This window comes from Telluria sp. ZB2R32, from assembly GCF_059685715.1.
The window spans coordinates 57,672-114,612 of sequence record NZ_JCASIG010000011.1 but is presented as its reverse complement, the minus strand read 5'-3'; the positions used below and the strand labels follow the sequence as shown (position 1 = coordinate 114,612).

49 protein-coding genes (2 of these 49 only partly in view) are annotated in these 56,941 nt (G+C 65.1%); 15 read left to right on the top strand and 34 right to left on the bottom strand.

The features are described from left to right. Window positions 1–1,412: the 5' portion of a TldD/PmbA family protein gene (locus AC56LG_RS24020; protein WP_497168555.1), read on the bottom strand. The gene continues 226 nt to the left of window position 1, outside the view; the window shows 1,412 of its 1,638 coding nt (coding positions 1–1,412); it begins with the start codon at window positions 1,410–1,412; its stop codon lies off the left edge, out of view. Between the two features lie 374 nt (window positions 1,413–1,786). On the opposite strand from AC56LG_RS24020, the gene AC56LG_RS24015 reads away from it, so the two are divergent. Next, entirely contained in the window at window positions 1,787–2,569 is a 783-nt protein-coding gene (locus AC56LG_RS24015) for a class I SAM-dependent methyltransferase (protein WP_497168554.1), read from the top strand. Between the two features lie 47 nt (window positions 2,570–2,616). Here the strand turns inward: AC56LG_RS24015 and AC56LG_RS24010 are convergent, their stop codons facing one another. Further along, window positions 2,617–3,906, bottom strand: a complete 1,290-nt coding sequence (locus AC56LG_RS24010; RefSeq protein WP_497168553.1) for an SGNH/GDSL hydrolase family protein — start codon at window positions 3,904–3,906, stop codon at window positions 2,617–2,619. Window positions 3,907–4,012: 106 nt separating this feature from the next. On the opposite strand from AC56LG_RS24010, the gene AC56LG_RS24005 reads away from it, so the two are divergent. Beyond that, window positions 4,013–4,912, top strand: coding sequence for a LysR family transcriptional regulator (locus AC56LG_RS24005; RefSeq protein WP_497168552.1), 900 nt, complete (start codon window positions 4,013–4,015; stop codon window positions 4,910–4,912). 67 nt (window positions 4,913–4,979) lie between these two features. On the opposite strand, the gene AC56LG_RS24000 is transcribed toward AC56LG_RS24005, so the two are convergent. Continuing rightward, window positions 4,980–6,602 carry a serine hydrolase gene (locus AC56LG_RS24000; RefSeq protein ID WP_497168582.1) on the bottom strand — a complete coding sequence of 541 codons (1,623 nt, stop codon included), beginning with the start codon at window positions 6,600–6,602 and terminating at the stop codon, window positions 4,980–4,982. 79 nt (window positions 6,603–6,681) lie between these two features. Continuing rightward, window positions 6,682–8,529, bottom strand: coding sequence for a M1 family metallopeptidase (locus tag AC56LG_RS23995; protein WP_497168551.1), 1,848 nt, complete (start codon window positions 8,527–8,529; stop codon window positions 6,682–6,684). 168 nt (window positions 8,530–8,697) lie between these two features. On the opposite strand from AC56LG_RS23995, the gene AC56LG_RS23990 reads away from it, so the two are divergent. Next, window positions 8,698–9,273 carry a TMEM165/GDT1 family protein gene (locus tag AC56LG_RS23990; protein WP_497168550.1) on the top strand — a complete coding sequence of 192 codons (576 nt, stop codon included), beginning with the start codon at window positions 8,698–8,700 and terminating at the stop codon, window positions 9,271–9,273. 324 nt (window positions 9,274–9,597) lie between these two features. Here the strand turns inward: AC56LG_RS23990 and AC56LG_RS23985 are convergent, their stop codons facing one another. Together AC56LG_RS23985 and AC56LG_RS23980 are read right to left on the bottom strand one after the other, a co-directional pair. Next, the gene (locus tag AC56LG_RS23985) at window positions 9,598–10,533 is read right to left on the bottom strand and encodes a PfkB family carbohydrate kinase (protein WP_497168549.1); all 936 of its coding nucleotides are present in this window, start codon (window positions 10,531–10,533) and stop codon (window positions 9,598–9,600) included. 5 nt (window positions 10,534–10,538) lie between these two features. Further along, entirely contained in the window at window positions 10,539–11,159 is a 621-nt protein-coding gene (locus tag AC56LG_RS23980) for a glutathione S-transferase C-terminal domain-containing protein (protein WP_497168548.1), read from the bottom strand. 146 nt (window positions 11,160–11,305) lie between these two features. On the opposite strand from AC56LG_RS23980, the gene purB reads away from it, so the two are divergent. Further along, window positions 11,306–12,685, top strand: a complete 1,380-nt coding sequence (gene purB / locus AC56LG_RS23975; protein WP_497168547.1) for an adenylosuccinate lyase — start codon at window positions 11,306–11,308, stop codon at window positions 12,683–12,685. A 152-nt stretch (window positions 12,686–12,837) separates the two neighbouring features. Here the strand turns inward: purB and AC56LG_RS23970 are convergent, their stop codons facing one another. After that, window positions 12,838–14,808, bottom strand: coding sequence for a TOL_0244 family TonB-dependent receptor (locus AC56LG_RS23970; protein ID WP_497168546.1), 1,971 nt, complete (start codon window positions 14,806–14,808; stop codon window positions 12,838–12,840). Window positions 14,809–15,012: 204 nt separating this feature from the next. On the opposite strand from AC56LG_RS23970, the gene AC56LG_RS23965 reads away from it, so the two are divergent. From AC56LG_RS23965 to AC56LG_RS23955, 3 genes are read left to right on the top strand one after another with little or no spacing between them, the layout of a single operon-like run. Continuing rightward, window positions 15,013–15,549: a cytochrome b gene (locus tag AC56LG_RS23965; RefSeq protein WP_497168545.1), complete on the top strand. Its 537-nt coding sequence runs from the start codon at window positions 15,013–15,015 to the stop codon at window positions 15,547–15,549. A gap of 9 nt (window positions 15,550–15,558) precedes the next feature. Next, window positions 15,559–16,122 carry a YceI family protein gene (locus AC56LG_RS23960; protein ID WP_497168544.1) on the top strand — a complete coding sequence of 188 codons (564 nt, stop codon included), beginning with the start codon at window positions 15,559–15,561 and terminating at the stop codon, window positions 16,120–16,122. Window positions 16,123–16,142: 20 nt separating this feature from the next. After that, window positions 16,143–16,712 carry a YceI family protein gene (locus AC56LG_RS23955; protein ID WP_497168543.1) on the top strand — a complete coding sequence of 190 codons (570 nt, stop codon included), beginning with the start codon at window positions 16,143–16,145 and terminating at the stop codon, window positions 16,710–16,712. Window positions 16,713–16,801: 89 nt separating this feature from the next. Here the strand turns inward: AC56LG_RS23955 and AC56LG_RS23950 are convergent, their stop codons facing one another. Further along, a complete protein-coding gene (locus AC56LG_RS23950) occupies window positions 16,802–18,295 on the bottom strand; it encodes a hypothetical protein (protein WP_497168542.1) in 1,494 nt (497 codons plus the stop codon). Between the two features lie 298 nt (window positions 18,296–18,593). Here AC56LG_RS23950 and AC56LG_RS23945 point away from each other — a divergent pair, with 298 nt between their 5' ends. The 3 genes from AC56LG_RS23945 to AC56LG_RS23935 all read left to right on the top strand — a co-directional run bounded on the left by AC56LG_RS23945 (window position 18,594) and on the right by AC56LG_RS23935 (window position 22,485). After that, window positions 18,594–18,863, top strand: coding sequence for a GlsB/YeaQ/YmgE family stress response membrane protein (locus AC56LG_RS23945; RefSeq protein ID WP_056336677.1), 270 nt, complete (start codon window positions 18,594–18,596; stop codon window positions 18,861–18,863). Window positions 18,864–18,929: 66 nt separating this feature from the next. Next, window positions 18,930–20,207 carry a phospholipase D-like domain-containing protein gene (locus tag AC56LG_RS23940; protein WP_497168541.1) on the top strand — a complete coding sequence of 426 codons (1,278 nt, stop codon included), beginning with the start codon at window positions 18,930–18,932 and terminating at the stop codon, window positions 20,205–20,207. Between the two features lie 118 nt (window positions 20,208–20,325). After that, window positions 20,326–22,485, top strand: coding sequence for a S46 family peptidase (locus AC56LG_RS23935; RefSeq protein WP_497168540.1), 2,160 nt, complete (start codon window positions 20,326–20,328; stop codon window positions 22,483–22,485). Between the two features lie 92 nt (window positions 22,486–22,577). On the opposite strand, the gene AC56LG_RS23930 is transcribed toward AC56LG_RS23935, so the two are convergent. Beyond that, the gene (locus tag AC56LG_RS23930; RefSeq protein WP_497168539.1) at window positions 22,578–23,009 is read right to left on the bottom strand and encodes a thiol-disulfide oxidoreductase DCC family protein; all 432 of its coding nucleotides are present in this window, start codon (window positions 23,007–23,009) and stop codon (window positions 22,578–22,580) included. A gap of 90 nt (window positions 23,010–23,099) precedes the next feature. After that, window positions 23,100–24,566: an APC family permease gene (locus AC56LG_RS23925; protein WP_497168538.1), complete on the bottom strand. Its 1,467-nt coding sequence runs from the start codon at window positions 24,564–24,566 to the stop codon at window positions 23,100–23,102. A gap of 167 nt (window positions 24,567–24,733) precedes the next feature. On the opposite strand from AC56LG_RS23925, the gene AC56LG_RS23920 reads away from it, so the two are divergent. Together AC56LG_RS23920 and AC56LG_RS23915 are read left to right on the top strand one after the other, a co-directional pair. Continuing rightward, window positions 24,734–25,201, top strand: coding sequence for an RrF2 family transcriptional regulator (locus tag AC56LG_RS23920; protein ID WP_497168537.1), 468 nt, complete (start codon window positions 24,734–24,736; stop codon window positions 25,199–25,201). Between the two features lie 110 nt (window positions 25,202–25,311). Then, complete coding sequence (locus AC56LG_RS23915; RefSeq protein ID WP_497168536.1) at window positions 25,312–26,505, top strand: globin domain-containing protein; 1,194 nt, start codon at window positions 25,312–25,314, stop codon at window positions 26,503–26,505. 28 nt (window positions 26,506–26,533) lie between these two features. On the opposite strand, the gene AC56LG_RS23910 is transcribed toward AC56LG_RS23915, so the two are convergent. From AC56LG_RS23910 to AC56LG_RS23805, 22 genes are all read right to left on the bottom strand, one after another. After that, window positions 26,534–27,409 (bottom strand): head GIN domain-containing protein, encoded by an 876-nt coding sequence (locus tag AC56LG_RS23910; protein ID WP_497168535.1) that lies wholly within the window; start codon window positions 27,407–27,409, stop codon window positions 26,534–26,536. A gap of 129 nt (window positions 27,410–27,538) precedes the next feature. Beyond that, window positions 27,539–28,651 carry an NADH:flavin oxidoreductase/NADH oxidase gene (locus tag AC56LG_RS23905; RefSeq protein WP_497168534.1) on the bottom strand — a complete coding sequence of 371 codons (1,113 nt, stop codon included), beginning with the start codon at window positions 28,649–28,651 and terminating at the stop codon, window positions 27,539–27,541. Window positions 28,652–28,837: 186 nt separating this feature from the next. Beyond that, window positions 28,838–29,833, bottom strand: coding sequence for a succinylglutamate desuccinylase (locus AC56LG_RS23900; protein ID WP_497168533.1), 996 nt, complete (start codon window positions 29,831–29,833; stop codon window positions 28,838–28,840). 4 nt (window positions 29,834–29,837) lie between these two features. Next, window positions 29,838–34,547 (bottom strand): NAD-glutamate dehydrogenase domain-containing protein, encoded by a 4,710-nt coding sequence (locus AC56LG_RS23895; RefSeq protein WP_497168532.1) that lies wholly within the window; start codon window positions 34,545–34,547, stop codon window positions 29,838–29,840. Between the two features lie 288 nt (window positions 34,548–34,835). After that, entirely contained in the window at window positions 34,836–36,179 is a 1,344-nt protein-coding gene (gene astB / locus AC56LG_RS23890; protein ID WP_497168531.1) for an N-succinylarginine dihydrolase, read from the bottom strand. Window positions 36,180–36,181: 2 nt separating this feature from the next. Beyond that, entirely contained in the window at window positions 36,182–37,651 is a 1,470-nt protein-coding gene (gene astD, locus AC56LG_RS23885) for a succinylglutamate-semialdehyde dehydrogenase (protein ID WP_497168530.1), read from the bottom strand. After that, a complete protein-coding gene (astA, locus tag AC56LG_RS23880; protein WP_497168529.1) occupies window positions 37,644–38,699 on the bottom strand; it encodes an arginine N-succinyltransferase in 1,056 nt (351 codons plus the stop codon). The genes astD and astA overlap by 8 nt, the downstream gene beginning before the upstream one ends. A gap of 10 nt (window positions 38,700–38,709) precedes the next feature. Then, the gene (locus AC56LG_RS23875) at window positions 38,710–39,735 is read right to left on the bottom strand and encodes an arginine N-succinyltransferase (RefSeq protein WP_497168528.1); all 1,026 of its coding nucleotides are present in this window, start codon (window positions 39,733–39,735) and stop codon (window positions 38,710–38,712) included. Between the two features lie 84 nt (window positions 39,736–39,819). Then, the gene (astC, locus tag AC56LG_RS23870; protein ID WP_497168527.1) at window positions 39,820–41,064 is read right to left on the bottom strand and encodes an acetylornithine/succinylornithine family transaminase; all 1,245 of its coding nucleotides are present in this window, start codon (window positions 41,062–41,064) and stop codon (window positions 39,820–39,822) included. Between the two features lie 252 nt (window positions 41,065–41,316). Next, entirely contained in the window at window positions 41,317–42,255 is a 939-nt protein-coding gene (locus AC56LG_RS23865; RefSeq protein WP_497168526.1) for a type II secretion system F family protein, read from the bottom strand. Between the two features lie 19 nt (window positions 42,256–42,274). After that, window positions 42,275–43,249 carry a type II secretion system F family protein gene (locus tag AC56LG_RS23860; protein ID WP_497168525.1) on the bottom strand — a complete coding sequence of 325 codons (975 nt, stop codon included), beginning with the start codon at window positions 43,247–43,249 and terminating at the stop codon, window positions 42,275–42,277. Between the two features lie 9 nt (window positions 43,250–43,258). Continuing rightward, window positions 43,259–44,605 carry a TadA family conjugal transfer-associated ATPase gene (locus tag AC56LG_RS23855; protein WP_497168524.1) on the bottom strand — a complete coding sequence of 449 codons (1,347 nt, stop codon included), beginning with the start codon at window positions 44,603–44,605 and terminating at the stop codon, window positions 43,259–43,261. Window positions 44,606–44,622: 17 nt separating this feature from the next. Continuing rightward, entirely contained in the window at window positions 44,623–45,801 is a 1,179-nt protein-coding gene (locus tag AC56LG_RS23850; RefSeq protein ID WP_497168523.1) for a CpaE/TadZ family protein, read from the bottom strand. Between the two features lie 10 nt (window positions 45,802–45,811). Further along, window positions 45,812–46,063, bottom strand: a complete 252-nt coding sequence (locus AC56LG_RS23845; protein WP_497168522.1) for a hypothetical protein — start codon at window positions 46,061–46,063, stop codon at window positions 45,812–45,814. Beyond that, window positions 46,060–47,502 (bottom strand): type II and III secretion system protein family protein, encoded by a 1,443-nt coding sequence (locus tag AC56LG_RS23840; protein WP_497168521.1) that lies wholly within the window; start codon window positions 47,500–47,502, stop codon window positions 46,060–46,062. The genes AC56LG_RS23845 and AC56LG_RS23840 overlap by 4 nt, the downstream gene beginning before the upstream one ends. A gap of 8 nt (window positions 47,503–47,510) precedes the next feature. Then, window positions 47,511–48,362, bottom strand: coding sequence for a Flp pilus assembly protein CpaB (gene cpaB / locus AC56LG_RS23835; RefSeq protein WP_497168520.1), 852 nt, complete (start codon window positions 48,360–48,362; stop codon window positions 47,511–47,513). Beyond that, window positions 48,355–49,734 (bottom strand): DUF8689 domain-containing protein, encoded by a 1,380-nt coding sequence (locus tag AC56LG_RS23830; protein ID WP_497168519.1) that lies wholly within the window; start codon window positions 49,732–49,734, stop codon window positions 48,355–48,357. Before AC56LG_RS23830 ends, cpaB begins: the two co-directional genes overlap by 8 nt. 8 nt (window positions 49,735–49,742) lie before the next feature. After that, complete coding sequence (locus AC56LG_RS23825) at window positions 49,743–50,306, bottom strand: A24 family peptidase (RefSeq protein WP_497168518.1); 564 nt, start codon at window positions 50,304–50,306, stop codon at window positions 49,743–49,745. Window positions 50,307–50,388: 82 nt separating this feature from the next. Further along, on the bottom strand, window positions 50,389–50,565 hold the full coding sequence (locus tag AC56LG_RS23820) for a Flp family type IVb pilin (RefSeq protein ID WP_497168517.1): 177 nt from the start codon (window positions 50,563–50,565) through the stop codon (window positions 50,389–50,391). A gap of 36 nt (window positions 50,566–50,601) precedes the next feature. Then, a complete protein-coding gene (locus AC56LG_RS23815; RefSeq protein ID WP_497168516.1) occupies window positions 50,602–50,736 on the bottom strand; it encodes a hypothetical protein in 135 nt (44 codons plus the stop codon). A 156-nt stretch (window positions 50,737–50,892) separates the two neighbouring features. After that, entirely contained in the window at window positions 50,893–51,546 is a 654-nt protein-coding gene (locus AC56LG_RS23810) for a response regulator (protein WP_497168515.1), read from the bottom strand. A 22-nt stretch (window positions 51,547–51,568) separates the two neighbouring features. Further along, on the bottom strand, window positions 51,569–53,275 hold the full coding sequence (locus AC56LG_RS23805) for a sensor histidine kinase (RefSeq protein ID WP_497168514.1): 1,707 nt from the start codon (window positions 53,273–53,275) through the stop codon (window positions 51,569–51,571). A gap of 114 nt (window positions 53,276–53,389) precedes the next feature. On the opposite strand from AC56LG_RS23805, the gene AC56LG_RS23800 reads away from it, so the two are divergent. Genes AC56LG_RS23800 through AC56LG_RS23790 form a run of 3 tightly spaced genes read left to right on the top strand, consistent with a single transcriptional unit; the run spans window position 53,390 to window position 55,861 of the window. Next, the gene (locus AC56LG_RS23800) at window positions 53,390–53,860 is read left to right on the top strand and encodes a TadE/TadG family type IV pilus assembly protein (protein ID WP_497168513.1); all 471 of its coding nucleotides are present in this window, start codon (window positions 53,390–53,392) and stop codon (window positions 53,858–53,860) included. Then, the gene (locus AC56LG_RS23795) at window positions 53,857–54,477 is read left to right on the top strand and encodes a TadE/TadG family type IV pilus assembly protein (protein ID WP_497168512.1); all 621 of its coding nucleotides are present in this window, start codon (window positions 53,857–53,859) and stop codon (window positions 54,475–54,477) included. The genes AC56LG_RS23800 and AC56LG_RS23795 overlap by 4 nt, the downstream gene beginning before the upstream one ends. 1 nt (window position 54,478) lies before the next feature. Continuing rightward, a complete protein-coding gene (locus AC56LG_RS23790; protein WP_497168511.1) occupies window positions 54,479–55,861 on the top strand; it encodes a VWA domain-containing protein in 1,383 nt (460 codons plus the stop codon). A gap of 5 nt (window positions 55,862–55,866) precedes the next feature. Here the strand turns inward: AC56LG_RS23790 and AC56LG_RS23785 are convergent, their stop codons facing one another. Together AC56LG_RS23785 and AC56LG_RS23780 are read right to left on the bottom strand one after the other, a co-directional pair. After that, window positions 55,867–56,808, bottom strand: coding sequence for a GlxA family transcriptional regulator (locus AC56LG_RS23785; RefSeq protein ID WP_497168510.1), 942 nt, complete (start codon window positions 56,806–56,808; stop codon window positions 55,867–55,869). 21 nt (window positions 56,809–56,829) lie between these two features. Then, a protein-coding gene (locus AC56LG_RS23780) for a DMT family transporter (protein WP_497168509.1) crosses the window boundary here: on the bottom strand, window positions 56,830–56,941 show its 3' end. It continues 791 nt past the right edge of the window; 112 of the gene's 903 nt are visible here — the last part of the coding sequence; the start codon falls outside the window, past its right edge; the stop codon is at window positions 56,830–56,832.

Below are 56,941 nucleotides of genomic sequence, written 5' to 3'. Positions count from 1 at the left end.
TTGATTTCGTAGAACAGCTGGCCGCCGAACTGGAAGTTGTAGCGCTGCTGGTCGATCGAGAACGAACCGTCGCCGACGATATAAATGCCCTTCTTGATCCCCTTGACCATTTCGTCGGGCGTCAGCTTCTTCTTGCCCGCCGCGAGCGAGACGTTCGGCATGCGCTGGAACTGCACGTTGCTCCACGAATCGGCGTACGAGCAGCCGTGCGATTCCTTCTCGCCGATGATGTGGGCCTGGTCGCGCGTGGCCTGGTAGTTGACCAGGATGCCGTCCTTGATGATGTTCCACTCCTTGCAGCGCACACCTTCGTCGTCGAAGCCGACCGCGCCGAGCGAGCCCGGGGTCGTCTTGTCGGCGACGATGTTGACGATCGGCGAACCATATTTAAAATTCTTCGACTGCCATTTGTCGAGCGTGGCGAAACTGGTGCCGGCGTAGTTGGCTTCGTAGCCGAGCACGCGGTCGAGTTCCGTCGGGTGGCCGACCGATTCGTGGATGGTGAGGAACAGGTGTTCCGGCGAGAGCATCAGGTCGTATTTGCCCGGGGTGACCGACTTTGCCGTCAGCTTGCGCTTGGCGTCGCGGCCGGCGGCGCGCGCATCCTCGACGATGTCGTACGAATTCGTGTACAGCGTGGCGACGCCGCCGGCGGCCTTGATCTTGTGCTCGGGGCGCGCGTCCAGGTATTCGTAACCCATGCCGACCGGCGCACCGAGCCCCTGGCGCGAACGGAACTTGCCGCTCGCCTTGTCGACGGCGGTGGCGCTGAACGGCGCCCACAGGCGGTGCAGGTCCTGGTCGATGTAGGAGCCGTCGGTCGACGCGAAATACTTTTGCTGGTTCACCTGGAACAGCATCGACTGCATGAAGTTGGCGCCGTTGTCGATGCCGGCCTTGTTCGCGGCGATCAGCAGTTCGGCCTTTTCCTTGATCGGCACCGTGCGCCAATCCTTTTTATATGGCGTCGCCCAGCTCACCTCGCCCACGCCCTTCACTGGTGCAAGCTGCACCGGTTCGGACTGCAGCTTGGCATTCGCCTTGGCGATCGCGACGGCCTGGCGCGCCGCATTGGCGATGCCGTCCGGGGTCATGTCCGAGGTGGCCGCGAAGCCGTAGGCGCCATTGCAGATGACGCGCACGCCGACGCCGGCCGATTCGGTATTCACGACGTTCTCGACGTTCAGGTCGCGCGTGGTGACGAACTGGTTCAGGTAGCGCCCGATGCGCACGTCGCAATACGAAGCGCCGGCCTTGGTGGCGGCATTCAACGCGGTGTCGGCCAGCGCTTTTTTAGCCGCCACGGCCATGGGGCTCAGCAGTTCTTCGGCTGCGATCGCGCGGCCGGCGACGGGGATGAGCATCGCGCCGAACGCCACGGTGCCGATGTTGAGAAAGGTACGACGTTCCATTCTGTCTCCTGAATTCAACCTGCTTCGGGGGCGGCGCGCACACGGGCACTGCCGCATATGTATGTGTAGAACTCGTGGTGCCGCGACGGCGAACCGCATGGCAAACCGTTAAACATTATCAGCAACCAATGATTTTGAATAGGCAATCTTTATACCAGTCGCAAAGTCTTCGTGGCTCGGCTGTGGTATGCGGTTTTCAGGCGTACATACTGGGTCGATCGGCCGTCCGCGCGCTGTCCGCCTGTCCGGCCGGACACCCAGCGGACAGTGCAGATGGCATGGATTCGCTTGACTGGCCGGGTTGCTTGTTCGATCATCGGCGCGGCGGCAACGGCACTGGCCCGCGGCCGACAACCTTACTGGAGACACCGACCATGAAACGACTGATCCTCGCCGCGCTGCTGGCCGCGGGCGCCGCCGGCGCCGTACAGGCCGACGACGCCCTGAAAGCCGTCATCGCCGGCGAACACCGCGCCACCAACGCCGCTCGCGACGGCGCGCGCCATCCGTACGAAACGCTGACTTTCTTCGGCATCAAGCCGACCATGACGGTGGTGGAACTGGTGCCTGGCGGCGGCTGGTACACCGAGATCCTGGCGCCCTACCTGCGCGACAAGGGCAAGTACATCGCTGCCGGCGCGGCGCCCGAGAAGAAGGGCGCCATGGCCTTGCGCGCCAAACTCGACGCCAATCCGGCCCTGTACGGCAAGGCCGTCACCGCCGTGTTCGAGCCACCGAGCCGTTACGAGATCGCGCCGGCGAACAGCGTCGACATGGTGCTCACCTTCCGCAACCTGCACAACTGGGTCGGCAATGGCGAAGCAGCCCTGCAAACGACGTTCAAGGAAATCCACAAGGTCCTGAAACCGGGCGGCGTGCTGGGCGTGGTCGACCACCGCTTGCCAAGCTCGATGAAGCAGGACGAGAAAGCGTCCACCGGCTATGTGCACGAAGCCTATGTCATCAAGCTGGCCGAGAACGCCGGTTTCAAATTGGCCGGCAAATCGGAAGTGAACGCCAATCCGAAGGACAAGGCGGACCACGAAAAGGGTGTGTGGACGCTGCCACCGGTGCTGGCCAACAAGGAGAAGGAGCGCGAGAAGTACATGGCGATCGGCGAGAGCGACCGGATGACCTTGAAGTTCGTGAAGCAGTAACTGCAAGCCGGCAGGATGGCGGCGGGCCGCGATGGCCTGCCACGTGGTTACGGCGCTGTGCCCGCGTCGCCGAACAGCATCTTCAGGTTCAGCGATTCAGCCATCGCCCCGTAACCCGCATCGCCCGGATGCAGGTGGTCGCCTGAATCGTAAGCCGGCCGCATCCTGCCGGGAGCAGCGGGATCGCGCAACAGGCGATCGAAATCGGCCACGGCATCGAATTCCCCCGCATCCCTGATCCACGCGTTCACCTCCTGGCGCAGCCGCTCCTTGGCAGGACTGAAGTGGCCTTCGAAGGGCGTGCCCCGTAATGCGCCTTCGAAAGGCGGCAGCGTGGCGCCGACGATCCTGAGCTTGCGCGCATGGGCCGCGGCGATCAGCTGGCGATAGCCCGCGACCAGCCGCGCCGCCGTCATCATGCGCTCGTGCGGCGCAAAGGGACTGCCGGGCCAGCCGATGTCATTGATCCCGATGAGGACGACCACGGCAGCCACGCCCGGTTGGCCCAGTACATCCTGCTCGAAGCGCGCCAGCGCATTGGCGCCCATCCGGTCTCCCAGCAGGCGCGCCCCCGAGATGCCGGCGTTCGCGACCGCCACCTGGCTGCCGGCCAGATGCCGTGCCAGGAAATCCGGCCAGCGGTGGTCCGCGCCCGGCGTGGAGCCATTGCCATCGGTGATCGAGTCGCCAAGGACGACGACTGTACGCGTCGCCTGCGGTACTTCGGCCAGCACGGCGCTCAGGAACAGGCGGCCGGGGATACCCTGCGCAAGCGCCATCGCCGGCGCCGCCGTCAGGTTTCCTTTCCCGACCAGTGCCGTCTGCTGCGCGCCCCAATGGAATGTGCGCAGCAGCGTCGGCCCGGGCAGGAAGACCGAGATGGCCAGCCGGGTGAAGGCGCCTGGCGCCAGGTCGACCGGATCGCTGACGAGCGGCGCGCCGGCGGGAACGACTGCGCCTGATTCGCCCCCGAAGCGCACGGCCACGCTGGTTCCCGGCAGGGCCGTGCCGTCCGGCCCTGCCATGGCGACCCTTGTTTCGCCCAGCACCAGCGGCGTAGCGCCGTAGCGGTTCGAGAACACGAGGCGAATGCGCCGTCCGCCCACGCTCAGGCGCACCGTCTCGCGCACGGTTTGCCCCTGCAGGCTTGCCGGCACGCCGGTCGGGAGGATGAAGTCGTCGTCCCAGGCCGGCTGCGGGCTGGCGTACCAGGTGCTGGCCCAGCGCATGGACGGCGCGGTCGACGCGGTGTCCGCGCTGGCATCCGCGCCGGGCACGGCAAGGGCAAGGAGCAGTGCGCAGGCATGCGCACGGAGCGAGGATGCAGGACAGGTCATGGCTTTCCGATAGTTTGTGAGTGAACCATCAGGATAGGCCATGCTGTTTTGTAAGGTTAGAGGCAAAATTGCGTTAACATCCATTCCAACTTGGAATGGAGGGTCGATGGATACCTTGCGCGCAATGCGCTATTTTGTACGCGTGGTTGAACTGGGCAGTATTTCGGCGGTCAGCCGCGAAGAGGCAACCAGCCAGCCGAATGTCAGCAAGGTGCTGCGCGCGCTCGAAGCGGAGCTGGGAACACGGCTTGTCGAACGCAGCACGTCCGGCCTGCGTCCCACCGACCAGGGCCTGCGCTTCTACCGCCGCGCCAAGGGCGTGCTCGACGAATACCGGGAAGCGCTGGACGAAGCGCGCGGCTTGACCGAACGCCCTGCCGGGCTCTTGCGCATCAATGCCCCGGTCGCCTTTGGCCAGCTGCGCCTGAATGCGATCGTGGGGCGCTTCCTGGCAGCCTGGCCGGAGATCGAGGTCGAGCTGATCCTCGAAGACCGCTATGTCGACCTGGTCGAGGATGGCGTCGACGTCGCCCTGCGCCTGGGCCGGCGCCTGCCGCCGGATGCAATCGCGCGGCGCATCGGGGCCTCGCAGCGGCGCCTGTACGCCGCACCCGCCTATCTCGCGCGCCGCGGGACGCCTGCCACGCCGCAGGAACTGGCGCTGCACGAATTCATCCGCTTCGCCTGGACGCCCGACGGCGGCATGCTGCATCTTGAGCGTCGCGACGATACGGTGGAGGTACAGGCGCGCGGCCGCTACCGCATCAACAATGCGATGGCGATCCGCGACGCGATGCTCGATGGGGCCGGCATTGGCCTTTGCCCCGAATGGCTGGTCGACGACTTGCTTGCCGCAGGCCGGCTGGCACCCGTGCTCGGCGCGTGGAGCGCAGGCGCACAGGAGCTGTTCCTGCTCTACCCTTCGCGTCGCTACCAGCCCTTGCGCGCCCGCCTGTTTGCCGAGGAGCTGGAAAAGGAGGTACGAGCCCTGCCCGGTTTCAGGTGACCAGGGGGTATTCGGTCGATCGCGCCAAAAAACGGGGCCGCTTCATTTCAAGCGGCCCCGTTTCTTTTTACAGCTTCGCCTTTGCCGCCTTCACCGGCGTGAACAGCAGATCGTGGAAGTCGTAGCTGAAATCGGTCTCGGTCGACACCGCCTTCATCTTGACGTGTTCGATGCTGCCGTCGTGGTCGAGCGCGAAGGTGACGTAGGAGTCGGCGTTGAAGTTACGCTCCTTCCAGCGCACGATGAAGGTGTCGTGCTGGAAGTGCTCCATCTCGCCGGTCAGGTCCGGCGTGCGCGAGAACGACAGGATCATCTTCTTGCCGTCGCGTCGGATGTTCATGATGCCATACCACGGGTCGGTGTACTGGCCTTCGTACTCGCCGAGGGCCAGCGAGGGCTTCGAGGCGGCGACGCGCGCGCCCGACGTCTTCTTCAGGCGCGCCAGTTCTTCGGCGTGGCGCTGGTCTTCGTTGTCGGCGATCAGCTTGATCCAGTCGGTCGGCGCGCTGCCGGTCATGTACTGGTCGAGCAGGCGGTATTGCAGCGCATTCAGGGCGCCGCCGCTTTCCGCATTGGTGAGAATCGCCACGCCCAGCTTCGATTCCGGCACCAGCAGCACGCGCGAATAAAAGCCCTGCAGCGCGCCGCCGTGCATGGCCACCAGCTGGCCCTTGTAGTCGCGCAGCTGGAAGCCCAGGCCGTAGGCGGCGAAGTTGGCGCGGGTGGCGGCCAGCGGACCCTTCGGCATGCCGACCTTCATCGGCGTCTGCGCGGTCCACATCTCGCGCGACTGCGCCTCGCTCCACAGGCGCAGCTCCTTGCCGTCCGCGCCTTTCATTCCCTCGATGCGGCCGCCGTCGAGCAGCACCTTCATCCACTTGGCGATGTCGTCGGCGTTGGTGTTGATGCCGACCGCGCCGACCGCGTTATCGACCGGCATCGACTTCACCGCCGCGATCCGGTCGTTGATCTTGCTGTGCGCGTTGGAGGCGTTCGGATTGCCGGCGTTTTCCGCCAGGCTGGTGGTGGTCGTGTTCATGCCGACCGGGGTCAGGATGCGCTCGCGCACCGTGGCGCCCCAGGTTTTACCGGACTTCTGGGCGATGATCTTGCCGGCCACGATGTACAACAGGTTGTCGTAGGCGTAGGCGCTGCGGAAGCTCGTCGCCGGTTTCACGTAGCGCAGGCGCTCGATGATTTCGTCGGTGCTGAAATTCGTCGTCGGCCACCACAGCAGGTCGCCCGCGCCCAGGCCCAGGCCGCTGCGGTGGGTCAGCAGGTCGCGCACGGTCATTTCGCGCGTGACGTAGGCGTCGTACATCTGGAAGTCCGGCAGGTGTTTCACGACCGGGTCGTCCCATTTCAGCTTGCCCTCGTCGACCAGCATCGCCAATGCGGCGGCCGTGAATGCTTTCGAATTCGAGGCGATCTCGAACAGGGTCTGGCCGTCGACCTTGGCCGATTCGCCCAGTCTGCGCACGCCGAAGCCGCGCGCGGCAACGACTTTGCCGTCCTTGACGACGGCGATCGCGATGCCCGGCACGTCGAAGGCTTTCATGACGCGGTTGACGTCCTGTTCGAGGTCGAACGCGTTGGCCATGGCCGGCGCGGTGGCGGGCGCCGTGGTGGTCTGCGCCTGCGCGCCGGCGGCGGAAAACGCGATCAGGATGGCTGCTGCGATGTGTTTCATGTGTTGCACGCTTCGGTTCCTTTGCTTGAGCGGCCGTCTCCCGGCCCTTGGTTTTGATCGGTTATTTCGCGTTCATCGCTTACTTCATCACTTTGTCGACGCCGACTTGCGTCTCCGGGTGGTAGCGCTCGCGCGCCGCCTTGTACACGCCCTCGGCCCAGGCGCGGTCTTGCGGGTTGGCGCGCAGCGCCGCATACAGCGGCACCACGAATTTCTTGCGCCCGACGCTCATCAGGAAGGCTTGCACCTGCGGGCGCACGTCGCGGTAGCCGGCGTGTACCGCGGCGCGGTAGAAGCGGAAGGCGACTTCGTTATTGCCCGTTTTCGCGAGACCAAAGGCGGCATCGAGTTCCTTCAGACGCGCGGCATCGGCCTTGTTGTCGATGTCGTTCAAGAACTTCATCCACTCGGTCGCGGTCCAGTTCCTGGTGTCGAGCCTGGCGGTCGGCGTCTCTCCCTCCAGCCAGGCCGCGGTGGTCGCGTCCAGCGCCACCAGGCGCTGCGACTTCGCATAGGTCGCGCTGGCCGGAATGCCCGGACCGTACAGCCACTCGTCGAGTTCGGCGTCGCTCATCACCTGCGGGTGCTTCGATAACAGGTTGCTGCGCAGGTAGGCCACGAACTGCTCGGTGGTCACGCTCTGGAAGGCGTGGCCGTCGAACCAGCCGCGCAGGAACGGGTCGAACACGGCGCGGCCGGCGCGCTGCTCCAGGGTGCGCAGCAGCCAGGCGCCCTTCGGATAGGCCAGGCCTTCGTCGGTATAGGTGTTCGAGCCGGTATCGGCGTCGCGCGTGAGCAGCGCCTGCTTTTCCTTGGGGATGTCTTTCAGCGACTCGATCGCTTCTTCCTGCTCGAGCTGCAGGTTCATGGTCGCCACTTCGTCGCCGTAGAGTTTTTCCAGGATGCGCGTGGTGACGTAGGTAGTAAACCCTTCGTTGAGCCACCAGTGCTTCCACGAGGCGTTGGTGACCAGGTTGCCCGACCAGCTGTGCGCCAGTTCATGCGCGATCAGGTCGACCAGGCTGCGGTCACCGGCGATCATGGTCGGCGTGAGGAAGGTCAGGCGCGGATTTTCCATGCCGCCGATCGGGAACGACGGCGGCAGCACCAGCATGTCGTAGCGCCCCCAGCGATAGGGGCCGTAGAGCGCTTCGGCCGCTTCGACCATCTTTTCGGTGTCGGCCAGTTCGTATTCGGCGGCCTTGATGCGCAGCGGTTCGGCGTAGACGCCGGTGCGTCCGCCCAGCGTGCGCGCTTCGAGTTCGCCGATGCCGATCGCCAGCAGGTACGAGGGAATCGGCTGCGGCATGTTGAATTTCCAGCCGCCCTCCCCCGTCGCTCTCGGGTCGTTATCGGCGCTCATGACGACGCGCAGGCCCGCCGGCGCTTCGATGCGCGCGGTGTAGGTAAAACGTACCGAGGGCGTGTCCTGCACCGGCGCCCACGAGCGCGCGTTGATCGACTGCGACTGGCTGAACATGAACGGGCGCTTGCCCGACATGGTCTGCGCCGGGGTCAGCCACTGCAGCGCGCTGGCGGTGGGCGCGGTGCGATAGTAAATGCGCACCTTCGGCGCCTGCTGCGCCAGATCGATGTGCAGGGCCTGGCCCTTCTCGTCGTCGAATTTGTCGAGCGTGTATTTTACTGGCGCCCAGCGTCCGCGCGCGTCGAGCGCTTCGATCTTCGAGATCGTCAGCTCGCGCGTGTCGAGGTCGAGGCGGCGCGCATCCTTGTTCAACCAGTCGAGCGTCAGTTCGGCGTGGCCGGCCAGCGTCTTCTTCGTGAAATCGGCCTTCAGGTCGAGGTGCAGGGCGCGCGTTTTGACCTGGTCGTAATTGGCGTAGCTGAGCGGGTCGAGTGCATGGGCACTGGCGCCGTGCAGGCCGAGGATGGCGCAGGCGGTGGCGCGCAGGAGGGAAGTGTTCATGGCGTGATCGTGAAAGGCTGAGCGGAAGGCGCGAGAAGAATAGCATTTATGGGAAGGGTGCGAAAGCAGACCTTTGCGGCCGTATGGACAGAGCAGGCGCTGCGTCCAGGCCGACTCTGCTATGATCCGCGCTCCGCTTTGCTCTGCGTTTTTATCCGCTGCCCCTCCATGGATGCCTTCCTTGTCGCCACCGGCATCGTCGCCCTCGCCGAAATCGGCGACAAGACGCAGCTCCTCGCCTTTTTGCTGGCCGCCCGTTTTCGCCGCCCGCTGCCGATCATCCTCGGCATTTTGATCGCCACCCTCCTGAACCACGCCTTTGCCGCCGCCGTCGGCGTACTGGTGAGCGAACTGCTGGGGCCTGTGGTGATGCGCTGGGTGCTCGGCCTGTCGTTCCTCGGCATGGCGATCTGGGCGATGATCCCCGACCGCATCGACGAGACCGAAGCCTCATTGGCCAAGTTTGGCGTCTTCCTGACCACGCTGCTCGCCTTTTTTGTGGCCGAGATGGGCGACAAGACCCAGGTGGCGACCGTGGCCCTGGCCGCGCGCTATACCGAGATGGTGGCGGTGGTGGCCGGCACCACGCTGGGCATGATGATCGCGAACGTGCCGGCAGTGCTGTTTGGCGAACGCATTGCGAACAAGGTGCCGCTCGGGCTGGTGCACGGGATCGCGGCGGTGATCTTCATGGGGCTGGGGATGGCGACGCTGATGGGGGCCGGAGCGACCTATGGCTTTTAAAAAAATACGTTGACTGTTGTGTAACCTAGGGGTCATCGAGGCCAGTGGTCTCGATGACGGGTTCAACGGGCATGCCCACGCGTTACGGACGGCGATGTGTCACCGCCGCCGATTACCGGATACGCACGTAGAGGTTGTGAAAAAATCGTCAGGGCAAGGGATCCGGCCGCCCGGCGCCGAGTCGAAGACAGTACGAGTGTACGGCGAGACGAGGCAACGCAGCCATGGCGATTTTTTCACAACCTCGTACGGTGGGCATGCCCGTTGAACCCGTCATCGAGACCACTGGCCTCGATGACCCCTACGGTACGCCGCAGCCAGTCGTTAGCGCCAGCGCGTCATCCACTGATCGTAGAAGCCCAGGTCGCGCGGCACGGCGCCGGGGATGGCGCAGATCGCGCCGGCGAATTCGTTGGCGCGCGCCAGCGTCAGTTCGAGCGGCCAGCCGCGCGCGCGGCCCAGCAGGAAGATCGCCGAGAACGCATCCCCCGCCCCCACGGTGTCGATGACGAAGGGCGGCGACGGCGTGTCGCGGGTGTCGATCGTGACGCCGCCGGCGCCGAAATACACCGAACCGCGGTTGCCCAGCGTGACGATCAGCGCCTGCAGCCCGAACATCTGCAGCAGCGCGGCGCAGGCCGAGCGGGTTTCGTCGGCGGCCAGCGGCGGGTCGTTCGGGCCGAGCTGGAAGTACCAACCAAACAGCGCCTGCAACTCGTCTTCATTGACCTTGGCGATGTCGGCCGCGTGCAGCGAATTGGAGATGGTGCGCTCGTCGACCTGGCCGTCGCGCATGTTCACATCAAGGAAGCGCGTACCAGCCGTGTTCGACAGCAGCGCTTTCAGGGTCCCGCGCGAACGCTCGCCGCGCTGGGCCAGGGTGCCGAAATACAAGGCGCCGGCATCGACCGTGGCCGCCGCCGCCAGCGCTTCCTCGCGTGCGATGTAGTCGTAGGCCTGGTTCGGCACGATGACGAAACGGTGCCCTGTCGCGCCGCGCTCGACGATGACGCGTCCCGTCTCCTCGATCGCATCCACCTGCAGGCCGGCCTGCCCCATGGCGAAGCGCTCGAACTCGGCCGCGATGGCGGCGCCGTTGCGGTCCTTGCCGACGCGTGTGATCATCAGTTGCGGCACCATGAAGGCGGCCAGGTGGCGCGCCACATTGAAAGGCGCGCCGCCGACGACCTGCTCGGTGGAGAAATCGTCGACCAGGGCTTCGCCGAAGACGACGGTGCTCTTGCCGCTGTTGGTCTGCATACCGCTCATGCTTCGAACGGCGCCGTGTCGCGGAAGGATGGCCGTTCGCTCAGCTTGTCGAACAGTTTGGCCAGGTTCGGATAGTCCGTGCGCCAGGCGATGTCGGGGAAGCGAAAGCTCAGCCAGCCGAGCGCGCAGCCGACGGCGACGTCGGCCAGCGTATAGGCTTTACCCATGCAGAACGGCTGCTCGCCGAGTTTTTCGGACATCACGGCCAGACCGGCATGCACCTTGCCCAGCTGGCGTTCGATCCACTGCGGACTTTGCTGCTCCTGCGGGCGCAGCGTCTTTTCCAGGCGCACCAGCACGGCCGCATCGAGCACGCCGTCGGCCAGCGCTTCCCACACTTTCACGTCCGCGCGGTCGCGTCCGTTGCCGTTCGAGGGCAGCAGCTTGCAGACGGGCGTCAGGGTATCGAGGTATTCGGCGATCACGCGCGAGTCGTACAGGGCGTTGCCGTCTTCCATGACCAGGCAAGGCACTTTACCGAGCGGGTTGGACTGGTGGACTTGCGTCTCGGCGCTCCACACGTTGTCGAGCTCGAACGAGTAGTCGAGCTTCTTTTCCGCCATCACGACGCGGACCTTGCGCACATAGGGACTGGTGTTCGAACCGATGAGTTTCATAGATGCTCGGAGAGAGGGATTTCATATGAGTATAACATCGGCCCGGCTGCCGAAAACGGCCTGCGGGGCCCGTTTCGCTGTGGCGGCAACAAGGTCCGCAATGCAGTCCAATGGTAAAATCCGCGTTTTTGCACGGACCGCCCGCCATGACCGCTACCGCCCCACTTTCTTCCCTGTCGGCACTGTCGCCGCTCGATGGCCGCTACGCCGCCAAGACCGACAAGCTGCGCCCGATCCTGTCCGAAGCCGGCTTCATGCACCACCGCGTCAAAGTCGAGATCGCGTGGCTGCAGGCGCTGGCGCAGGCCGGCTTCGACGAGATCAAGCCATTTTCAAACGAAGCGAGCGCTCACCTCGACGCCATGGCGGCGAATTTCTCCGAAAGCGACGCGGCCCGCATCAAGGAAATCGAAGCGGTCACCAACCACGACGTGAAAGCGGTCGAGTACTGGCTCAAGGAGCAAGTCAAGGATGTGCCGGAACTGGTCGCGGCCAGCGAGTTCATCCACTTCGGCTGCACCTCGGAAGACATCAACAACACCAGCCACGGCATGATGCTGAAAGCCGCGCGCGACACCGTGATGCTGCCGGCGCTGCAAGGCATCATCGCGAAACTCACCGAGATCGCCCACACCAATGCCGCGCTGCCGATGCTCTCGCGCACCCACGGCCAGACTGCCAGCCCGACCACCTTGGGTAAAGAATTCGCCAACGTCGTCGCGCGCCTGCAGCGTGCCGTGAAACGCATCGGCGACGTCGAAATCCTCGGCAAGATGAACGGCGCGGTCGGCAACTACAACGCCCACCTGTCGGCCTATCCGGGCTTCGACTGGCCGGCATTCTCGAAGGACGTGATCGAGTCGCGCCTTGGCCTCACCTTCAATCCGTACACCATCCAGATCGAGCCGCACGACTACATGGCCGAGATGTTCGATGCGATCGCGCGCGCCAACACGATCCTGCTCGACCTGAACCGCGACATCTGGACCTATGTCTCGCTGGGTTACTTCAAGCAGAAACTGAAAGCCGGCGAGATCGGTTCGTCGACCATGCCGCATAAGGTCAATCCGATCGACTTCGAGAATTCGGAAGGCAACCTCGGCCTGGCGAATGCCGTGCTGCGCCACATGGCGGAAAAGCTGCCGGTCTCGCGCATGCAGCGCGACCTGACCGACTCGACGGTCCTGCGCAACATCGGCGTCGGCTTCGGCTACGCCCTGCTCGCCTACGACAGCTGCCTGCGCGGCCTGAACAAGCTGGAAGTGAACGCGGCCAAGCTGGAAGCCGACCTGGACGCCAACTGGGAAGTGCTGGCCGAGCCAGTGCAGACGGTGATGCGCCGCTACGGCATCGAGAATCCCTACGAACAGCTGAAAGAACTGACGCGCGGCAAGGGCATTACCAAGGAGGCGCTGCGCGAGTTCATCGGCACGCTGGCGGTGCCGCAGGAAGCCAAGGAGTTGATGCTGGCGATGACGCCGGCGAATTACACGGGGTTGGCGGCGCAGCTGGCCAAAGCGATTTAAAGCAGTTGGTGTTTAAAAAAGCCCGCGTCAGAGATGACGCGGGCTTTTTTTGGTTCTGTAGGGTGGGCATGCCCATGCGTTGCAAAGCGCGCGGATTATGTGCCACGTTTCGACCCGGAAGCGTGCGTAAGGTGGGCATGCCCACCCTACGGTCAGTTCTGCCAGACCAGCTTCACTCCTACCTCGCGGCCCAATTCAGTCCGCGTCGCGATCGGCCCATACTCTCCATGGCTGCCGTTCAGGTTACGCCCGACCACCGACAGTTCCAGTCCCGGCCGCACACGCCAGCCGAAGCGCGCATCGACCGCCCAATACCCCGGCACCAAGGGATTTTCCAGCGTCGCCACCTTGCGCACGGCCAGCTCCAGATCGCGCCGCTCGTCGAAGCTGTAGTTGGAACGCAGTTGCAGGGTGTGGTCCGGGTCCCTGGCGGCAGTGCCTGGTCCGGCCGCGTCGTTGCTGCCAGGCTTCAGGCGCAGGCGTTCATGCAGGGCGGTATAGCCGGCCGACATGCGCCAGGCATTGCTCAACTGGTAGCTGCCCCACATCTCGATGCCGGTCGCCTGCCCTTCCATCAGGCTGCCGAAGGTGAGGAAAGTGACCGTCGGATCGATTTCCTGGGTACGCAAATGGTCGTACTCGTTGTGGAAGGCCGTGACCGAGTAGGACAGTCCGGGCAGCGGCTGGCCGCGATAGCCGAGTTCGAACACCTTGGCCACCTCGGAGCGCACCGCCGAACCGCCGCGCAGAATGTAGGGCGGGCGTCCCGGAATAAAAGCGTCGACGTCGAGCCGGGTCGGTGCGCGGACGGTGCGCGAGAGCGCCGTCCACAGGGCGTGGTGCGGATCGACGCGCCAGGACAGGCGCGCGGTCGGCAACAGTTCATTGCCGGTGTAGTCATTGCGTTCGACGCGCGCGCCCAGCGTCAGGCTGAGGTCGGGACGCAGCGCGATCTCGTCCTGGGCGAACAGGCTCGCCCAGGTCTGCTCGTCGCGCGCCGGCAGGAAGGCGATCACCTCGCTGTTGGTCACGCGGTCCCAGCTGTGCCGGTAATTCGCGCCCCACATCAGGCTATGTGCGCCCCGGGCCGGCAGCGTGTGCTGGAACTGCAGGTCGACCAGGTCCAGCGATTCGGTAAAGGTCGGCGGCACCTCGCGCCGCGTATGGTCGACGTAGGCTTGCATGCTCAGCCGCCCGCCGCCCGCCAGCGCCCGTTCCCAGCGCCCGGTCAGGTTCACACCCTTGGTATCGATCTGGTCCAGGCGCAGCGCCATGCCGGTCACCGAAATCGAGCCCGGCTCAGGCTGCTCCAGTTCGCCCCGGAATACATTGCCGTTGAGACTAAAGACATCGCTGCCGTGATCCCAGTCGGCACGGAAGCCCGCCTGCGCCTGGTTCCAGTCGTCATCGACGCGTCCGTCCGCAGCTGTTTCAGTATGGGAACGCTTGAGCACTTTGCCATACACACGCCAGCTGGCCTCGCCCTGGCGGCCACCCTGGCGGAAGGCGGCATCGGCGCCATCGCTGGCGCCCTGCAGCACCGCCAGGCTGCCCTGGGTGGCGTGGGCCGAGCGCGTCGTGATGTTGATGACGCCGTTGACTGCATTCACGCCCCACATGGTGCCGCCCGGCCCACTGATGACTTCGATACGCTCGACGTCTTCCAGCATGACGTCCTGCATGTCCCAGAACACGCCCGAAAACAGCGGCGCATACACGGAGCGGCCGTCGATCATCACCAGCAGCTTGTTCGGACCGCTGTTGCCGGAGCCATTCAGGCCGCGTGCGCTGATGGAATATGTGTGGGCGCTGACTTGCCCGATATGCAGGTTCGGCGCCAGGCGCAAGGCTTCGGGCAGGCTGCGGCTGCCGGCGCGGCGGATGTCGTCGGCGGTGATGACGAAGACCGAGGCGGGCGCATCGAGCAGGCGCTCCGGCTTTTTCGAGACCGACGTCACCTGGATATTTGCCAGTTCCTCGATCGACAGGTCGGCCAAGTCGGCGCCTTGCGGATCGGCCGCCTGCGCATGCGCTTGCTGCGCCAGTGCAGAGAGGGGCAGCACGACGGCAAGCAGCACGGCCAGCAAGCGCAGGCGTGGCCGGCGTGGTGAACAATTCAACATACACTCCTCGACAGGGCGACTGGCCCGCTTTTATTCTGTGCTTCGATTGCAAATCCGCGCTATTGGCGATTTTACAGTCACCGGCAACTCTACTGTGCACGTTTAACAATCCATGCTAGTGTACGAAAAGAAACATGCAGCTGGCGAGCGGTACACATTCTTTTTTGCTATAGTTTGGTTCTAACCAGTACTAAGACAGCAACCATGCAGCGTTACTCCCTTCCCGCGATCGCCCTGCACTGGCTACTTGCCCTCCTGATCGTCGGCACGTTTACGCTGGGCCTGGTCATGACCGATATCCCGGGACTGACGCCGACCAAGCTGCGCTATTTTTCCTGGCACAAATGGGCCGGCGTGACCGTGCTGGCGCTGGCGGCATTGCGCCTGCTGTGGCGCCTGCGCCGCACGCCGCCCGCCTATCACGCCGCCATGCCCGCCTGGCAAAGCCGCGCCGCGCACGCGCTGCACGGCTTGCTGTACGTGCTGATGTTCGGCGTGCCGCTGTCGGGTTATTTCTACAGCCTGGCCGCCGGCGTGCCGGTCGTGTATTTCGGCTTGTGGCCGCTGCCGGCGCTGATCGAAGCCGACCAGGCGCTGAAACCCGTCCTGGGCGCCCTGCACTACTGGCTGAATATGCTGCTCGCGGCGCTGGTCGCGCTGCACGTGCTGGCCGCCTTCAAACATTTGCTGATCGACCGTGACGGCATCATGCAACGCATGCTGCCGTTTTCGACCAAATAAGGAACCCCTATGAAACCCTTGCGCGCCCTCTTTGCTGCCTCGCTGCTTACCGGCACCTTTGTCAGCGCCTTTGCCGGCGCCGCCGTCCTGAAAACCGACCCGGCCAAAAGCAGCGTCGCCGCCGTCTTCAAACAGATGAACGTGCCGGTCGAAGCGAAATTCAAAACGTTTACGGCGCAGATCGACTACGACGCCGCGCGCCCGGAGGCATCGAAAGCCTCGGTCGACATCGTCACCGCCAGCATGGACCTGGGCGACGCCGAATATAACCGCGAGGTTGCCAAGAAAGAGTGGTTTAACACGGCACAGTTCCCGAAAGCGAGTTTTGTGTCGACGTCGATCAAAGCGGCCGGTCCAGGCAAATTGAATGTCGCCGGCAAGCTGACCCTCAAGGGCAAGACTGCCGATGTGAATTTTCCGCTGACGGTCAAGACCGAAGCCAACAAACAAGTTTTCGAAGGACAGTTGCCGATCAAACGGCTGGCTTTTAATATCGGCGAAGGCGAGTGGAAAGACACGAGCATGGTCGCCGATGAAGTTGTCATCAAGTTCCGCGTCGCCGCGGGCCAATAATTTACTTACCAAGGAACCCCATGAAACTCCAGCTCCTCCTCGCCGCCGCCCTCGCCACCAGCGCCGGTGTCGCCTGCGCCGCAGCCGACACCTATAAAATCGAACCGAACCACACCTACCCGAGCTTCGAAGCCGACCACATGGGCATTTCGGTCTGGCGCGGCAAGTTCACCAAGACCGACGGCACCATCGTGCTCGACCGCGCCGCCAAGACGGGCAGCTTCGACATCACGGTCGACATGAACAGCATCGATTTCGGCCACGCCAAGATGAACGAGCACGCCAAGAAGCCGGACATCTTCGACGTCGCTCAATACCCGACCGCCACTTTTAAAGGCAACAAATTCCGCTTCGAAGGCGAGAACCTGGTCGCCGTCGAAGGCAACTTCACCCTGCATGGCGTAACCAAACCATTGACCTTGAACATCGCCAAGTTCAAGTGCATCCAGCACCCGATGCTGAAACGCGAAGTCTGCGGCGCCGACGCGCACGGCTTCTTCCTGCGCAGCGACTACGGCGTCAACTTCGGCCTGCCGAACTTCTCGCCGGAAGTCAAACTGGCGATCCAGGTCGAAGCCGTCAAGCAATAATTAGTAAGCAATAAGCTGTTCGGCCATTAAAAAAGCCCCGCTACCTTCCGGCAGCGGGGCTTTTATTTTATGAACCCGGATGGATCGGATTAACGGCCGTCACGGTCGAAGTCGCCCGGAATGGCGCGCTCGACCTTGTGCCAGGCGGCGCGGCTGGCCGACTTGGCCTGGTCCCACGACAGGCGCGAATTGCCCTTGGTCGTGTTCCACTCGTCCGACAGGTACTGCTCGTTCTGCTCGTAGCTGCCTGGGTAACGGCTCTTGCCGTTGTAGCCCAGCGCGTAGGCCGGCTGGTAGTCGTCGTAGGTATAGCCCGGGGTGTATTCCGGCTGGGTCTGGTAGGTGTTGCGCCAGTGCGCGTCTTCCTGCGCTGGATTGACCAGGCCGCCAACGCCCTTGCCGGCCATGCCGCCGACCGCGGCGCCGATGCCCGCGCCCACGACTGCGCCGAGCGGGCCGCCGACGGCGCCGATCGAAGCACCCGCTGCCGCACCGCCGCCGGCGCCGACGCCCTTGGCCAGGTTATGGTCGCCGCGGTCGTCCTGCGGCGTCGAGTTGACGACTTCGCCGGCGCCCTTGCCGGTAGCACCGCCAGCCAGGCCGCCGATGATCGCGCCGGCCGCCATGCCGACCGGACCGGCGGCTGCGCCGACCGTTGCACCCGCCACTGCGCCGCCGGCGCCGCCGACGCCTTGCGCCAGGTTATGGTCGCCCAGTTCGTCGTTGGCTTTTGGATTGACGACTTCGCCCGCGCCGCGACCGGCAGCGCCGCCCGCCAGGCCGCCGACGACGGCGCCCGCCGCCATGCCGATCGGGCCGCCCACGGCGCCAATCGCCGCACCGGTGGCCGCACCGGCGCTGGCGCCGACGCCCTTGGCCAGGTGGTGTTCGTTCAGGTCGTCACCGGTTTTCGGATTGACGACTTCGCCCACGCCCTTGCCGGCCATGCCGCCGGTGATGCCGCCGATGGCCGCGCCAGCAACCATGCCGACCGGACCGGCCGCAGCGCCGATACCGGCACCGGCCAGGGCGCCGCCGACCGCACCGACACCGGTGCCGATCACGTGCGAGCCGCCGCTTTCGGTCCACGAACGTTCGATATGGGCAGCGTCTTCATCGTTACGGGCATGCACGCCCATCAGGATGCCGCCGCCTTTGATGCCTTCTTCATAGTGCGCTGCGCGCTCTTCAGGAATACCGGCACCGATCAGGGCGCCGATCAGGCCGCCGGTGATGCCGCCGGCGCCGGCGCCGGCCAGGGCCGCGGCCAACGGACCGGCCACCACCAGGCCGAAGCCTGGCAGCACGAGGGTGGTGCCGACGGCGGCAATGCCTGCCAGGACGGCGCCGATGGTGCCGCCGATGCCGGCGCCGATGCCGGCGCCTTCAGCGGCCTTGCTGCCCAGTTCGGTATCGGTGTCGGCGAAATGGGTCTTGCGGGTCGAGTCCGACATCATCAGGTTGACGTCGTCACGGGAATATCCACGGTCCGAGACCGAGCTGTAAGCGCGTTCTGCGCTGGCGCGGTCCGGGAACAGGCCGGTGACCATGCGCGAGTTCTGCTTATTCGTTTCGTAGCTCATGATGTATCCCTTTCAAAGGTTCGTGGTGCGTTCAGGTCCTGCAACATTGGGTTGCCAGTGATCGAACAATATGCGCCGTACTGACGCTCTTCTGTACGCTGACGCACCCACCTCAGGACATTCCAAACGGCAATGCCATCGATAAAAAGAATCGGTGCGCGGAACACGATTTACAGATTCATCGTCTAACGTTCGTTGCCGCACCGACCCGCTATCTGATCGATCTGTAGACTTTTTTACATGGTCAACGCAATCAATTGGCCTCGGGTAGGTTTTTTTACTATGAGGAGGAACTAAAATGCTATTCATCATCTGGATCGTTGTCGGTGGTATCCTGGGCTGGCTCGCAAGCATGGTCATGAAGACCGATGCGGAGCAAGGCATGATTCTGAACGTCGTGGTCGGTATCATCGGCGCCTTCCTGGGCGGCTGGTTGCTCTCCCCTCTGTTCGGTACGGGCACAATCAATTCGGATGACTTCAGCGTGTCGTCGCTGCTGGTCTCGTTCCTGGGTGCTGTCATCCTGCTGGCGATCGTCAACCTGCTGCGTCGCGGCCGCGTTCGTTAATCAGTGGTCATGCTCCACCTAACCAACGCTCTCACGCGTTGGTTTTTTTTCGCCTAAAGTTTATTTATGAGCGCCAGTAAATTTACTGTTTCCATCGTCACCTCGATCCTCACGCTGATCGCGGGCTTTTTAGCGCTCAATTTCATGCCGAGCGAAAAGCAGATCGAGACCCAGCTGGTGCGCCAGTACGACGCCCACGATGCCCAGTTCCGGCGTTCGATGGGCGTGCTGCTCGGTCCGCCCATCATCGAAGGCAACAAGGTCGAGACCCTGCTCAACGGCGACCAGATCTTCCCGGCCATGCTGGCGGCGATCCGCGGCGCCCAGAAGACGATTACCTTCGAAACCTATATCTATTGGTCGGAAACGATCGGCGAAGAATTTTCGGCGGCGCTGACCGAGCGCGCCCGTGCCGGCGTGAAAGTGCACGTGATGCTCGACTTCATCGGCAGCATGAAGATGAACGACGAGGCCATGCAGAAGATGCGCGATGCGGGCGTGCAATTGCAGCGCTATCACAAGCCAGCCTGGTGGAAGCTGGCGCGCCTGAACAACCGCACCCACCGCAAGCTGCTGATCGTCGACGGCACGGTCGGCTTTACGGGCGGCGTCGGCATTGCCGACCAGTGGCGCGGCAATGCGCAAGACGAAAACCATTGGCGCGACACCCATTTCCGTGTCGAGGGTCCGGTCGTCGGCCAGATGCAGGCCGTGTTTACCGATAACTGGACCAAGGCGACCGGCGTCGTGCTCGACGGCGCCGATTATTTCCCGCCCCTGAAAGCGGCGGGATCGATGCCGGCCCAGATGTTCTCGAGTTCGCCGACTGGCGGCAGCGCCAGCATGCACCTGATGTACCTGATGGCGATCACCGCCGCGCGCAGCTCGATCGACCTGTCGGCCTCGTATTTCGTGCCCGACGATTTGACCATCCGCGCCCTGGCTTCGGCCGCCAAACGCGGCGTAAAAGTGCGCATCATCATGCCGGGCAAGGAAATCGATGCCGGCATCGTGCGCCTGGCCTCGCGCGAGCGCTGGGGCGAGTTGCTCGAAGCCGGCGTCGAGATGGCCGAATATCAGCCGACCATGTACCACGTGAAAGCGCTGATCGTCGACGCGCTGATGGTCTCGGTTGGCTCGACCAACTTCGACAACCGCTCGTTCAGCATCAACGACGAAGCCAACCTGAACGTGCTGGACCCCGATTTCGCGCGCGCCCAGGTTGCTGTGTTCGAAGACGACTGGAAACGCTCGCGGCGCATGACGCTGGCAAGCTGGAACAACCGTTCGTGGACCGAAAAAATCGGCGGCGAGATCGCCTCGCTGTTCGGCTCGCAACTGTAAATACCGTTTTCGCGCGCGGGAAATAACGGTTGACGAGCCGGTCAGGGATTACGGATACTCTCGGGATGCTCTTTCTGGAGAGCGGGACGTTATCCTTAAACCACCTGATCGATCGCGAATGAAAAAGACTCTCCTCTCGCTGGCCATCCTGACCAGCTTCGCCGCACAAGCGGACGAAGGCATGTGGATGCCGCAGCAGCTGCCACAAGTAGCCCAGCAACTGAAGGCCGCCGGCCTCGAGCTCGACCCGGCAACGCTGACCAAACTGACCGAATTCCCGATGGGCGCGGTCGTGAGCCTGGGCGGCTGCTCGGCCTCGTTCGTCTCGCCGCAGGGCCTGGTCGTCACCAACCACCACTGCGTCTACAACAGCGTCGCCGTCAATTCGACGCCGCAAAAAGACTTGCTGGCCAACGGCTTCCTCGCTAAAACCCTGGCTGAAGAAGTGCCGGCATCGCCTGGCAGCCGCGTGTTCGTGACCGAGGAAGTGGCGAACGTCACCGACCAGATCATCGACGCCAAAGTCGCCAAGCTGACCGGAAAGGCGCGCATCGACGCGATCGAAAAGAACCAGAAGGAAATGGTTGCTGCCTGCGAAAAAACGCCGGGCTACCGCTGCACCGTGGCCAGCTACTACGGCGGCCTCGAGTTCTACCGCCTGAAACAGCTGGAAATCCGCGACGTGCGCCTGGTGCACGCGCCACCGGCCGGCGTCGGCAAATTCGGCGGCGACACCGACAACTGGATGTGGCCGCGCCACACCGGCGATTACGGTTTCTACCGCGCCTACGTCTCGAAAGACGGCAAGGCTGCCGACTACTCGACGGATAACGTGCCGTACGTGCCGAAGCACCACCTGAAGATCGCCACCGAAGGTTCGAAAGAAGGCGATTTCATCATGGTGCTGGGCTACCCAGGCCGCACCAACCGCCACCGCCTGCCGTCGGAAGTGCAGTACACCTTCGACTGGAACTACCCTGCCTTCGTGCAAGCCTCGGGTGAAGTGCTCGCCATCATCGACCGCGAGACCAAGAACGACCCGGCTGCCAAGCTGAAGTACGCGGGCCAGATCGCCGGCGTCAACAACTACTACAAGAACCGCAAGGGCATGCTGACCTCGTACGAGAACAGCGATTTCCTGCAGCGCAAGACCGCCGAACACAATGCGATGAAGGCCTGGGTCAATGCCGACGCCGCCCGCAAGAAGCAATTTGCCGGCGACATCGAGACCGTGGAAAAGCTGATCGCCGAGCGCGACAGCCACACCAAGGAAGGTTTCTACCTGGGTTACGCCCAGCCACGCTTCCTGAGCTCGGCACGCACCCTGTACCGCCTGGCCAACGAGCGCACCAAGCCGGACGCCGCGCGTAAATCGGGCTACCAGGACCGCGACATGGCACGCATGACCTCGGTCATCACCGGCCAGGACCGCACCTACGACGAAAAAGTCGACAAGGCGCTGGTCATGCACTTCCTGACCAAGTACCTGGCCCAGCCGGCCAAGGAGCAGGACGCCGCTTTCAACAAGGCCCTCGGCATTCGCGCCGGCATGAGCCAGGACGAACTGAAAGCCGCGATCGACACCATGTACGCCGGTTCCAAGCTGGCCAACAAGGACGAGCGCACCGCGTGGCTGAAGAAGACCCCGGCCGATTTCAAGGCCAGCGACGACAGCTTCATCAAGGCAGCCGTTGCCATGTATGACGCCGACCTGAAGGACGAAGCCAAAGAGGAAGAACTCGCCGGCAAGATCCAGAAGTCGTACGCCGCCTACATGAAGGCGAAAATCGCCTACATGAACAGCAAGGGCCAGGCCGTCTATCCGGACGCCAACGGCACCCTGCGCGTGACCTTCGGCAAGATCATGGGCCGTGACCACGGCGCCGACGGCACCGGTTCGTGGACCGCGTTCACCACCGTCAAGGGCGTGGTCGCCAAGCACACCGGCGAAGGCGAGTTCAACGCCCCGGCCGCCCAGCTGGCAGCCATCAAGGCCAAGGACTTCGGCAAGTATGTCGACCCTGCGCTGAAGACCGTTCCAGTGAACTACCTGGCAACGCTCGACATCACCGGCGGCAACTCGGGTTCGGCAGCGCTGAACAAGCGCGGCGAACTGATCGGTCTGGCCTTCGACGGCACCCTGGACTCGATCATCTCGGACTGGGACTTCAATGCGGCCAACACCCGCGACATCCAGGTCGACGTGCGCTACATGCTGTGGAACATGAAGCATGTGGACAAGGCGGATAACCTGCTGAAGGAAATGAACGCGCTGTAATGGCGTTCAGTGGGGCGATGCTGTTGGCGTCGCCTTCAAATCAGAAAGCCACGCAGCCGGGAGGCGCGTGGCTTTTTTATATCCGAATAAAGTCAGCCCAGATACCTGCCCTCATGATCCGCGCTCGGCAGCGAGCAAACATCGTATTTTCCAAATAGCGCATAGCGGTTCAATGCGATGCGGTCATACAGCCAGTCCCGCAACTGTTTCGGCATCAGCCTGAAAACGAGCAGGGCTTTCCACGGAAAGCCGAGTTCGTCCATCACGGCGAAAAACGCATTGCTTTTCTCGAGGCAGGCGCCCTGTCTCACCACCAGCATGGTATCGAAACGCTCGGTCGGATAGCCGAAATGCGCCAGGATCGCCTTGCCTTCGGGTGACTGGACACTGGCCAGCCGGAACCTGCGCTGCCGGTCATGCCGGATAATAAAATTACTCCACGCATTGCACAGCTTGCAGACGCCATCGAACAGGATGACGTTTTCCTGCGGCTTCAGGAAAGGGACGGGATTGGCTGCTTCCATAGTTCCTCGGCTGTTCATTCTCTTTGGTCGAATAAGCAGATTGTCGCATGAGGCATAAAAAACGCCGCGTCAGGCGCGGCGTCGGTGTCATCAGATTTTCTTGTTCAGCCTGCTATGGCGCACGCTGTACAGGAAATAGGTGGCGATCGCCGCCGCCATCCAGATGAAGAAGACGCGGAAGGTGGCGAGCGGCAAGTCCTTCATGATGTACAGGCAAGCCGCGATCGACAGGCCCGGCACCACATACGGGCCGAAGGGAACACGGAAGCCATGCTCGGCGTTCGGCCCCTGCTTGGCGCGGATCACGGGCACCGCGACCGAAACCACAATGAACGCCGTCAGCGTGCCCATGCTGACCATGTCCCAGAGAAAAGTAGAATCGACCAGGCCGGCGATCAGGCCCACCACCAGGCAGACAATCAGGGTGTTCGAGACCGGCGCGCCGGTGCGCGGGTTGACCTTCTGGAAGGTTTTCGGAATCAGGCCGTCACGGCTGATCGCATACAGGATGCGGGTCTGGCCATAGATCGTCACCAGGGTCACCGAGAACACGGAAACGACGGCGCCGGCCGACAGCACCAGCGCCGGCCAGGTCTGGCCGGTGACGTTTTGCAGGATCACCGACAGGCCGGCCTGCTGGCCCTCGAACATGTGCGCCGGCTGCGCGCCCATCGCCGCCAGCGCGACCAGCATGTAGAAAGCGGTCACGATGACCAGCGCCGCCAGGATGCCGATCGGCACGTTGCGGCGCGGGTCCTTGACCTCTTCGCCAGCGGTGGCGATGGTATCGAGGCCGATAAAGGAGAAGAACACGGTGCCGGCGGCGGCGGTAACGCCGGCCATGCCCGCGAAACCCTTGCTGTTATCGGTATTAAAAAAAGGCGTGAAGTTGGCCGCATCGAAACCGCTGAAGGCGATCACCGAGAAAAAGGCCAGGATCGCCAGTTTTACGACCACCATCACTGCGTTGGTCGTGGCCGATTCCTTGGTGCCGCGGATCAGCAGGATGCAGCACATGATGATCAACAACACCGGCGGCAAATTGAAATTGCCCGAGTGGACAGTCAGGTTGCTGTGGTCGGAGACGAACATGGGCGAACGCAGGTGGGCGGGAATTTCCCAGCCAAAGGCGTTTTGCAAGAAATTGTTGAGGTAATCGGACCAGCCGATCGCCACTGCGCTGCCGGCCAGCCCATACTCGAGCAGCAGGCAGGCCGCGACCACGAAGGCGGCGAATTCGCCGACGGTGGCGTAGGCGAACGAGTAGGAAGAGCCCGAGGCCGGCACGCGCCCGGCCAGTTCGGCGTAGCACAGCGCGGTCAGGCCGGCGGTGATGGCGGCGATCAGGAAGGACAGGATGACGGCCGGGCCGGCTTTGGGCACCGCTTCGACCATGGTGAAGAAAATGCCGGTGCCGACCGTGGCGCCGACGCCGATCATGGTCAGCGGGAACAGGCCCAGTGTACGGTTCAGGCCGCCACCATGGGCCTGGCTGTCTTCGTGTGCGCGCTCAGCCGGTTTGGTACGAATCAGCTTCTGGCCCAGTGTCAGATTCACGGAAATTATCCTTAGTCGCTAGAGAAATGGCTGAGCTCGAAACGCCGCCAAAGTTCGCGATTATAGGACTGTTCAGGCGTTATTGAGAAAATTGTTTTGGCTAAAGATGCATTTCCAATACCTGTTTCATGCGCTAGAATGGTCGTGTTCTTTCTCAACCACATCTTATGCGCCTGACCCGCTTTTCCGACATCGGTTTGCGCGTGCTGATTTACCTCGAGCGCGCCGGCGAACGGCCGCATCCGGTCACAGCGGCCGAGATCGCTTCCCAGTTCGCCATCCCGCACAACCACATGGTGAAGGTTGTCGGCCACCTGGCGCGCGCCGGCTGGGTCAAGGCCTTGCGCGGGCGCAATGGCGGCCTGCGCCTGGCGGCCGATCCGCATGTGCTGACGGTGGGCCAGGTGCTGCGCGAACTCGAGGGCGACGACGAACTCGTCGACTGCGAAGCGAGCGGCTGCGCACTGAGCCTCGATTGCCAGCTGCGCGGACTGCTCAAAGCGGGCATGCGTGCCTTTTATGCCGAGATGGACCGCCACACGCTGGCCTCCATTACCGGCGGCAGCACCGGCGAGCAGATCGTGCGCATGCACAGGATGTTCTGGAGCGGAACGACCGCCAGCCCGGCGACCTGATGGCCCGGATTGCCCGGATTGCCCGGATTGCCCGCCCCAGGATCGCCGGATCCGGGGCGTTTTTTTGAAACTTAAACTTGCATTGCAAATGCAAGAACTGAGGAGTTACGATGATCTCTGCCGCTTCCCGCCCCTACATCGATGCCAGCGTCCCCGTGCTGCGCGAACATGGTCTCGCGATTACCACCCTGTTCTACAAGAACATGCTGGCCGAGCACCCGGAACTGAGGCGCGTGTTCAACATGGGTAACCAGGCCAGCGGCGCCCAGCAGGGCTCGCTTGCCTCGGCCGTGTTCGCCTACGCCGCCAACATCGGCAATCCGGAAGCGCTGGGACCCGTCGTGAAACGGATCGTCCACAAGCACGTCTCGATCGGCATCCGCGCCGAGCACTACCCGATCGTCGGCAAGCACCTGCTGGCGGCGATCTCGCAAACCCTGGGAGAAGCCGCGACGCAACCGCTGCTCGACGCCTGGGCCGAAGCTTACGGTTCGCTGGCGAATTTGCTGATTGGCGCCGAAGCCGAGATGTACAGCACCGCCGGCATCGAACCGGGAGAAACCCGTCCGATGCGCGTGACCGAGGTAAAGCGCGAGAGCGCCAACGTGCTGTCGATTCGCTTCGTTCCTCCAGATGACCGGCCGCTGCCGCCGTTCAGGGCCGGCCAGTACGTCAGCGTCGCCGTCGACCTGCCGGGCGGACGCCACCAGCTGCGCCAGTACAGCCTGTCCGATGCGGTGGGCCTGGACAGCCTGCGCATTTCGGTGAAACGCGAGGATGCACTGGACAAGGCGCCGGCAGGCGAAGTGTCGAACTGGATCCATGCCAACGTCAGGGAAGGCAGCGTGCTGCAGGTGACGCACCCCTTCGGCGAATTCACGCCGGACACCGAATCGGAGGCGCCGATCGTGCTGCTGGCGGCCGGCGTCGGCATCACGCCGATGGTCTCGGCGCTGAACCGCATCGCCCGCGTCCACCCGCAGCGCCGCGTCATCTTCGCCTACGCCACGCGCGACGCTGCCCATCACCCGCTGAGCGACGACGTCGCCGCCGCCCAGGCGCACATGCCCAACCTGCACGTGGTGACCTTTTATGAACACGTGGGCGACGCCCCCGGCGTGCTGGCCGGCCGCATGGAGGTCAGTCGCCTGCCGCAGTGGGACCTGGCCGCGACCGACGTCTGGCTGTGCGGCCCTTTGAGATTCATGCAGGCGCAGTGGCTGGCGTTGCTGGACGCCGGCGTGCCGGCGGCAAAGCTGCACCGCGAAGTATTCGGGCCTGACCTGCTCGACCACCTGCTGTAATCGCCGGTGGCGCGGGTCGCGCCGACGCTTACAACATCTGCACCCCGCGTCCGCCGACGTCGCGCTGCGCCGGCTGGCCATACACCCGAATCGGCCCCGAGCCGCTGGTGCGCGCATATACCGACTGGCGCACCGTGGCCGAAATGCCGCCCGAGCCGCTGCTGGCCAAATCTCCCTGGTCGGTGCTCACGCCGGTCAGATCCGCGCTGCCGGAACCGCTCACGCGCACGTTCAGGCTGCGCACGGCGCCATTCGCCTGCACGCCGCCCGAGCCGCTGATCTGGGAGCGCAGGTAATCGCCGCGCACCTGGCCGAGCACGACGCCGCCCGAGCCGCTGACGTTGACCTCGGCATTGCGGGCGCGCAGCTCGCCGGCCTCGATCTTGCCCGACCCCGATACCCTCGCGTCGAACTCGGCCACCTCGCCCGCCAGGCGCGCCACGCCCGATCCGCCCAGGCGCACCGACAAGGGCCCGCCCTTCAGGTCGCGCACCGTCACATGGCCCGAGCCGCCCGAATGCAGATGGGTCAATTGCGGCACCGTGTACGTCACCCTCAGAGGCGTGTTGCTGCGCAGGCGCCGTTCGGCTTCGATATAGAGGGTCGATCCGCGCGTTTCGGTCTTCACGTAAGGCAGCAGGTTGCTGTCGCCCTCGACCACCAGCGATGGCGTCGCGCCGACGCGCACGTCGACGATCATCGAGCCACCGACGTTCAGCCCATCCACGGCGGCCAAGGTACGCAGGTCGCGCACCTCGCGCGCGGCGACGCCGTTGCCGTCGATCGCCTGGCTGTTGAACGGTGTATGGACCTGGAAGTCCTTGCCGCCCGTTTCGGTGGGCGTGGCAATGACGATACAGCCACCGAGGGTGGCGGTGCAGGCAAGGGCGAGCAGCGTACGCATGGATAACACCTTTCTTGTCGTGGTCCGGAATGAGGACACTCTAGAAAGGTTTTATCCGGCCGTCGCGCCGGCTGCGACGGACTGCACGTTTAAGGGGTTGAAGCGGGTTGAAGCGCGAAAAACCGGAGCTCAGCGCTGGCCCAGCTTCGTCTCGCCGAACAGCGCCTTGTACTGGTGCGGCTGCGAGCGCCAGTATTGCGGCGGGGCCGCCACCTGGGCGCCCAGCTCCGCCGCCGCATGCCATGGCCAGCGCGGGTTGTAGAGCATCGCGCGCGCCAGCGCCACCATGTCGGCCTGGCCCGACTGCAGGATGTGCTCGGCCTGCTGCGGCTCGGTGATCAGGCCGACGCCGATGGTCGGCATGCTGGTTTCGCGCTTGATGCGTTCAGCAAAGGCGATCTGGTAGCCGGCGCCGACCGGGATCTTCTGCAGCGGCGACACGCCGCCGCTGGACACGTGGATGAAATGACAGCCGCGCGCTTCCAGTTCGCGTGCAAGGACGGCGCTCTGCTCGATGTCCCAGCCGCCCTCGACCCAGTCGGTGGCCGAGATGCGCATGCCGACGCACATGTCGGGTACCGCCGCGCGCACGGCCTCGAATACGTCGAGTGGAAAGCGCATGCGGTTTTCCAGCGAGCCGCCATAGTCGTCCGTACGTTGGTTCGACAAGGGAGACAGGAATTCGTGCAGCAGGTAGCCGTGGGCGCCGTGCAGTTCGATGGCGTCCAGGCCCAGCGCCTGGCTGCGCAGCGCGGCATCGACAAAGCCTTGCTTGATGCGTTGCAGACCAGCGGCGTCGAGCGCCAGCGGCACCGTCTCTCCATCGGCATGCGCCAGTGCGGATGGCGCCACGGTCTGCCAGCCGCCTGGCGCGTCCACCGGGATGTTGGCGCCACCTTCCCAGGGCGCTGCGCTCGACGCCTTGCGCCCGGCGTGGGCCAGCTGGATTCCGACCTTGATCGGAGCGTGGCGGCGGATCGCGGCGATGACCGGTGCCAGCGCATCGCGGTGGGCATCCGACCACAGGCCGAGGTCGGCGGGCGTGATGCGTCCTTCCTCGGTCACGGCGGTGGCTTCGATGATCATCAATGCGGCGCCGGACAGGGCCAGGTGGCCGAGGTGGATCATGTGCCAGTCGGTAGGCAGGCCCTCCTCGGCCGAGTACTGGCACATGGGGGCGATGGCGATGCGGTTAGCCAGCTGGAGGGGACCCAGCGCGTAAGGGGAAAAAAGCTTGCTCATGCGGACTCCGGAATGATCGATCCGGACAGTCTAGCGAACATGGCAGGAATCTGCCGACACCTTTCCGCGCGGGCATGCCCGCCCTACATTAAGCAGAGCGCACACCGTAGGGCGGGCATGCCCGCCGTCAGCGAACACACGCGCAGACGCAAAAATAAAAAGCCGCGGAGTCCGCGGCTTCACACTTCAATTCACACGCACCACCATCAACCCGGCGCGCAAGCCGACCCGCACATCCGGATTCGGGAACACCACCATCTCTTCCTCATGGAAGACCGAGTACACGGTCTCGCCATCGGTGGCGATGACGTCGCCGCGCTTGAGCGAGGCGAAATTCGGCGTCTCGCGGCTGAAACCCATCCTGAAATCGTCGGACAGCTTGACGATCTCCTGCGCCACCTTGAACACGTGCGGCGCGCTGCGCGTTTCAACCTGTTCGCCGCGCAGCAAGGCAGCCAGCGCCGCCGAGGCGTCGGCAAACTGGGCCATGTTGTTGCCGCCCAGCGTACCGACCCGGCCCAATTCGACCGTACTGCCAGCCGCCGCGTGGTGCTCGGCCGAATAATAACTATACGTGCCGGCCGACTTCGGGTTCATGACGATCGCCCCGATCGCCGCCTGCCCCAGCCAGTCGATCAGCGCCTCTTTACCGTGGTCGGCGATCAGGTCGGGCACGATCGCGAACATCGGGTAATGCGAGGCGCGGATCGCCGTGTGCAGGTCGAGGTGCCAGCGCACCGGCCCGGTGCCTTCGAAAAAGGCATCGGTGGCGGCGATCAGCTCGTCGGCGCGCGCCGCTTCCGCGGTGTCGGCCAACGCGCCGCGGTCCGGCTTGAACATGCGGTTCAGGTCGGCGTCGATAAACCGCTTGCCGGCGGCGATGGCCTCGATGTTGCCGACGCAGAGCATCAGGTCGACCATCAGCGCCTGCGGCGTGCGCGACAGGGCTTCGATCACGTGCGCGACCATTTCGATCGGCCCGGTCTCGTCGCCATGCACGCCGACCGACAGCAGCAGCGCCGGCCGGGTGACGGGCTGCACGCCCTTCACCGTCAGGATGCCCCTGGCAGGCAGTCCGACGAAGAAGCCGGCATCGCGAAAGCGCTGCGCGACCGTGCCGAAATCGGCTTCGGCCAGCGCGCGCACTGCGTCGGCCACGACGGGTTGAAGGGGTGCGCTCATCGCGTCAGGCCGCCAGGCGTTCCGGGTTCGAACCTTCCGACAGCGACCAGACGTCCAGCATTGCCTGTTCGAGGTCGGTCGGCTGCGCGTAACCGGTGAGGCCCATGTCGCGCGTGACGGCATCGACCGCCGCCAGCGCGTCGCCGTTGCCGGCGCGGTCGATCACCTGCAGCAGCAGGCGCTGCTGGGTGCGGCGCAGGGCTTGCATCGCGTAGTTGCGCAGCTGTTCCTGCGACTTGGTCTGCGCCGGCAATTTCAGGCCGCGCTCGAGCGTGTCGATGCCGGCCTTTTCGCGCAGCGCCATGCCGACCTGCAGGAACTGGGCCAGCGACATGCCGGCTGGACGCTGCACCGAGACTGCGGCAAACAGGAAGGTAGCCAGCGATTCGATCGTCTCGACCGCCTTCCAGGCCTGCACGAAGCCCGCGTTCAGGCCGGCGTGGCCATCGGCTTCCGACTTGGCCGGCATCAGCTGGCGCAGCTGGTCGCCGTTGGCAAACAGCGCGGTCAATTCGGCCATGCCGTCCTGGCCCTGCGGCAGCGACAGTACGCCTTCGATCACGGCGCGCAGCAGCGCACGGGTGCGCCCATCGACCGCGATCGAGACTTCGCGCGGCACCTTCAGGGCATCGGCGTCGAGCGCGTCGAACACCGGCGCCAGGTTCAGCGCCGACCAGGCGCGGCCCCAGGCTTTCACCACTTCCGCTTCGTCGATGCGGTGTTCGGCGGCCAGGTCGCGGATCATCAGCGGACCGCAACGGTTGACCGCCTCGTTGGCCAGCACGGTGGCCAGGATGGCGTTGGCCAGCGGGTGGTCGAGCGGATCGCGGGTGGCGACCAGCTGCGCCGGGAAGTACGGGCGCAGCACGGTGTCGGCCCATGGTTCGTCGGTCAACGGCAGCGCGGCCAGGATGCGCTTGAAGCGGTTCTTGACGTTGGCCACAACGACCGCCAGTTCCGGCGCGGTCAAACCGACGCCCATGGCTTTCCTGCGCTGCAGTTCGGCGTCCAGCGGCAGCTGTTCGAGCTCGCGCGAGACGGCACCCTCAAGCTCCAGGCTGGTGATCAGCGCGGCGTAGCTGTCGACCACGGAACCGTTCTGCTGCGCCTGCACTTCGCGCGTCAGCAGGCGGGTCTGCTGCGTGTTGTCGCGCAGGACCAGGGTTTCGACGTCGCCGGTCATGTCGTTGAGCACGCGGTTACGGTCGGCTTCAGGCAGCTTGCCGGCGTTGACTTCGGTGTCGAGCCAGATCTTGATGTTGACTTCGTGGTCCGAGCAATCCACGCCGGCCGAGTTGTCGATCGCATCGGTGAAGATGCGCCCGCCGGCGAGCGCGAATTCGATACGGCCGGCCTGGGTCGCGCCCAGGTTACCGCCCTCTGCCACCACCTTGCAGCGCAGTTCGTTGCCGCTGACGCGGATGCGGTCGTTGGCGCGGTCTTTTACCTGCGCATGGGTCTCGGTCGACGCCTTGATGTAGGTACCGATGCCGCCGTTGTAGAACAGGTCGACCGGCGCCAGCAGGATGCGGTGCATCAGCTCTTCCGGCGCCAGCGAGGTTTCTTCGATATCCAGGGCGGCACGCACTTCAGGCGACAGGTCGATCGAACGGGCCGAACGCGGGAACACGCCGCCGCCCTGCGAGATCAGGCTCTTGTCGTAGTCTTCCCACGACGAACGCGGCAGCCCGAACATGCGCTGGCGCTCGGCGAACGACACCGCGACATCCGGGGCCGGATCCAGGAAGATGTGGCGGTGGTCGAACGCGGCCAGCACTTTCAATTGGCGCGACAGCAGCACGCCATTGCCGAACACGTCGCCCGACATGTCGCCCACGCCGACCATGGTGATCGGGGTCGTGCTCATGTCGTGGCCGATTTCGTAGAAGTGGCGTTTCACCGCTTCGAAGGCGCCCTTGGCGGTGATGCCCATCTTCTTGTGGTCGTAGCCGTTCGAGCCGCCCGATGCGAAGGCGTCGCCCAGCCAGAAGCCGCGCTGCACGGCGATGCCGTTGGCGATGTCCGAGAATGTCGCGGTGCCCTTGTCGGCGGCCACCACCAGGTATGGATCGTCCTGGTCGTAGCGCACGGTGTTCTCGGGCGCGACGATGGTGCCGCGCACGCGGTTGTCGGTCACTTCCAGCAGGCTGGAGATGAACAGGCGGTAGACCGATTCGCCCTCGGCCGCGACGGTTTCGCGCACGGCATCTTTCGGCATCTGCTTGCAAACGAAACCGCCCTTCGAGCCGGCCGGCACGATAACGGCATTTTTCACCATCTGTGCCTTCACCAGGCCCAGCACTTCGGTGCGGTAGTCTTCCATGCGGTCCGACCAGCGCAGGCCACCGCGCGCGACCGGACCGCCGCGCAGGTGCACGCCTTCGAAGCGGCGCGAGAACACGTAGATTTCGCGGTACGGACGCGGTTCCGGCGCCAGCGACAGGTTGCTGGTGTCGAACTTGAAGATGATTTTTTCACCCGCGTTCTGGAAGTAGTTGGTGCGCACGGTGGCCAGCGCCAGCTCGACCAGTGCCGCCATGATTTCCTCGGTGTCGGCGTGGTTAATACTCGACAGACCGGCTTTCAGGGATGCCAGCTTGGCGCTGCCGTCTTCGCGCTCGGACTGCGACAGCGCAGGGTCGAAGCGCTTGACGAAGCCGGCGACGAATTCCTTCACCAGGGCCGGCTGCGCGCGCAGCGTCTCGGCCATGTAGCGTACCGAGAACTTCGAGCCGAGCTGGCGCCAGTAGCTGATGTAGCCGCGCACCAGTTGCACTTCGCGCACCGACAGGCCGCCTTCGATGGTCAGCCCGTTCAGGCGGCCGTCTTCGGCTTCGTCGTTGAACAGCGCGGTGAACAGCTCTTCGGCCACCGGCGCGATGCCGGCTTTGACCAGCTTGTCGCCGCTCTCGTCGTCCACGGCCAGCGCGGTGACGTGGTGGCGCACGCCGTCGGCGGTCGTGATCGCCCAGGTCTGCTCGCGGTCGACCGCGATGCCGGCATTTTGAAGGGCCGGCAGGATACGCGACAGCGACGGCACGTTTTCGCCGGAGTACAGGCGGATCGAGGCGTCGCGTGCGGCATTGCCGGCGCCGCTGCCAGGTTCGATGCGCACGGCGACGCGGTCCTGGTGGCCCAGGCCGAGCATGGCCTGCAGGTCGCGGAAGGCGACGTCCGGCGCGGTGGCCGTGACGAACGACACCGGCAGGTTACTGCCCATCTTGCGCAGGCTGCTGCGCTGCGCATGTTGTTCGACGCCGTTGGTCATGGCGGCGAAGCGGTCATGCCAGCCGTCCAGCACCGCCAGCAGCGGCTGCTGGATGTCGGTTTCCAGGTCGAGCGGGTTGCGCGCGGCGTGGGCGATCAGGTAGACGCGCGCCAGCGGGCCGTCGGCGACCAGGGTCTGCACGCGCACGTCGTGCGCGCCCGAGCTGTCTTTCAGGGCTTGCGCCAGCGAGGCGGCGACGGCGGCGCTGTAGCGCTCGCGCGGCAGGTAGACCAGCGCGTTCAGGTGGCGGCCATACACGTCGCGGCGCGCGAACACTTTCGGGCGTGGCTGCTTGTACAGCGAGACGACCGAGCTGCACACTTGCGCCAGCCATTCCGGATCGGCTTCCAGCGCTTCGGTGCGCGGCAGCGACTCCAGGATTTCGAGGAATTTCTCGGCACGGAAACCTTCCTGGCGCACGCCGGCCAGGCTCAGGACCTTCGCCACGCGGCCGCGCGCGAACGGCAGGCGCGCCAGCGGGGTCGCCGTGGCGGCGCGGGTGAACAGGCCGACGAAGCAGTGCTCGCCGAGGATGTTGCCTTGCGCATCGGTGTTGCGCACGCCAATGAAGTCGAGCGGCTGGTCGCGGTGCAGGGTGCCTTCGACGTCGGCTTTCACGATCGACAGGGTCTCGGCACGGCTTGATAAGGTCGCCAGTTCGCCCGGGATGTTGGCCAGGCAGGTGCCGTAGACCGGGTGCGCGGTGTCCTTCAGCACGCCGATGCGGCTCGGGATGTCGCGCACCAGCTGGCTCTGGCCCGGCTGGACTTCGTAATAGGCGTAGCCGAAGGGTTCGAAACCTTCGTTCTTGGCCCACTCGAGGAAGGCGGCGACTTCCTGGCCGGCCGGGGTGCCGTGGGCGGCAGCGGCGGCGGCAACGGCCGTCATGCGGTCGCCCATCGCCAGCGCATCGCGGTGCACGGTGGCGGCGTCGTTGGCGACCATGCGGATGCGCGCGGTCAGGCGGTCGAGTTCGTCGAATTCGAGTTCGTCGTTCAGCAGCACCAGCACGTAGGATTCGAGCGGGGCGCCGGCGGCGCCAACTTGGGTGACGACGCCGTTGGCGTCACGCTCGACCGGCAGCACCGCGTTCATCACGCCCGCAGCCAGCATGCGCTCCTTGCGCAGCGCCATGACGAAGGAGTCGACCAGGTAGGGCATGTCTTCGTTCAGGATCAGCAGCGCCGTGGCCATGCCGCCCTTGCCGTCGGTGTAGCGCAGTTGCGCGATCTGGCAGCCCTGCCCGGCGCGCCTGGCGGCCTGCATGAAGCCGTCCCACAGCACGGGGGCCAGCGCCTGCGGCGCGGTGCCGGCCAGGTCTTCCTCGTCGAGCGAACCGAGCCAGGCGCCGATCAGGGCGCGCACGTTGTCGGTGGCGCCGGCGGCCGGCTGGTTCATGACCAGGTCCAGGGTCTGGGTACGCAAATCTTGCGGCATGTCTTTCATCGTTGCTTCTCCAAAGCGAATGTTTATCGCCCGTTGGCGCCGCGGCTTGTGGCCTTGCGCGCAACCGGCGTTTTTATTGGACGGGGTTGTCCCGTCCAGGTCCTTGGCTTCCTTGTCGTGGAAGCGTGTAAGTCGTCATGTATCGGGGCGGCGCGTCGTGCGCCAGTCCCGGGCTTTGCTGCTGTGCTACTGGTGTAACGCGCGGAGTCGGGACTCCACCCTACAAACTGCGCGATATGTAGGGTGGAGTCCTGACTCCACGCGTTACACCGTGCGATCACCTGCAAACTAACTGAAATCGTACAACCCCGGCAAACCAAGAATGCGTTCCAACGCCTCCAGCGCCGTCTGGCACTCGATCGCCAGCTGCGGGTCCATCAGGTCCTTCGGCTCGACGTGGTCGCGGTAATGCGTCTCGACCCAGGTTACCAGCTGCGCATACAGCGCCTCGGTCATGATCACGCCCTGGTGCATCGCCGCCGCCTGGTCGTCGGTCAGCGCGACGCGCAGGCGCAGGCAGGCAGGTCCGCCGCCGTTGCGCATGCTCTGGCGCAGGTCGAATTCGAGCAGTTCGTCGACCGGTCCGCCGCTGGCGACCAGCCCGGCCAGGTAATTCGCCACCGCGACATTTTCGCGGCACTCGTGCGGCACCAGCAGCGCCATCTTGCCGTCCGCTTTCGACAGCAGCTGGCTGTTGAACAGGTAGCTGGCCACCGCGTCGGCCACCGGCACCATGCCGCTCGCCACGCGCACCGGCACGAATTCGGCGCCGACGCCGGCCACCGAACGGCGCAGCGCTTCGATCGTCGCCGCCTCGTCGGCAAACGCCTCTTCGTGATAGAACAGGACGTTGCCGTTGCCGACGGCGATGACGTCGTTGTGGAACACGCCCTGGTCGATCACGTCCGGGTTTTGCGCCGCAAACACGGTGCGCGCCGGATCGAGGCCGTGCAGGCGCGCCACCGCTTGCGAGGCTTCGAGGGTCTGGCGCGCCGGGTATTTTTTCGGGAACGGCGCCGACGGGTCGAATTCGACGCGGCCATACACGAAGAACTCGACGCCGGCCGCGCCGTGGTCGGCCGCAAAGCGGGTGTGATTCGCCGCGCCTTCGTCGCCGAACGCCGGCGTGGCCGGCAGCGGGTCGTGTACGACGAAGTGATCGTGATTCGCGAAGATTGCGCGCAGCGTGCGTGTGGCTTGCACGTGTTCTTCCGAGCGGTGCAGCTTGTTGTTCAGGTTCGCGGCCGTGAAGTGGACGCGGCCATCGCGCGTGTCGGCGGAGGGGCTGACGGTGGCCGCGTTGGCGGTCCACATCGGCGCGGCCGACCAGGCGCATGACAGGATCACCGGCGCTTCGCGCCAGGCTTGCGCCAGCACGTCGGCGTCGGTGCCCGAAAAGCCGAGCTGGCGCAGCAGCCTGAAATTCGGGCGCGCCTGCGGCGGCATCACCGCCTGCGCGAAGCCGCGCGCGGCCAGGTCGCGCATCTTGGCCAGGCCCTGCAGCGCGGCCAGGCGTGGATTGGAGGCGCTGCGCACATTGCTGAACGAAGCGACGTTGCCGAACGAGAGGCCGGCATAGTTGTGGGACGGGCCAACCAGGCCGTCGAAGTTGTATTCGCGAGCGTTACGCATAATCAGAAGGTTAAACCCGGCGACAGCTTGGCCGGCATTTCGAGTTCGGACGTTTCGATCGAGGCGACCGGGTAGGCGCAGTAATCCGCCGCATAGTATGCGCTCGGACGGTGGTTGCCCGACTTGCCGACGCCGCCGAACGGCGCCGAGCTGGCCGCGCCCGTGGTCGGACGGTTCCAGTTGACGATGCCGGCACGCGCCTTGATGGCAAAGCGCTTCCACAGTTCTTCCGACGGCGACAGCAGCGCCGCGGACAGGCCGAATTCGGTGGCGTTCGCCGCGCGCATCGCCTCGTCGAAGGTGTTAACGCGGATCACCTGCAGCAGCGGCCCGAACCACTCTTCGTCGGGAATGCCGTGGGCATCGGTCACGTCGACGATGCCGGCCGTGACGAAGCCCGCGTTCGGATCGAGCTGGCGCATCTGCAGCAGCACCTTGCCGCCTTTTGCCTCCATCTCGGCCTGCGCCTGCACCAGGCGCGCGGCGACGGCGCTCGATACCACCGGTCCCATGAACGGCTGCGGCTCGGCCTTCGAGGCACCGACCTGCAGTCTGGAGGCGACGTCGACCAGCCGCTCAATAAAACGCTGGCCCTGCTCGTTATCCTGCACCACCAGGCGGCGCGCACAGGTGCAGCGCTGGCCGGCCGAGATGAATGCCGACATGACGGCGTGGTGGACGGCGGCGTCGATATCCTGAACGTCCCATACCACCATCGGATTGTTGCCACCCATTTCCAGCGCCAGCATCTTGCCCGGCTGGCCGCCGAACTGTTTATGCAACGCGGCGCCGGTCTGGCTGCTGCCGGTGAACAGCACGCCGTCGATCAAGGCGTTCTGGCCGAGGGCAATCCCCGTGTCGCGGCCGCCGTTCACCAGGTTCAGCACGCCGGCCGGCAGGCCCGCCTGCTCCCACAGCTGCACGGTTTTAATCGCCGTGCGCGGTGCGTATTCGCTCGGCTTGAAGACCACCGTGTTCCCCGCGATCAGGGCCGGCACGATGTGCCCGTTCGGCAGGTGGCCCGGGAAATTATAGGGACCGAACACGGCGAACACGCCATGCGGACGGTGGCGCAGCACGGCGTTGCCGTCGGCGACCTTGGCCGCCGTTTCTCCGGTGCGGGCGCCGTACGACTGCACCGAGATGTCGACCTTGTTTGCCATGGTCGTCGCTTCGGTGCGTGCTTCCCACAGCGGCTTGCCGACTTCTTCGGCGATGATCGCTGCCAGCTCTTCCGCATTCTCCTTCAGCAGGTCGCGAAAACGCGTGCAGATGGCGATGCGTTCTTCCAGCGGGCACAGCGCCCAGGCTTCGAAGGCGTCGGCCGCGGCTTGGGCGGCGCGCTGCACGTCTTCAGGCGTGGATTCGTTGCTGCTCCAGGTCTGCTGGCCACTGGACGGGTCGATCGTGACCAGTTCCGCGCCGCTGCCGGCGATCCATGCGCCGTTGATGAAATTCGACAGGTTAGCCATTGTTCTTCCTTACGTTGAGTGACAGCGTGCGTACCGGGTCGCCCGCCTGGACGTGCAGCAGCGCCAGTTCCTGCGCCGACAGCGCGATCTCGTGGCCGTCGACCGCCGCCTGCGCCAGCACCATGCGGAAATCGTCCAGCTTCGTGTTCGACACCAGCAGGCATTCGGTATCGGCGTCACTGCGGCCTTCAGTGCAGCCTTCACTGCGGCCCTCGCTCGCCACGCGCAGCGCGCTGTCGCGCACCGAACGCAGTTCTTTTACACGGCCCTGCAGCACCGGACCGGCATCGAAAATGTCGACATAACCCTCGTAGTGCATGCCTTCCTGTTCCAGCAACTTGCGCGCCGGCAGCGTCGAACGGTGCACCTGGCCGATGACTTCGCGCGCCGATTCCGGCAGGTAGTCGACATACAGCGGCTGGCGCGGCATCAGTTCGGCGATGAAGGATTTCTTGCCCATCGCGGTGAGGCCGTCGACGTGGTTGAAATCCATCTTGAAGAAGTGGCGGCCCAGGCCCTCATAGAACGGGCTGGTGCCGTCTTCCAGCAGGTAGCCGCGCATCTCGGCGATGATCTTTTCGGTGAACAGCTGCTGGAACTGGGCGATGAAGAGAAAGCGGCTTTTCGAGAGCCACTTGCCGTTGTAGCCGGTGCGGTAGTCCGGCTGCAGGAACAGCGAACACAGTTCGGTCGCGCCCGTCAGGTCGTTCGACAGGTACAGCGTCTCCATGCGCGAGAACACGTTCAGTTCGCGGCTGGAGTGCACCAGGGTGCCGATGCGGTAGTTATAGAACGGTTCGTTCAGCCCGACCGCGGCCTTGATGGCGCACACGCCGGCCAGCTTGCCGGTCTCGGTGTCTTCCATCACGAACATGTAGTCGCGCTCTTCGGGCGGGATGGTTTGCTGGAACGAGGCGACGGCGCAATCGACGCGGTCGCCCAGCATTTGCCGGTCCGGTTTCAGGGTGGTCATGCCGCCACCGACTTCGCGCGCCATGTCGATGAGCGGGTCGAGGTCCGATGCGGCGATGGAACGAATGACGAGCATGGTGCCTCTCTCAGATTCTGACGCAGATGACGCTGTCGCCCGCAACCACGCCCAGCGCCTGCTGCGCCTCGGGCGGCAGGCAGACGGCGTCGGACGTGTCGCAGGGCGGACAGGCCACGGTGATGGCGCGGAAGCGCTCGGCATTGGTCGCCACCGCATAGGTGACGAGATTTTCGCCGGCTTCGGCGGATGCATTCTCGACGCGGCGGTGCTGCGAGCCGCAGAACGAGCGCAGCGACATTTTATGGGCGGCCAGGATCGGACCGCCGTCGAAGATGTCGACATATTCGTCCGCTTCGAAACCCTCCGCGGTGAGCAGGTCGAATGCCAGCTGGCCGCCCGGGTGGATTTGCCCCATCGCCGCCTGGGCGTCGCCCGGCAGCAGCGGCACGTAGACCGGATAGTGCGGCATCAGTTCGACGATCATGGTGCGGTTGCGCGAGCCGCCGATGACCCGCTCGGCATCGAGGAAATCCATCTTGAAGAACTTGCGTCCCAGCGCATTCCAGAACGGCGATTCGCCGTCTGCGTCCGTCACGCCGGCCAGCGGCACGAAGAAACGGTCGCCGAAGCGGTGCGGCGCCAGCACCGCGTACAGCAGGCGCGCACGCGACAGCAGCGCCGCCTCGATGCCGGCATGCGCGCGGTCGCGCAGGTGAAAACCGGCCAGCTGCGAGCAGGCCGTCAGTTCCGAGCACAAGGTGAGCGCGTGCACGCTATGCGAGATGTTCAGGTCGCGCGAGACTTGCGCGATGACGTCGTTGCGGAACGCAAAATAAGTGCCGTTCGAGCCGGCCGAGGCATGCACCGCGGCCGTCCCCACGACCTCGCCCGTGGCGCCGTCTTCCAGCACGAACAGGTAGGACTCCTCGCTCGGGATATCGACTTGCGCGGCGAACGAGGCGATCGAACGCTCGACGAAGGCGCCGATGGTCTCGCGCGTGCGCGGCAGCGTGTGCACGCCGGGCGTCATCATGGCGGCCAGCGATTCGAGCGCGTCGACATCCGCAAGTTCTACCGGACGGACAACATACATGGGTGCTCCCTTTTTAGGGTCAAAGCGGGGTCGGTACGAACAAATCCCGGCCACACGGACCGGGATGTTACTGCAGCGCGTGAATCAGGCGGCAGCGAGGAACTCGTCGACGGCGGCGCGCAGGATGCGGTCCGCCTCAAGAATCTGCGCATCCGACACGATCAGCGCCGGCGCGAAGCGGATCACGTCGGCACCCGCGATCAGCAGCATCAGGCCCATCTTCTCGGCGATCCTGGTGATGTCCTTGGCCTTGCCCTTGTAGGCGTCGGCCAGCGGCAGGCCGATCAGCAGGCCCAGGCCGCGTGCCTTGCCGAACAGTTGCGGGTAGTCGGCGGTCAGCTTGTCCAGGTTGGCGAAGATCTGCGCACTGGCTTCCTTGACACGCGCCAGGAAGGCGGGCTGGTTGATCATCTCGACCACGTTCAGCGCGACGGTCGCGGCCAGCGGGTTGCCGCCATAGGTGGTGCCGTGCGAGCCGACGTTGAAGTGCTGGGCGATCTCGTCGATCGTCAGCATGGCGGCGACCGGGTAGCCGTTGCCGAGCGCCTTGGCGCTGGTAAGGATGTCCGGCACCACCGGGGTGTCCATGTAGGCATACAGGGCGCCGGTGCGGCCCACGCCCGACTGCACTTCGTCGAAGATCAGCAGTGCGCCGCTCTGGTCGCAGAACTCGCGCAGCGCCTGCAGGTACGCATGATTGCCCGGAATGACGCCGCCCTCGCCCTGGATCGGCTCGACGATCACGGCCGCGACGTCGTCGCCGATGGCGGCGCGCGCCGCTTCGATATTGTTGTACGGAATGTGGTTGATTTCCTGCGGCAGCGGCTCGAAGCCTTCGGTGTACTTCGGCTGGCCGCCGACCGAGACGGTGAACAGGGTGCGGCCGTGGAACGACGACAGGCAGGAGATGATGCGCGATTTATGGGGACCGAACTTGGTGTGCGCATACTTGCGCGCCAGTTTCAGCGCCGCTTCGTTCGCTTCCGCGCCCGAGTTGCAAAAGAAGGCGCGGTCCGCAAAAGTCGCTTCGACCAGGGCCGAGCCCAGGCGCAGCACCGGCTCGTTGGTGTAGCCGTTACCGAGGTGCCACAGGGTGTTGATCTGGCGGGTCATTGCATCGACCAGCACCGGATTGCAGTGGCCCAGGCTCGAGACGGCGATGCCGGAGGTGAAGTCGAGGTAATGCTTGTCTTCCTGGTCCCACACGTCCAGGCCCGACGCGCGCACCGGCACCATCGCAGCCGGAGCATAGGTCGGAACGAGGACTTCATCGAAGGTCTGCCGAGTGACAGGCCGCGTTGTGACACCCGATTCGAGCTTTGCATTCATGACTTTTTCCTCATCCGTTGGTAGTGACTGGCGCGCCAGGAGACGGGCGCCGAACCTGGTCATTATAGGTAGAGGGTCAGGCAAGTTCTTGCTGAAGTGCGACGGGGATTTTCATTTTTGGCCGGAACTTGTCAGCTAAAAACATTGGGGGCAGGTCTGACATTCAGACACACGCTCAACTGTATCCCGATCTATCCGAAGCATAGTGAAGGTGGAATTCCAAATATCAGATCTGACCCCAGGCTTCAGGCTTTAGCCCGCCCCTGCCGCCACCGGCATCACCGCCCCCATGATCTGCAAGCAAGCCGGCCCCAGCAACACCACCAGCAAGGCCGGGAAAATACAGAAAATCAGCGGAAACAGCAGCTTGGTCGCGATCTTCGCCGCATTTTCCTCGATCAGCTGGCGCCGCCGCGTGCGTAATTGCTCGGACTGGATGCGCAGGGCGAGGCCGACGCTGGTACCGAAGCGGTCGGCCTGGATCAGCATTTTGACCAGGGAGTCGACGTCTTCGACGCCGGTGCGCAGCGCCAGGTTGCGCAGGGCTTTGTCCTTGGCGCTGCCGGCGCGCATTTCCAGCGTGACCAGTTGCAGCTCTTCGGCCAGCACCGCGCTTTTCAGGCCGATTTCGGCGCCCACGCGGCCGAGGGCGGCGTCCATCGCCAGCCCGGCTTCGACGCACACCACCATCAGGTCGAGCGCGTCGGGGAAAATTTCGAAGATTTCGCGCTGGCGGTGCGCGATGCGGCGCTTCAGGACAAAATCCGGCACGTAATAGCCGCAGGCGGCGGCCCCGACCAGCCACATGAAGGTGGCGCTGGCGCTGCGTTCGGCGTCGTTGCGCAGCAGCAGCCAGGCCAGCAGCGGCAGGCCGAGCGTCAGCGCGGTTTTACCGGCGTGGAACAGGCCCGGGGTGGACGGGTCGCGCCAGCCGGCGTTGATGAAGCGCAGCCGCACCGGCGAACCTTCCCAGCCTTCGGCCGGCACCGACAATTTAGCGAGCGGCTCGGCGATGCGCGACAGGCGTTCCAGCCAGCCCTGCCCGCGCTGGCCGCGCACGGCCGTGCGTTCGTCGAGCGCCGTCAGGCGCGCCTTGACCGGGTCGTGCGTGAGCAGCAGCATGGCCACTGCCGCAACCGCGAAGATCACCAGGAACATCCCTGCCAGGATCAGGAGTTGGGTCGTGTTCATCGTCTGTGCCTACCTTCGCTTACATGCGGATGCGGACGATCTTGCGGATCGCCAGCACGCCGAAAATCATCATCCCGATCGCGCCATACAGCAGCTTGCGCCCGGCCGGATCGGTCACCAGCACGCTCATCGTGTCCGGATTGGCCGAGTACATGATGGCGCCGGCGCCGAAGGGGAGCAGGCACAGCACCCAGGCCGACATGCGCCCTTCCGCCGACAGCACGCGCACCTGGCCGACCAGCTTGTGGCGTTCGCGGATGATGCCGCTGATCGACGCCAGCAGTTCCGTGAGGTTGCCGCCGCTTTCGCGCTGGATCAGGACGGCGACCACGAAATACTGCAAGTCCATGCTCGGCAGGCGCTGCGCCATGTTGTTGAGGGCGTCGCTCATCGCCACGCCGAAGTTCACTTCGTCGAAAGTGGCCTTGAATTCCTCGCCCAAGGGCGCGTCGATTTCGTCGGCCACCAGTTTCAGGGCCGTCGGAAAGGCGTGGCCCGCGCGCATCGCGCGGCTCATCATGTCGAGCGCCTCGGGCAGCTGGCGCTCGAAGCGTTCCATCCTGGCGCTACGCGCGCGCGCCAGGTTCAGCAGCGGCAGGCTGGCGGCGCCCAGCGCCAGCGCCGGCACCGCCGGCCACGGCAGGTCCAGCCAGAGCGCCAGCAGCAGCCCGACGCCGAAACCGGCGGCGCACAGCAGCACCAGGCGCGCCGCCAGTTGCTTCGAACCGGCCTGCAGCAGCATGCGGTCGAGGCGTGCGATGCCGGGCAGGCGGCGCAGCAGCGTGTCGATTTCCGGGTCGGCGCTGTAGCGGCGTTCCTTGACGATGGTGACGTCGGACTGGCGCGCTTCCTTGCCGATCACGCCGCGCAGGCGCCGCGCGATACGCTCGGCTTCGGGGCTGCGGTGCGCATTCCAGCCGACATACACGCCCCAGACCAGCAGCAGGACCGCCGCAAACAGCAGCAGCACGAACAGGAGGAAAGTGATGTCCATGTGCGATACTCAGCGCGGCTCGAAGATGTGCGCCGGCAGGTTGACGCCGAACACGCGCAGGCGCTCGGCGAAGCGCGGGCGCACGCCGGTGGCGCTGGTGTGGCCGATCACGGTACCGTCGTCGGCCACGCCGGTCTGTTTATAGGCGAAGATTTCCTGCATCGTGATGACGTCGCCTTCCATGCCCGTCACTTCCGAGATCGACAGCACCTTTCTCTTGCCGTCGGTCAGGCGCGACACCTGCACCACCACGCCCACGGCGGAGCTGATCTGCTGGCGCATGGCTTTCGGCGGCAGCGTGCCGGCGGCCATGCTGATCATGTTTTCCAGGCGCGTCAGGGCGTCGCGTGGCGTATTCGCGTGGATGGTCGCCATCGAGCCTTCGTGGCCGGTGTTCATCGCGCCCAGCATGTCGAGCGCTTCGGCGCCGCGCACCTCGCCCAGGATGATGCGGTCGGGGCGCATCCGCAGTGCATTGCGTACCAGCGCGCGCTGGGTGACTTCGCCCTTGTCCTCGATGTTGGGCGGGCGCGTTTCCAGGCGCACCACGTGCGGCTGCTGCAGCTGCAGTTCGGCCGCGTCTTCGACGGTGACGATGCGCTCGTTCTTGCCGATCGAATTCGAGATCACGTTGAGCATGGTGGTCTTGCCGGAACCGGTGCCGCCCGAAATCAGGATGTTCACTTTGGCCTTGCCGAGACCTTGCAGCACTTCGGCCATGTCGGCCGTGATGCTGCCGTAGGAAACCAGGTCGGCCAGGCGCAGCGGGTCGGCGGAAAAGCGGCGGATCGACATCACCGGGCCGTCGATCGCCAGCGGCGGGATGATGGCGTTCACGCGCGAGCCGTCCGGCAGACGCGCGTCGACCATCGGGCTCGATTCATCGATGCGGCGGCCCACGCGCGAGACGATCTTGTCGATGATCTTCATCAGGTGGGCGTCGTCCGTGAACGTGACGTCGGTCAGTTCCAGCTTGCCGCGCCGCTCGACGTACACCTGCTTGTGGGTGTTGACCAGGATGTCGGAAACGGTCGGGTCTTCCAGCAGGGTTTCCAGCGGGCCGAAGCCGAGCATCTCGTTCTGGATGTCGCGCGTGAGCGTCTTGCGCTCGGCGTCGTTGATGACGACCATCTCTTCTTCGAGCAGGCGCTCGACCAGCAGGCGCAGCTCCTGGCGGATCTGGTCGGACGACAGGCGCTGCATGCTTTCCAGGTCGACGCGGTCGAGCAGCGCTTCGTGGATGCGCGCTTTCAGCTGGTGGTAGGCGCGGTTGTCGATCGGGCCGCCGCGCTGGGCGGCCGGGCGCGGCGTGCTGTTGCCGAGGCGCTCGCGCAGGGAATAGGCTGGGGTGTTCATCGTTCAGGTCCTGTGGTTCAGACGTCGGTGATGCGGCGCTTGAACAGGCGCGTCATCAGGCTGGTCGGGCGCACCGGCGCAACTTCGCCGGTCAGGCCGCGCGCCATTTCCATCAGCGCGGCGCTCAAGGGGCTGTCGGGCGCCAGGCGCGTGACCGGTACGCCCTGGTTGACCGATTTCGCGGCCGCGTCGTAATTGTTCGGCATGGTGCGCAGGATCGGCGTATCGAAGGCTTCTTCGAGGTCCTTCAGGCGGATGTCGCTGTTCTTGTCGTGGCGGTTGACGATCAGCTCGACCTTGTCCTTGCCGTAGTCGAGGTTGCGGAACACCGTCAACAGGCGCTTGCCGTCGCGGATGTAGGGCAGCGTCATCTGCAGCACCGGGTAGATCGTGTCGGCATGGTCGAGCGCGCGCACGCTGACCGGATCGAGGCTGCGGCCGACGTCGAGCACGACAAAGTCGTACTGGCGCCGGGCCAGCTTGACGATGGCGTCGATGTGTTCGGGCTTGACGTCGCTCGCATGGGCCGGGTCCGACGGCGCCGCCAGGATGCCGTAGTTCGGCGTCACGCTGACCATGCTCGAGGCCAGGAAGGACGGATCGAGACGGTGGATCTGGTTCGCCACGTCGGACAGCGTCGCCAGCGGCTTGCTGTCGGAGACGAACAGCGAGGCGTCGCCGAACTGCAGGTTCATGTCGATCAGCGCCACCTTCTTGGTGCCGCCGGCCGACAGCGCATACGCGAGATTGGTGGCCAGGAAGGTCGAACCGCTGCCGCCCTTGCAAGAAATGAAGGCGAGCACCTTGCCCGGCACGCCGCCCTGGCTGCCGACCTTTTCGGCGATGCGGTCGAGGGCCTGGCCCAGCACCGCGGCGCCGGGCGCGCTCGGGAGCACTTCGCGCACGCCGGCGCGCATCGCGCGCAGCAGGAAGTCTTGCGACAGGTCGGCCGACAGCACGATAAAGGCGAGGCGCGGGAACAGGTGGCCGAGCCGCTCAACCTGGTCGAGGTCGCCCTCGTCGGCGCGCGGTTCGTCGACGATCATGACGTCGGGGATGGCCTCGTCGGCCAGGGTGGACAGGCGCGCCGGACCGCCGGCAATCATGTCGACTTCATCGGTAGCGGAACGGGTGCGCAGCTGGCGCGACAGGTCGATCAGGTGGCGCTCGTCGCGCGAGAGAACAGCGATTTTCACGTCAGGCCTTTCATTTGCCGAAGGTCGGGCTGTCCGCTTGCGGCGTCGGCGTGACGTACGAGCGCTGGTAGTTGGCATAGGCGGCAACGGCCGCGGCGGCGTCGGTCTGGCCGGCATTCGGCCGCGCCGGTTGCGGCGCCACGACCTGGCTGGCCATGATGGCGCGCACGCGCGCGCCGCTGTCGGCGGGCATCCGCGCGGCGCAACCGCCCAGTGCAAGCGTGCATGCCAGCGCGGCGGCGGCGAATCGTGGAGAAATCATGGCTGGCCTTTCTGTGCGTTGGTTTCTGGAGCGCGGCCCTCGTGCTGGCCGCCGAGCAGGAACTGGGTGCGTGTCGGTGCAACGTAGTCGTCGGTCGGCAGGCGCGGCACGGCGGGCAGCGGCTTGGCCAGGTGCGGCGTCACGATGAAGACCAGCTCGGTACGGTCGTTTTGAAAATCGCTGCTGCGGAACAGCGTGCCCAGCACCGGCATCTCGCCCAGAAACGGGAAGCGCTTGATGTTGCTGGTGACGTTGTTGCGGATCAGGCCGCCGATGGCAAAACTTTCGCCGTCCTGCAATTGCACGGTGGTGGTGGCGCGGCGCGTCGTAAAGGCCGGCAGGATGGCCGTCGCGTTGGTCGAGCCGCTGGTGCTGATGCCGATGCCTTCGCGATTGAGCTCGGACACTTCCGGCGCCACGCGCAGGTTGATGCGTCCGCCGGCCAGCACAGTGGGCGTGAATTTCACCGCCACGCCGTATTCCTTTTCCTCGAGCGTGATGGTGCTGGCGCCGCCGGCGCCGGTCTGCGCGACCGGAATGAAAATCTTGCCGCCGGCGAGGAAGCTCGCTTCCTGGCCGCTGACGGCCATCACGGTCGGCTCGGCCAGGATCTTGACCAGGCCGTCGCGGTTTTCGCCATCGATGCCGAACTGCTTTTTCTGGTTGGCGGTGATGCCGGCCACCCTGCTGGCGGCGCCGCTCAACAGGCTGGACGCGATCCCGTAGGTAAAATTGCCGTTGACCTTGGCGTAGCTGAGGCTGCTGCCGAGCTGGTCGACGAGCGACTTCGACACTTCGGCGATTTTGACGTCCAGCAGCACCTGCTGGGGCGCGGCCAGCGCGAGCATGTCCAATACCTTCGGTGCGCCCGCCGGCGCCGGCGCGGCGGCGGCGACTGCGGCAGCGGCGCCGACACCGGCTGCCGGCGGGCTGCCCGCGGCGGCCGCGGCCGGCGTGCCGCCTTCCTGGAAGGCGCTGGCGACCGCCATCATCTGGCTGGCCACGGCCGCGTCGCTCACCATGCCCGACAGGATCAGCGCGTTGCCGCTGCTGCCGATGCGCACGTCCTTCTCTTCCGGGAACAGGCTGTCGAACTGGGCGCGCAGCGCGGTCGTGTCGATGCCGACGACCAGGTCGAGCACCGTCGAGCGGCCGTCGCGGCTCGATACGATCATGTTGGTGGTGCCGATGCTGCGCGCCACGATGACGACTTCGCTGGCGTTGGGGACGACCACGTTGGCCACTTCCGGCGCGCCGACGGTCACCTGGGCCGCCGGCGTGCAGAAGCGCTTGAGGACGGACTTGCCGCGCACCAGTTCGAGACGGCCGGCTTCGCCGCTGCCGCGCAGGTCGATGCAGTCAAGCGTCGCAGCCTGGGCCGCGCCGAAGGCCAGCGCCAGCGCGCCGGCGACCAGGGTCTTGTTGTTCAGGAGAGTCATGGTTGTTTTCAGTTGAATGCTTGCGGCGCGGCGTCGAGGCCACGGATCACGAGTACGCCTTCGCTGCGCGGGGTACGGACTGGGGCAGGCACGGCGGCGCGCACCGGCCTGGCTGCCGGCGCTTCGGCGCGCGCCGGGGCGGCCGCTACCGCCGGCGGCAGGCCCAGCACCGATTCGCGGGTGGCGCCGGCGGTGTTGGCCGGTTGCGGGTCGACCTGGTTGCGCAGCACCAGCGACAGCGAACCGATGCTGCGCGCCAGGTCAAGCTTTTCGACCTGGTCCGGCGCCAGTTCCAGCGTCACGGCGTTCACCACGCGCGGCTTGGTGTCGTCGCGGTTCGATTCCTGCGCCACGGCCAGCACCAGGATCCGCTCGAGCACGATCTTCGAAATCGCCGCCGCGCGCGCGCCGTCGTCGCCGCCCGCACTCTCCAGGCTGACCAGGATGTCGACGTAATTGCCCGGCAATGCGAAACCGGCCACGCCGACGACGTCGTTGACGCGCACCGTCATGGCGCGCTTGCCGGCGGCGACCACGGCGGACAAACCACCCATGGCGCCGGGCGGGGCCAGCTTCGCTTCCAGTACCGGTTCGCCCTTGCCGATGCTGGCGCGCGCGACCCGGTTTTCCAGGGTTTTGAGGTCGGTGATGGCGCCCGGCGGCACCGAGCCGGCCGGCCACTCGACCAGCTGCAGGTTGGCGGCGATCAGGCGCGTGCCCTGGTTGATGTCGCTGGCGGCCACCGCCACCCGGGTGCCGCCGGCGCCCTGCTCGCTCATCCACTTGGCCGCCAGCAGCACGGCGGCGAGCGCGAGGAACAGCGCCACGCCGATGATCACAACTGCTCTCGAATTACGCATCGGTATTCTCCATCTTGCTGCCGCGCTCGCGGCGTTCCAGTTCCAGGGTGCAGCCGGACGCATTGCCGGCTGCGAAATAGTTGTCCCACGCCCAGTCGAGCGTGCGGCGCGACAGTTGCGGCGCTTGCTCTTCGTAGCGCGCGAGGTCGCGCAGCTGGCGCGTCAGGTCGCGCGGGTAGCAGGCCAGCAGTGCAATGCCTTGTCTCCGATGGCGCTCGAGCAGGTAATCGAAGGCGTCGGCAAATGCGGCGTCGTCGACGGCGAGGCCGGTATGGACGCAGGCCTGGCGAAACAGCTGCGCGTATTCCTCGGGCGAGGCCGCCGGCACTTCGATCTTGTAGCCGAGGCGGCGCAGGAAGGCGCCGTCGGACAGGCGCTGCGGCACGAAGTTCGAGGAAAACACGACGATCACGTCGAACGGCACCTCGAAGGTATGGCCGGTATGCAGGGTCAGGTAATCGACGTTGCGGTCCATCGGCACGATCCAGCGGTTCATCAGCGCGTCCGGGGTGCAGCGCTGGCGCCCGAGGTCGTCGATGATGAAGATGCCGTTGTTCGACTTCAGGTGCGGCGGCGCCTGGTACAGGCGCGTATGCGGGTCGAAACGCAGGTCGAGCATGTCGAGCGTCAGTTCGCCGCCGGCGAGCGCCGCCGGGCGGCGCAGGCCGCGCACCCAGCGCATGTCGGGCGCGCTGCCGCGGTCGAAGCCGCTGCCGCCCGCGTTTTCGGTGTGCGTATCGAGCGGACGGTGCTGCACGCTGTCGAACAGGGGCACCGCTTCGCCATCGACCATCAGCGCATGCGGCACCGCGATCGCCCCCGAGAGCAGGTCGCGCAGGCGTTCGGCCAGGTAAGTCTTGCCGCTGCCGGCGACGCCGTGCAGGAACATGGCGCGTCCCGAATTCATGGCCGCGCCCAGCTGGGCCAGCACGCGCGGATTGACGACGATGCCGTCGAAGGCGGCCGCCATGTGCTGGCGCGTGACGTGGACACCGGCGACGCTTTGCGCCTGCACCTGCGCGGTGTAGGCGGCCAGCGTGACCGGCGCCGGGCCGGCATAGGCATTCCTCGCCAACACGGCGCCGGCGCGTGCGCGGCCGGCGTCGGTCAGCAGGTAAGACAGGTCGGCGTCGGTGCCACTGCTGCCGCTGCGCGCGACTTCGCACAGCTTTTCGGCGCGCAGGAAGGCGACCAGCGGATCGATGACGCTGACGTTGAGTTTCAGGTGGGATGCCAGTTCCGGCAGACGCAGCTGCCCGCGCTGATGCAGCACCTTGGCCAGCAGTTCGGCCAGGAACAGGAACGGCAAGCCGGTATCTTCGACCGTGCGCGGTGCGCGCATGTCGGCAGGCGCCACGGCAAGCGGGGGCATGGCGGCGTTCACAGCGGCAGCTCGCCGACAACGTGCAGCCACAGCACGCAGGGCACCGTGGCGGCGGCGATCGCCACCGCATACGGCAGGCGGCCAGTACCGCCGGTGGGCGCGACAATGCTGCCGCCCATGGCGGACACGCCGCTGTGGAGCATCATGCAGCGCGCGTTTTCCAGCACGTAGCGCAGCTTGCCCTGCCAGGCGGCGACGGCCAGCGCCAGCACGCCGCCGGCGATCAGCGTCGCCAGCGCCACCGTCAGGATCTGGCCGGCGCCGACAAAGGCGCCGACCATCGCCAGCAGCTTGACGTCACCCGCGCCCATCAGGCGCAGCGCATACATCGGCAGCAACACCGCCAGGCCGATCCCCAGGCCACCGAGTGCCGATCCGAGTCCCAGTCCGCCCGGCGCCGTGCCGAACAGCCCCGCTCCCGCCGGCAGCAGCGCATGCAGCAGCAGCGCGGCCAGCGCGCCCGGAAAGACGACGGCGTTCGGGATGCGGCGTGCACGCACGTCATGCCAGACGGCGGCGCCCAGCAGCGCGAACAGCAGCAGAAGTGGAAGCAGGAACACGGGCAAACTCCGAAGGGAAAATAAAAATCCGGAACGGAAGCCGTTCCGGATCAGGCCCGGCAGGTTGCGGGCGTAGCGGGGATCAGGTACCGGTCTTGTTGCCGATCATGGTGCCCAGGCTGCCGAAGATTTCCTTGATCTTGCCGCCGAGGGTGGTGACCGACAGGGCGATCGCGCCGGCGATCAGTGCTGCGATCAGTGCGTATTCGATTGCGGTGACGCCGTCTTCTTCTTTGATGAAGTTGGTGATGAATTTCATGGTATTGACCTTAGTAAATGTGAAGGATTGCCTGGCTTATGCGCTCATCCGTGCTGCCAGTACTGCGATGAAGCCAACGACTGCGATCAGGGCCACGAGGACGATGTACGACGTCGCCGGTGTTTCGGTACGTTCATACTGCTGCTCCGGTAAATCATCCTTGTCGTACACGTTTGCCCCTGTCCTGTTGCCTTCGCATCGCGTGCTCCGATGCGCAGCGCATGAACAGCATATTAATTGCCCTACCTCAACATCACATCCGTCAAATCTCCCTTTTTGCGTAGGAACTTTTGCCTGCCGACCCAGGACAAATGTCACGGACGCCCGTCAGGACAGCCCATTGCGGGTCGCATACACGTACAGTTCGAGCCGGTTGGCGACGCCGAGCTTCTGGTAGATCGTGCTCAGGTGGTTGCGCAGGGTACGCTCGGAAATGAAGGCGCGCTCGGCCAGTTCCTTGTTGAGGGCGCCCTTGCCCGCCACGATCATGCCGATCACTTCGCGTTCGCGCGCCGTCAGTCCGGCAATACGCTGCGCTTCCGGATTGGCTGGCGGCGGCGGTGCTGTCAATTGGCCGAGCAGCGCCTGCATCAGCGACTGGTCGATCCACAATTCTCCGCCGTGCACCTTGCGCACGGCCGCCAGCACGTCGTCGGTCGGCGCTTCCTTGCCGACCACGCCGCGCGCACCCAGTTTCACGGCTTCGGTCAGCGTGGCCTGGTCGCGGTTGGCGCTGAAGATGACGACGCGGGTGCTGCCGTTGGCCACCAGTTGCGGCAGGATCGCCAGCGAACTGCTGCCATGCAGGTCGAGGTCGAGCAGCACGATGTCGGGCGCCAGTTCCTTGCACAGCGCGACCGCCGTGGCGGCGTCGCCGGCACTGCCGACCAGCGTCAGGGCGGCCGATTCGGCCTGGATCAGCCGCTCCAGTCCCCACAGCATGGTCTTGTGGTCGTCCACCAGCAGGATACGAATGCTCATGTCTTCTCCAAATACAGTTCAGTCAAGCGGGCACGCGGATGCGTAGCCAGGTTTGTCCGTCGTCCGTGTCGATCGTCAGGATGCCACCCAGGGCGCGCACGCGCTCGGCGATCGACTTCGGCACGAACGCCGCGGGCGCCGCATCCGCCTCGAGGGGATTGGCGATGTCGATCGCCAGCTGGCGGGCGTCGCCATGGAAGCGGATGTGGGCCGTGCGCGCACGCGTATGCTTACAGATGTTGCTCACGCCTTCGGTGACGATCTGGAACACCTCGGCGGCCATGCGGTCGTTGATGAGCGGCGCCGCAGCGGCATCGAGCGTGACTTCGACATCATAAAACGAGCGCACCTGGTTCAGCTGGCGGCGCAGTGCGATCAGCAGCTCCGGCTCTTGCTGGCGGCCGTCGCGGAAGCGTTGCGCGAACTGGCGCATGTCGCCAATCACGTCGGTGCTCATCGCCAGCAGGCGGTCGAGGTCGGCGGAGAGCGGGTTGTCGTCGCCGGCCTGGCTGCGGATCGCCGCCACCGCGTGGCGCAGGCCGATATACGGCTGGATCGTGCTGTCATGCAGGTCGCGCGCGATGGTCTGGCGCTCGCGGAACGCCGCGTCCGACGCCAGGTGGTCGAGCAGGTTGATGGTTTCGATCACCGGAAAGGCTTGCTGCACGATGTGGTTCAGGAAGGTCGCATCGCCACGCCGCAGGATGCGCTCCGAAGTGACGAAGATACGGCCGGCGCCCTTGCGCAACGGCAGCGCGGCACTGATGAAGATCTGCGTGTCGAGCAGGTCGGCAATGCGCTCGCAGGCGCCGGCATCGATTTCTCCCCAACCGTCGCCGGGCGCGAGCCGCAGGCTGCGCCCGGCGCCCGGCAACACCGAACAGTCGCCGCTGCGGTACAGCACGCTGGTACCGTCGCCCAGTTCGAGCAGCGGCGCGACGTCGGCTGCGTCCGCCCGGTTGCGGCTGATCGCCCGCCCGCTGCGCGGGTGGTGCACGGTATTGAGCATCCAGCGCGCATCGCCATCCTGCATCACGAGCACGCAGGTGCTGCCGCCATAGAAGCGCAGGATCTTGCCCATCAGCGAATCGAGCGTGTGCTGCACGCCGAAACGCGGGTTCGACAGGCGGCTGACGTCGCGCAGCAGCGCCAGGCGGCGGCGCTGGTCGACCAGCAAGCCGCCCCAGAATGCGATCATGTAGCCCAGCGCCAGCAGGAAAGTTGCACGCAGCAGCAGCAAGTGCAAGGTCTGCAGCCCCTGGGAGGCCAGCACCGCGATCGTCACCACGACGACACTGCTGAGGGTCAGGCGGGCGCCGGTATCGAATCCATGCCGGAACGACGCCACCAGGATGGCAAAGAAAAACAGGGTGAAGTAGGGACTCGGCGCGCCGCTGCTGGCGTACACCATCAAGCCATACCAGCCAATGTCGACCCAGTAGATGACCGGGCCGTGCCAGAAGCCGGCGCGCGAACGCGCCACGCACAGCAGCACCAGGCTGTGGAGGACATAGGCGACGAAGATCAGCCAGCCCCATTGCCCGGCGAGAATGACTTCTCCGGAGGCGATGTAGAGCGTGAGCAGGGTCGAAATCGAGAGCAGCAGGCGCATGCCGAACACCATCCACGCCTCCGCGCCGGGCAGCGCGGTGCCTGTGGAAGCCAGGCGGAAGCGGCGCCGCAAGTGCGCAACCAGTGGCCGGTACCACCCGGTATGCGTGTTGTTCAAGTCCGACAGAGACTGAGAATCGTCAAAAAAGCCCATAGACGCTAGATTGTTGCCATGTAGAATCTCGAAGCATACATTGCTCCACGTCAAAACTACGGCAAAATTGTCGAATTCATGAGATATCCAACGCTTCGCCGTCAATCCGGCGCCACAGTCGTCGAGATGGCGCTGGTGGCGCCGGTGTTCCTGCTGATCCTGCTCGCGCTGGTCGAACTGAGCCTGATGTTTTTTACCACGCTGACGATGCAGTACGCGGTGCGCGAGGGCGCCCGCTACGCCATTACCGGCCAGAGCAACCTCGACCCGGGTACCGGCAGCCAGCAGCGCTACGCCGCCATCATCGAAAGCATCCGCAGCAATTCGCTGGGCATGTACGAGAAGGTGGCGCCGGTCATTTCGGTGAACGGCACCCGCTACGCCAGCACCGGCTACACCAACGGCATGTTCGGCGCCGCCGGCGACATCATCGTGCTGCAGCTCGACTGCGACTGGAAAGTGACGACGCCGATGCTGGCGCAGTTATTCACCAATGGCCGCTACCGCTTCACCGTCGGCGCCACCATGCGCAACGAGTATTTCCCATGACGCGGCGTCCATTTGCGCTCGCCCGCCAGCAGGGCCTGGCCGCCGTCGAGTTCGCCCTGCTGCTGCCCTTCCTGCTCATGCTCCTGTTCGGCATGATCGATGTGGCGCGTGCCTTGCAGGCCAACATCATCATCACCAACATCAGCCGCGAAGGCGCCAACCTGGTGGCGCGCGGCAGCGTCCAGCTCGAGACCGGCAGCCAGGACATCATGTATGCGCTGATGGCGAGCGCCCCGCCGCTGAACGTCAACCAGCGCGGCATGATGTACATCACGCGCGTAATGGGCGTCGTCAAGAACGGTGTGGCAACCAGCGTCGTACTCGACCAATACCGCTGGGACGACAACGAGCGCAGCCTCGGTGTCGTCGCCAGCGGCTACAAGCCCACCAGCAAGGTGTACAACTGCACGAGCTGGAGCAGTGCCAGCAAATGCAGTGGTTTCAGCAGCAGCAACCGACCTGCCGTGGACACCATGAAAGGCAAGCTCAGCGACGGCGAAGTGGTCCATGTCGTCGAAACTTTTTATCGCTATGACATGCTGCTGACCGGCGCCGCAACGACCGCCCTTGGTCTGCCGACGCTCGGCCCCGACCTCTATTCGCTCTCCGTTTTCTGACATGCCCCCTACTTTTACCTCCCGGCGCCAGCGCGGCGCCGTCGCCATCATGGTGGCACTGGCACTGCTGGTCCTGCTGGCCGTCGTCGGCCTCGTGATCGACGGCGGCCTGGCCTACCTGGTCAAGGCGCGCCTGAATGCCGCCGTCGACTCGGCTGCCCTGGCCGGCGCGCGCGCCGTCCCCGCCGGGAACAACCAGACCGAGCAAGCCGCCAGCGCCCGCACCGCCGCCAGCGAATTCTTCGCGGCCAACATCCCCGACAATTATTTGCTCTCCAAGCCGAAACTGGTGAGCACGGACGTCACCTTCAACGGCGGCATGGTCACCATCGACGTGCGCGCGGAAGCGCCGATGCCGGTCTCGCTAATGCAGGTGCTCGGCTTTACCGGGCTGACGCCGCGCGCGTACGCCCAGACCATCCGGCGCGACCTCGACATGGCCTTTGTCGTCGATACCTCGGGTTCGCTGGATCCGAATCGCGTGGCGGTCCGGGCCTCGGCCAAGACCTTCCTCAACAAATTCAACGTGACCCAGGACCGGGTCGCGCTGATGCACTTCGCGTATGGCACCGAAGTCGACAGTCCGATCAACACCATCAACCGCGGCTTCAACCGTACCGCGATGCTGAGCAAGATCGACACTTACCAGTTCGTCGGCGGGACCGGCTCGGTCGAAGGCATGTGGAATGCCCGTAACGAGCTCAACCGGATACCGCTGCTGAACCGCTCGGCGATGCGTGTGATCGTGTTCTTTTCCGATGGCGCGCCAACCGGCATCTCGTCGTACTTCAACATGACCACCGATTGCCGGGAGCCCGGCGTGATCAATTCCAGTGATGGCAACCTCAGCGGCCTGTATGAACTCGATGACACCGATGGCGTACGTGTCAGTACCAAGTGCACGCTTGCACGCAATGGCAGCGGCGTGCTCACCAACCTCACGAAATTGCCAGACTGGTATAACGCGCACAATACGTATGAAACCCGCGACGATGTGAGCAAGCGCGAATTCCCGATCGTGACGACATCGAGCACCCCAGGCTTCTACCGTCCGGTGACATCTGACTTGAATACCAAGGCAATTGCTTATCGCAATATCGACCGCACCGCACGCAACCTGGCGGAAGCAGTCGCAGCCAAGGCACGCGACGAAGGTATCTTTGTCTTCACCCTCGGCATGGGCGCCGCGTTGAAATCGGGCAGCGGCTATGACAACGAACGCGGCGAAGACGTCCTGAAATGCATGGCCAACGTTCCCGATGGCCCATCGCGCTGCTACAACCCGAACAAGCCGAACGGCATGTATTGCTACGCCGCGACCGAAGCGGACCTGACGCCGTGCTTCTCGCGCCTGGCCTCGGCCATCCTGCGCATCTCGAAATAACCGTTTTATTCGGCCAGCCTGCGCTGGCGTTCCTCGCGCGGGGTGTTGCCGAACAGCGCCCCGAACGCCGTCGAAAAGTGCGAACCCGACGAAAAGCCGCACATCAGTCCTACTTGCACGATCGAATTGTTCGTATCGATCAGTAGCTGGCGTGCCCGTTGCAGGCGCAGTTCCAGGTAATAGCGCGACGGCAAACTGCCGAGATACTGTTTGAACAAGCGCTCCAGCTGGCGCCGCGACACCCCGGCCAGCTGGGCGATCTCGTCGGTCGAGAGCGGCTCCTCGATATTCGCTTCCATCAGCGTCACCGCTTCGGTCAGCTTCGGCTGCAAGGTGCCGAAGCGCGCCTGCAGCGCCACCCGCTGGCGCTCTTCCCTGCCGCGCACGCGGTCGACGCACAACAATTCTTTCACCGGCGCCTGCACGCTCGACCCAAAAATGATGTCGATCAGGGTCAGGGCGAAATCGACCGACGCCGCACCGCCGCAGCAGGTCAGGCGGTTGCCGTCGATTTCGTACAGGTGCGGCGTAAACACGGCCTGGTCGGCGCGGCTGTCGGCGTCGGCATACAGAGACCACGGCAGCGCGGTGCGCACGCCGTTGAGGGCGCCGGCTTCCGCCAGCCACAGCACGCCGGCGCCGACGCCGCCCCAGAAGGGTGCAGCGCGGCAGCGTTCGACCAGGGCACGGAAGTTGGCCGGCTTCAGGCCCGCCTGCGCTTCGTCGGCGGCGAGCAGGACCAGGTGCCAGTGGCGCCCGGCGTCGCTGGTAAATTTATCCGGGCTGCGCACGTCCACGTGCAGGCGTTCGGGCCCGAGAATTTTCGCGGCCTGGCGCAGCGGCTGCACCAGGCCCGACCAGGACAAGGTGTCCGGTTCGCCTGCGTTCACGAGCAGGATGCGCAGCGGCCGTTCCTGCGCCAGGAGGAGCAGGTCAGGTTGCGGCATCGTCGTGGGCTGTGAACGTCATCACTCGGGGGCAAGCGCGGCGGCGGGCCGCCGTTCGGAATTCCATTGGCTGACTATCATACCGGAGATCAACAGCAAACCGCCCAGCCAGCCACGCCCGGTCATGGCCTCG

Bases quoted from the DNA above. Each gene is read 5' to 3' on its own strand.
- AC56LG_RS24015 (WP_497168554.1), top strand. From the start codon at position 1,787: ATGAAACGACTGATCCTCGCCGCGCTGCTGGCCGCGGGCGCCGCCGGC.
- AC56LG_RS24010 (WP_497168553.1), bottom strand. From the start codon at position 3,906: ATGACCTGTCCTGCATCCTCGCTCCGTGCGCATGCCTGCGCACTGCTC.
- AC56LG_RS24005 (WP_497168552.1), top strand. From the start codon at position 4,013: ATGGATACCTTGCGCGCAATGCGCTATTTTGTACGCGTGGTTGAACTG.
- AC56LG_RS24000 (WP_497168582.1), bottom strand. From the start codon at position 6,602: ATGAAACACATCGCAGCAGCCATCCTGATCGCGTTTTCCGCCGCCGGC.
- AC56LG_RS23995 (WP_497168551.1), bottom strand. From the start codon at position 8,529: ATGAACACTTCCCTCCTGCGCGCCACCGCCTGCGCCATCCTCGGCCTG.
- AC56LG_RS23990 (WP_497168550.1), top strand. From the start codon at position 8,698: ATGGATGCCTTCCTTGTCGCCACCGGCATCGTCGCCCTCGCCGAAATC.
- AC56LG_RS23985 (WP_497168549.1), bottom strand. From the start codon at position 10,533: ATGCAGACCAACAGCGGCAAGAGCACCGTCGTCTTCGGCGAAGCCCTG.
- AC56LG_RS23980 (WP_497168548.1), bottom strand. From the start codon at position 11,159: ATGAAACTCATCGGTTCGAACACCAGTCCCTATGTGCGCAAGGTCCGC.
- purB (WP_497168547.1), top strand. From the start codon at position 11,306: ATGACCGCTACCGCCCCACTTTCTTCCCTGTCGGCACTGTCGCCGCTC.
- AC56LG_RS23970 (WP_497168546.1), bottom strand. From the start codon at position 14,808: ATGTTGAATTGTTCACCACGCCGGCCACGCCTGCGCTTGCTGGCCGTG.
- AC56LG_RS23965 (WP_497168545.1), top strand. From the start codon at position 15,013: ATGCAGCGTTACTCCCTTCCCGCGATCGCCCTGCACTGGCTACTTGCC.
- AC56LG_RS23960 (WP_497168544.1), top strand. From the start codon at position 15,559: ATGAAACCCTTGCGCGCCCTCTTTGCTGCCTCGCTGCTTACCGGCACC.
- AC56LG_RS23955 (WP_497168543.1), top strand. From the start codon at position 16,143: ATGAAACTCCAGCTCCTCCTCGCCGCCGCCCTCGCCACCAGCGCCGGT.
- AC56LG_RS23950 (WP_497168542.1), bottom strand. From the start codon at position 18,295: ATGAGCTACGAAACGAATAAGCAGAACTCGCGCATGGTCACCGGCCTG.
- AC56LG_RS23945 (WP_056336677.1), top strand. From the start codon at position 18,594: ATGCTATTCATCATCTGGATCGTTGTCGGTGGTATCCTGGGCTGGCTC.
- AC56LG_RS23940 (WP_497168541.1), top strand. From the start codon at position 18,930: ATGAGCGCCAGTAAATTTACTGTTTCCATCGTCACCTCGATCCTCACG.
- AC56LG_RS23935 (WP_497168540.1), top strand. From the start codon at position 20,326: ATGAAAAAGACTCTCCTCTCGCTGGCCATCCTGACCAGCTTCGCCGCA.
- AC56LG_RS23930 (WP_497168539.1), bottom strand. From the start codon at position 23,009: ATGGAAGCAGCCAATCCCGTCCCTTTCCTGAAGCCGCAGGAAAACGTC.
- AC56LG_RS23920 (WP_497168537.1), top strand. From the start codon at position 24,734: ATGCGCCTGACCCGCTTTTCCGACATCGGTTTGCGCGTGCTGATTTAC.
- AC56LG_RS23915 (WP_497168536.1), top strand. From the start codon at position 25,312: ATGATCTCTGCCGCTTCCCGCCCCTACATCGATGCCAGCGTCCCCGTG.
- AC56LG_RS23910 (WP_497168535.1), bottom strand. From the start codon at position 27,409: ATGCGTACGCTGCTCGCCCTTGCCTGCACCGCCACCCTCGGTGGCTGT.
- AC56LG_RS23905 (WP_497168534.1), bottom strand. From the start codon at position 28,651: ATGAGCAAGCTTTTTTCCCCTTACGCGCTGGGTCCCCTCCAGCTGGCT.
- AC56LG_RS23900 (WP_497168533.1), bottom strand. From the start codon at position 29,833: ATGAGCGCACCCCTTCAACCCGTCGTGGCCGACGCAGTGCGCGCGCTG.
- AC56LG_RS23895 (WP_497168532.1), bottom strand. From the start codon at position 34,547: ATGAAAGACATGCCGCAAGATTTGCGTACCCAGACCCTGGACCTGGTC.
- astB (WP_497168531.1), bottom strand. From the start codon at position 36,179: ATGCGTAACGCTCGCGAATACAACTTCGACGGCCTGGTTGGCCCGTCC.
- astD (WP_497168530.1), bottom strand. From the start codon at position 37,651: ATGGCTAACCTGTCGAATTTCATCAACGGCGCATGGATCGCCGGCAGC.
- astA (WP_497168529.1), bottom strand. From the start codon at position 38,699: ATGCTCGTCATTCGTTCCATCGCCGCATCGGACCTCGACCCGCTCATC.
- AC56LG_RS23875 (WP_497168528.1), bottom strand. From the start codon at position 39,735: ATGTATGTTGTCCGTCCGGTAGAACTTGCGGATGTCGACGCGCTCGAA.
- astC (WP_497168527.1), bottom strand. From the start codon at position 41,064: ATGAATGCAAAGCTCGAATCGGGTGTCACAACGCGGCCTGTCACTCGG.
- AC56LG_RS23865 (WP_497168526.1), bottom strand. From the start codon at position 42,255: ATGAACACGACCCAACTCCTGATCCTGGCAGGGATGTTCCTGGTGATC.
- AC56LG_RS23860 (WP_497168525.1), bottom strand. From the start codon at position 43,249: ATGGACATCACTTTCCTCCTGTTCGTGCTGCTGCTGTTTGCGGCGGTC.
- AC56LG_RS23855 (WP_497168524.1), bottom strand. From the start codon at position 44,605: ATGAACACCCCAGCCTATTCCCTGCGCGAGCGCCTCGGCAACAGCACG.
- AC56LG_RS23845 (WP_497168522.1), bottom strand. From the start codon at position 46,063: ATGATTTCTCCACGATTCGCCGCCGCCGCGCTGGCATGCACGCTTGCA.
- AC56LG_RS23840 (WP_497168521.1), bottom strand. From the start codon at position 47,502: ATGACTCTCCTGAACAACAAGACCCTGGTCGCCGGCGCGCTGGCGCTG.
- cpaB (WP_497168520.1), bottom strand. From the start codon at position 48,362: ATGCGTAATTCGAGAGCAGTTGTGATCATCGGCGTGGCGCTGTTCCTC.
- AC56LG_RS23830 (WP_497168519.1), bottom strand. From the start codon at position 49,734: ATGCCCCCGCTTGCCGTGGCGCCTGCCGACATGCGCGCACCGCGCACG.
- AC56LG_RS23820 (WP_497168517.1), bottom strand. From the start codon at position 50,565: ATGAAATTCATCACCAACTTCATCAAAGAAGAAGACGGCGTCACCGCA.
- AC56LG_RS23810 (WP_497168515.1), bottom strand. From the start codon at position 51,546: ATGAGCATTCGTATCCTGCTGGTGGACGACCACAAGACCATGCTGTGG.
- AC56LG_RS23800 (WP_497168513.1), top strand. From the start codon at position 53,390: ATGAGATATCCAACGCTTCGCCGTCAATCCGGCGCCACAGTCGTCGAG.
- AC56LG_RS23795 (WP_497168512.1), top strand. From the start codon at position 53,857: ATGACGCGGCGTCCATTTGCGCTCGCCCGCCAGCAGGGCCTGGCCGCC.
- AC56LG_RS23790 (WP_497168511.1), top strand. From the start codon at position 54,479: ATGCCCCCTACTTTTACCTCCCGGCGCCAGCGCGGCGCCGTCGCCATC.
- AC56LG_RS23785 (WP_497168510.1), bottom strand. From the start codon at position 56,808: ATGCCGCAACCTGACCTGCTCCTCCTGGCGCAGGAACGGCCGCTGCGC.